Raw genomic sequence first — 56,074 nt, 5'->3', positions numbered from 1 at the left:
GCAGCGCGGCGACCAGCGTGCTCTTGCCGGCTTCGTTGGGGCCGGCGAACAGATTGAGTCCGGGGCCGAGGTCGCGCAGTTCGAAGGGCTGGCGGAAGCGGCGGAACTGGTCGACGCGCAGGCGGCTGATCTTCATCGCGTCACCCCCGCGCGGCGCGCGTCGAGCAGGCCGGCCAGCAGCACCAGTGCGTCGCGCGCGGTGTCGCCGTCGGCACCGTCCTGCGCGGCGCGCAGATCGGCGATCACCTCGCCCAGATAGCCTTCGGCGGCCAGTCGTTCGAGGTCGTCGGCGGTCGGTTCGATGCGTACGCGATCGAGCTCGGCCAGCACGGCGCGTGCGCGGCCGCGCGCTTGCGTGATCGCGTCGCCGATGCGGGTCAGACCATCGAGATCGGTGCGGCCATCGATGTCGAGCTGCAGCACGTCGTCTGCCGCGAGCGCGCCGAGCAGTGCGCACAGCGCATCGACGTCGCTCGCCACCTGCAGCGTGAACGCCTCGCTGCGCCAGCGGTAGCGACCGGTATCCACCGGCGTCACCCGTGGCACGGCGCCCGGTGCGTCGATGTCGACGATGAGCGCGCGGCCGGAATCGTTGTTGCGGAAGCGGTCGGTTTCCGGCGTGCCGCTGTACCAGCAGCGTGCATCGACCTGGCGGCAGCCATGCCAGTCGCCGAGCGCAAGGTAGTCCAGCCGCGCTTGTGCGGCGCGGTCGGCCGCAATCGGGTTGGCGGAGTCGATGCCGTCGGCGAGCAGGCCCTGCACCGCCCCGTGCGCGATGCCGATGCGGAAGACGCCGTCGGGTGTATCAGCGGCGGCGAACCAGTCGGTCAGGTCGTTGTAGGTGTGGCGCTGGGTCAGCGGCGCCGGCAGCACGACGGCGTTCAGCCCGTCGAACCGCAGCGGCTCGGGCTGCAGGCACAGGTGCACGTTGTCGGGCACCGCGTTGAGCCGCTGCGCACGCGTCCACACCGATTCGCTGAGCGCGGCGTCGTGGTTGCCGGGGATCATGACCCACGGGCCGGCATGCGCGCGCGTCGCGTTGAACAGCCGCAGTACCGTCTTGTCGGCGATGCCCTGGGCGTCGAACACGTCGCCGGCAACCAGCACCAGATCGACGCGCTGCTCGGTCGCCAGCACGGCCAGCCGCTCGACCGCGGCGATGCGGGCTTCGGCCAGCAGTGCCGCCTCGTCGGCGTCGAACTGTCCGTACTGCTTGCCGATCTGCCAGTCGGCGGTGTGGAGAAGTCTGAGCACAGGTGTGGGCGGGGCGTCGCGGGGCGCATACCTTGCGTCGGCGACGCCGGCCCTGTCAATCGCTGCCGGACGCGGGCGGTATTCGCCGGCTGCGGGAAAAGTTGTGCGCACCGCCGTCATCCGGGACGTGTATCTTTAGTGCACCGGATCGCCGATTCCCGCGGCGGCCGGCGGGCACGCACCGCTGCGTGCGCCCATCCACCGCTCACCCGGAAGGCCCGTACCATGAGCGCTACCCTCCTTGCCGAGGCGGACGCCGAAGCCCGCCTGCTCGCATCCCCGCCGTCGGAATACATGTCGCCGGAGCAACTCGCCTTCTTCCGGCAGCGATTGCTCGCCGAGCGCGACGCGCTGCTGCAGTCGGCGCATGAAACGACGCAGCACCTGCACGAGTTCGAGCGCACGCCCGACCCGTCGGACCGCGCGTCGCTGGAGGAGGATCATTCGCTGGAATTGCGCGTACGCGATCGCGAACGCAAGCACCTGCACACGATAGACGAGGCGCTGGCGCGCATCGACGACGGCAGTTACGGCTGGTGCGAATTCACCGGCGAGCCGATAGGTCTCGCCCGGCTACTGGCGCGGCCGACCGCGACGATGTCGGTCGAGGCGCAGGAACTGCACGAAAAGCGCCGCAAGATGCGCGGGCGCTGACCGCGCAGCAGGGGCTCAATGCGTGCGGCGTGCCGGTGCGGACGTGGCGCCACGGCCTTCGATGTGACGGAAAGTGATGCGTCCCTTGCTGAAGTCGTAGGGCGACATTTCCAGCGACACCTTGTCGCCGGCGATGATGCGGATGTGGTGCTTGCGCATCTTGCCGCAGGTGTAGGCGACCACCATGTGGCCGTTCTCCAGCGTGACGCGGTAGCGCGAATCGGGCAGGACTTCCGTCACTACGCCGTTCATGTCGATCAGTTCTTCCTTGGCCATTGCGGCTCTCCCGGGTGGGCGTGAAAAGTGGACGCCGGGCCGCAGGCGCGCGGGCCGTGGAGCGTCAGGGGGCTGACTGCGGGATCGCTTTGGGATGCGACGGGATTCGGGTCGCCGACGACGAGGTCTGTGCGAGAAGGAAACCGGAAAACTGCAGTGACGACGCGGCCGGAGTCGATGAAACCGTGCGGCGCCGGCCGACACTATGCACCGATTGCGGGCTTTCTGCCGGGATATCTGCCGAAGACGTTCACAATGAGGGCCGTTTCATGCCGCCGAATCTGATGATAGAACCCATTCTTCTCGCCGCTGCGCGCATCTGCACTTTCGATGGCGCACGCGCGCTCACCAACGCCAGCGGCTTCTTCTTCGAACGCGACGGGCGGCTCTACCTGGTGACCAGTCGCCACGTGCTGGTCGATCAGCCGAGTCGTCACTTTCCCGACCGCATCGAGATCGAACTGCACATCGACGCCGCCAACATGGCGCGCTCGACCGGCTTCTCGATCCCGCTCTATCGCAACGGCAAGAGCCTGTGGCGCCAGGGCGCCGACCGCGCCGGCGCCATCGACGTCGCACTGATCGAACTGGACCGCGCCGCGCTGCCGCCGACGGCAGTCTGGCGCGCCTTCACGCCGGCCCACCTGTCGGCCGACCTCGATCGCATCGAAGTCGGCAGTTCGCTGCTGGTGGTCGGTTTCCCGCTCGGCTTCCACGACACGTTGCACCACATGCCGGTGGTGCGTCAGGCCGGCATCGCCTCGTCCTTCGGTCTGCGTTTCCAGGGCGAAGGCTATTTCCTGACCGACGCCCGCACCCACCGCGGCATCAGCGGCGCCCCAGTGGTGATGCGCGTGCCCGACGATCCCGCCACGCTCGGCGACCTGCCGTGGATGCTGCTTGGCGTGCACTCGGCACGGCTCGATGTCGGCACGCGCGATCTCAAGATGGACGAGGCGCTGGGCCTGAACTGCGCCTGGTATGCGGACATTCTGATGACGCTGACTCAGCCCGCCTGAGGGCAGGGCGGGAACACGGGACGGCGTAGCGCCTCTCAGCTTCGTGGCCGCCGGTTGGCGGCGTCGTGCATATATATATGGCATTCCGTGAATTCTCCCGGGCGCTGTCCCTGCTCGCGCTGATCGCACTGCTGTGCCTGCCGCTGCCGGGTCGCGCCGCCGATCCGGCCTGGCAGGGTGCCGCTTTCGAAGGCGACCGCGCCGCGCTGCAGAAGCTGGCCGATGCCGGCGCGCGCGTGGTGCGCGTCTATCGCGAGAGCGACGCCTGGGTGCTGGATGCGGCGCAGACGATGGGCATGAAGGTGGTGATGGGGCTGTGGCTCGGCCATCCGCGGCACGGATTCAACTACCGCGACGCTCGGCTCGTCGCCGCCCAGGACGCGCGGATCGCGGATTTCGTGCGGCGCTACCGTGAGCACCCGGCGCTGCTCGCCTGGGGGATCGGCAACGAGATCGAGACCGGCGTCGGCGATCCGCGACCGCTATGGAACGAAGTGAACCGCGTCGCCGCGCTGGTGAAGGCGCTCGACGCGAAACACCCGACCGTCATGGTGGTTGCCGACAACAGCGACGCATGGCTGGCGCCGCTTGCCGGCTGCTGTCCCGATGTCGATATGTTGGGCTTGAATCTGTATGGCGGTTCCATCTTCGAACTGCCGGCCCGCCTGCAGCGGCTGGGCATCACGAAGCCGGTGCTGGTGACCGAGCTGGGTCCGCTCGGTCAGTGGCAGGCCGGGCGCAAACCCTGGGGCGCGCCGGTGGAGCTCACCAGCACGCAGAAGGCCGACTTCTATCGCGATGCGCTGGCTTTCGTCTCTCGTCAGCCGCAGATCGTCGCTGCCTTTCCCTTCCTGTGGGGCGAGAAACAGGAACAGACCGCGACCTGGCACAGCCTGCTCGACGTCGGCAGGCCGACCGCAATGACCGATGCGCTGGCGGACGCGTGGGGCCGCCCGCCGCAAGTGCTTGCGCCACGTATTCTCGGCATCGGTATTGCAGCCGACGAGTTTCCGACCGGGGGCGAGGTGTCGGCGGGCGTCGATGCGCAGTCGTCCGATGGTTCGGCGTTGAAGACCGAATGGACGGTGTGGGCCGAAGCCACCGATCTGCGCCTCGGCGGTGACGAAGAGGTCGTGCCGCCCCACGTCCCGGTGCGCGTGCTGCACGCCGACGCGCGCAGCGTGCGCTTCATCGCGCCGGCCGTGCCCGGCGCCTACCGGCTGTTCATCACGGTGACGGACCGGACCGGCAAGGTGGCGACGGCCAATCTGCCGTTTCTGGTTCGGTGATCGGCGCTGCGCGCGTTCCTGCACGCGCCTTCTGGCTGCCGTGCAGCGCATGACGGCCGCGAGCCTCGATACAGTGGAATCGCGAGCAAGCTCGCTCCCACAAATGTCAGGTCCGCCCGCCGATCGGGAGCGCATTTTTGTGGGAGCGACCTTTGGTCGCGATTTGGCGCGTGCGGGTCGCTGCCTTCAGCGCAGGAGCATGCGACGGGTCTCGGCCGATTCAGGCTTTCGTCGGGCGGATCGCTGATTTCGGACGGAAGGCCTTGACCACGCTGTCGTCGGTCTCGATGTAAGGCCCGCCTATCAGGTCGATGCAGTAGGGCACGGCGGCGAAGATGCCGGCTACGAGCGGGTTGCCGTCGGCGTCCTTGACGCCTTCCAGCGTTTCCTTGATCGACTTCGGCTGGCCCGGCAGATTGAGGATGAGCGTCCTGCCGCGGATCACGCCAGTTTGCCGCGACAGGATGGCGGTCGGCACGAAGCGCAGGCTGATTTGCCGCATCTGCTCGCCGAAACCGGGCATCACGCGGTCTGCCACGGCGACGGTGGCGTCCGGCGTCACGTCGCGCGGCGCGGGGCCGGTGCCGCCGGTGGTCAGCACCAGATCGCAGCCGGCGCTGTCGCACAGTTCGATCAGTGTCGCCTCGATCTGCGGCTGTTCGTCCGGGATCAGCCGCGTTTCGAACATGACCGGGTTCTTCAGCGCGGCCGACAGCCACTCCTTCAGTGCCGGGATGCCCTGGTCCTGGTAGACGCCGCTCGATGCGCGGTCGGAAACGGAAACCAGGCCGACCGTCAGCAGATCCTGTGTGTCACTCATCGTCGTTTTCGTCCTGTTCGGGTTCGATGTCCTCTTCGCCGCTCTGCGCGTTGTCGAGCTGACGCAGCACGCGGAAGATTTCGCGGAAGGCGCGCGGCGGCTTGTTCAGTTCGCGTTCGCGCAGCACGTTGCGACGCAGCGTGCGCAGATGGGTCAGGTCGGCCCCCGGCCACTGGGCGGCGATGTCGCCCAGCACCTGTTCGTCGGCGATCAGCCGTTCGCGCATGCGTTCCAGCATCTGTTCGCGCGCGACGGCGCGGGCGGAGCGGCCGTGGATGGCGTCCAGCGCTTCGGTCAGCGGCGCGGTGTCGATGCCGCGCATCACCTTGCCGACGTATTGCATCTGCCGGCGCAGGCCTTCATGGCTGCGCGTGCGCTGCGCCTCGGTGATGGCGATGCGCAGGTTCTCCGGCATGTCGATGCGCTTGATCTGTTCGGCCGACAGCGCGACCAGCTGCGTACCGATGTCCTGCAGCACATGGGCGTCGCGCTTCCTCTGGCTCTTGCTCGGACGGTCCGGCAGATCCTGATCGTCGGGGTTTTCGGTGGTGGATATCGATTTGGGGCGCATTGGGATACAGAGGACGGGGCAGAGCGTGGCAAGCGGCTATTATTGCAGCCTTTGCCCGACCACGAATCCGCCATGTCCCGACAGGGTTTCAGCTATACCGACGCCAGCATGCGCGATATCGCGCAACAGCTTCTCGATCATGCCCGCGCCGGCGGCGCGACCGCCGCCGAAGTCGATGTGTCCGAAGGCTTCGGCCAGTCGGTCACCGTGCGCCGCGGCGAGGTCGAAACCATCGAGTACAACCGCGACAAGGGCATAGGTGTCACCGTCTATGTCGGCCAGCGCCGCGGCTACGCCAGTTCGAGCGATTTTTCGCTGGACGCGATGCGCGCCACCGTCGATGCCGCACTGTCGATCGCCCGCTTTACCGCCGAGGACGACGCGGCTGGCCTGCCGGACAAGTCGCTGCTGGCCACCGAGTTCCGCGACCTCGACCTGTTCCACCCGTGGGAACTGCCGGTCGAACAGGCGATCGACCTCGCCCGCCGCTGTGAGGACGCGGCCTTCGGCCTGTCGCCGGACGTCCGCAATTCGGAAGGCGCTTCGGTGTCGGCCCAGCAGTCGCAATTCATTTCCGCCAACAGCCTGGGCTTCATGGCCGGCTACGCCAGCACGCGGCAGTACATCAGCTGCTCGGTCATCGCCGGCGAAGGCGATGGCATGCAGCGCGAAGACTGGTACGCCAGCCGCCGCAACGCGCACGACCTGCCGGCACCGGAGGCGATCGGCGACTACGCCGCGCGCCGCGCGCTGTCGAGGCTCGGCGCACGGCGCGTCAAGACGACCCGCGTGCCGGTGCTGTTCGAAGCGCCGCTAGCCATCGGCCTGCTCGGCCATTTCGTGCAGGCGACCAGCGGCGGCGCGCTCTACCGCAAGTCCTCCTTCCTGCTCGACAGTCTGGGCAAGCAGATCTTCCCGAAGCACATCAATATTTCCGAACGGCCGCACCTGCCGGGCGCGATGGGCTCCGGCATGTTCGACGACGACGGTGTCGCCACGCGTGACCGCGAAGTGGTACAGGGCGGCGTGCTGAACGGCTATTTCCTCAGCACCTACTCGGCGCGCAAGCTGGGCATGGAAACCACCGGCAACGCCGGCGGCTCGCACAACCTCATCCTGCAGTCCGGCAAGAAGAGCCTGCAGGAGCTGATCCGCGGCATCAAGCGCGGCCTGCTGGTGACCGAACTGCTGGGCCACGGCGTCAATTACGTGACCGGCGACTATTCGCGCGGCGCCGCCGGCTACTGGATCGAGAACGGCGAAATCGCCTACCCGGTGCAGGAAATCACCATCGCCGGCAATCTGCGCGACATGTTCATGGGCATACAGGATGTCGGCGCCGACGCGCTGGTGCGTGGCTCGAAACAGAGCGGCTCGGTGTTGATCGACCGCATGCGCATCGCAGGTGCCTGAGTGACCGACCGGCGCAGCTTCCTGAAAGCGGCGCCACTCGCCGCGCTTGCCGGCGCACCGACGGTCGTCGGCGCCCAGCCGGCCATCCGCTGGCGGCTGGCGTCCAGCTTCCCGAAGGCGCTGGACGCGCTGTATGCCGCCGCCGAGCAGGTGGCGCAGCAGGTCAGCGCCGCCACCGGCGGCCGCTTCCAGATCCAGGTGTTCGCCGCCAACGAACTGGTGCCGCCCTTCGGTGTGCTCGACGCGGTGCGCGAGGGCACGGTGGAGTGCGGCCACTCGGCGTCCTACTACTACATCGGCAAGGACCCGACCTTCGCCTTCGACTGCGCCATGCCCTTCGGCCTGAACAGCCGGCAGCAGGCGGCCTGGCTGGTCGATGGCGGCGGCATGGCACTGATGCGCGAGCTGTTCGCCGGCTACAACGTCGTCAATTTCCCCTGCGGCAACACCGGTGCCCAGATGGGCGGCTGGTTCCGCCGCGAAATCCGCAGCGTGGCCGACCTCAAGGGCCTGAAGATGCGCATCGGCGGCTACGCCGGTCAGGTGGTGTCACGGCTGGGCGTGGTGCCGCAGCAGATTCCGGGCGCCGACGTCTATCCGGCGCTGGAAAAGGGGGCGATCGACGCCGCCGAGTGGGTCGGGCCGTACGACGATCTGAAGCTCGGCTTCTACAAGGTCGCGCCCTATTACTACTACCCGGGCTGGGCCGAAGCCGGCCCGCAGCTGACCATCTACGTCAATCGGCAGGCGTATGACGCCTTGCCGGCCGAGTACCGGCAGATCCTCGAATCCGCTTGCGCGGCGGCCCACATCGGCATGCAGGCGCGCTACGACGCGCGCAATCCGGCGGCGATGAAGAAGCTGATCGAGGGCGGCGCCCAGCTGCGCATGTTCTCGCGCGACATCCTGCTCGCGCTGCAGAAGGAGGCGTTCGCGCTGTACCGCGAAACCGCCGCCGCCAATCCGAACTTCCGCAAGGTGTTTGAACCGTGGAATCGCTTCCGCTCGGAGCAGCACCTGTGGACCCGCATCGCCGAGAACTCGGTGGATGCCTTCGTCGGCAGGCATCCGGTGGAGTGAGCGCAGGGCCTCAACCGGCAGGCTGCCCTTGCGCGATGTCGGGAGGTGGCGAGGAAGGTTCCGCTTCCGGCGGACGCGCGCGCCAGGTGCGGGTGAATGTCGACTTGACGCGCCGCGAACGCACGAAATAAGTGCCCCAGATCGCCAGGGACAGCACTGCCTGGATCAATTCGGCCGGATTGCGTGCCGTTTCGGCGGCTTCCTCTGTCAGTGGGAGCGCCATCACGAGCGCTTGGTCGATCAATTGCAATATCACGAGGCCCACTACAAGCGCGATGAAGAAGCGGGGTGTGCTGCTGCGGCGCTTGATGAAGAGCACCAGCGTCAGCAGGGCCAGCGTGCCGAGGCTCAGGGTGGCCACCAGTTCGAAAAGCAGTGTGGGCGCCCACATCGGATCGTAGTTGGCGCCGCCGGGATGCGTCAGATGGGCCCACGTGAAAACCGAGTACGCATCGATGCCCGGCAGGAAGTCGAGAAGCAGCCGGAATGGCAGCAGGAGGAGGCTGAGTGCTGGCAGCAGCAGCCATCCGCGGATGCCGGTCAGTGCCGGGATGGGCGTGAAGTCTGAAGGTGGCGGGTCGTAGCGGTACAGACGCACTGCCAGCCAGGCCAGCGCACCGGTGACCATCGCTGCCAGCAGCGCGATCATCCAGTTGAAGCGCTCGGCAAGTGAGGCAGAAGGCGGATTCAGGTGGTGAAACAGGCGGTAGCCCAGCGTATTGCGCGCGCGTTCCAGATTGGCGACATAGGCCGGGATGGCGTCCGTCTTCACGTGATCGGCGTGCGACCGGAAATGATCGGTCAGCAGCAGTTGCCGGTCGCTACCCGCTACATGGCGTTCGAGCGTGAAGTGGGCATCCTCGATCCGTGTCGTTTCGGGCGTGATCGGCCACGATTCCGGCAGCAGGGCTTCGGTGACCAGCGTGACGTCCAGCGGCGACGCCAGGGCCACCGGCGAATGGCGCACGGTCGATGAAGGCAGCCGCAGTACATCCATCATTTCGGGCGAATAGAAAGTGGCTTCGCGGCGACTGCCGCCTTCGTCCAGCGGCCAGAAATCGGGAATGGCGTAGTACTCGGTCACCGTGATGCGGTTGTGCTCGGTGTCGTCGCTGACCGCCATGGCCTGGGTCACGAGTACGCCGGGGTAGTAGCGCGCGTAATAGTTCAGGTACTGCTTCTGCAGCGCGTCCGGACTGGTCGTGGCGAGCAGATTGCGCGCCTCTTCAGCTTCGCGGCCCTCGCTGGTCGTCGTGATGGTCAGTCGGGCCGGCTGATCGAAGCCGTCGCGCGCGTCGAAACGTGCGTCGATGCGTCGCTTGATTGCCGCCGCCGGGTCGCGGCGCATCGGTAGAAGTTCGCGCGAGGTATCGCTGACCAGCAACGCAAGGCCGAAGTCCGGCTGGTGCACGGCGTCGAGCGAGCCGGGTTGCGGGGCGCGGGTCGGGTCCAGCCAGTAGCTGCGCCCGTCGACCTTCACATGCACGAGCACGTGATTGAATGCCGCCGGATTCGGCGCCATGTCGCTGACCCCGCGTGTCAGCACGGTGTTGACCAGCGCCGCCTGGGCGTCGATGCCCATGTGGTGCAACAGGCTCAGCAGCAGCAGCGTCTTGTCCTTGCAGTCGCCGAAGCGTCGGTCATACACGCGGTCGGGCGGCGATGGCACGAAGGAGCCGCTGCCGATCTCGACGCCGAGGTAGCGCACGTCGCCCTGCACCAGTCGGAGTGCAGCGAGCACCTTGTCGGCCTGGCTGCGGGCACCGATTTCGATGGAAAGCACCTTGGCGCGCAGCGAGGGGCCGAGCTGCGCCGGCGGGCGGTAAAGCGGGACAGCCCAGCGCGCGACGGCATTCCAGTCGGCGAACTCGCTCCACTCGAGTGCGGGGTAGGGGTCGAACCAACCCGGGGCATCGTTCTCGAGCGCCAGCGGCGCCAGCGATGACTCGTCCCACACGTATTCGCGATGGGTGGCCGTCGTGCGGACGAGCGGCTGTCTTGCGCTGTTGCGGACGGTCAGGCGCGGGTCGCGATCGATCGGCAGCAGCAGCCTGACGTGGAGGCGCTCGATCGGCACCGCCCACTGCAGCGACTGGCTGCCGAACTCGCGCGCGCCGAACACCGGATTCGAGCCATGCACGCTGTAGGCGTACTCGACGATGTCGCCGGTCCGGATGTCGTCGAGGAAGATGTGTGCGCTCTTGCGCCCGTCGTAGATGCGGTACTCCAGTTCCTTCTCGCGCTGCAGAACGCGGATGGTCGCCCGGCGCAGCTTGTCTATCCGCTGACCGTTGCGGATGACTGCCAGCGCGTGCACCTGCAGCGACTGGTAGGACGGGTCGAACAGCAGTTCGATGTTGGCGATCGTATCGACGCCCTGGTCGTTGAGCGCCTGCGTGGCGAAGTGGCGGAATTCCGTCCGCCCTTCAGGGCCGCTGCGTGTCTGGAAGTCGCCGAGCAGGAAATAGGCGCCGCTGCTGATCTGACCGACCGGAACTTGCGCCCGATTTCCAGGCGATATCGGTGTTACCCAGGCAGGCGTCGGCGTGATGCGGTAGTCGGCGGCCCCGGCATCCGTACCCCAGCCGAGCAGTATGAGGAGCAGGCCGAACAGGCTTTGGAATGCGGTTGTCGACGTGCGCAAAAGTTCTCCGTTCCGGCCGCGAGGGCGACCCAATGGGCGAAACGGAAATTCTGGCACATGCTCTTTTCATTCCGGTGCGAAGCGCTTGGCGTTGCATCGTCGACGGACGGAAAAAAGGGCCGCACCGCGGCCCTTCTGTCAGCGCCCGGCGATGTTTCCGGGTCAGAGGCCCGCGTCAGCCCGCAATGCCGCTGCCTTGTCGATCGCTTCCCAGCTGAATTCCGGCTCGTCGCGGCCGAAATGGCCGTAGGCGGCGGTCTTCTGGTAGATCGGGCGCAGCAGGTCGAGCATCTGCACGATGCCCTTCGGCCGCAGATCGAAGTGGCGCTTCACCAGTTCGGTCAGCTTCTCGTTCGAAACCTTGCCGGTGCCGAAGGTTTCGACCATGACCGAGGTCGGCTGGGCGACGCCGATGGCGTAGCTCACCTGCACCTGGCACTTCGACGCGAGGCCGGCGGCGACGATGTTCTTCGCCACGTAGCGGCCGGCGTAGGCGGCCGAGCGGTCCACCTTGGACGGATCCTTGCCGGAGAAGGCGCCGCCGCCGTGCGGTGCGGCACCGCCGTAGGTGTCGACGATGATCTTGCGGCCGGTCAGGCCGCAGTCGCCCTGCGGGCCGCCGATGACGAAGCGGCCGGTCGGGTTCACCAGATACTTGATTTCGCCCTTGACCAGTTCCGGCGGCAGTACCGGCTTGATGATGTCCTCGATCACCGCTTCGCGGATGGCTTCGAGCGACATGTCCGGCGCGTGCTGGGTGGACAGCACCACGGTGTCGATGCGCTCCGGCTTGCCGTCGACGTAGCGGATGGTGACCTGGCCCTTGGCGTCCGGGCGCAGCCAGGGCAGGCGGCCGTCCTTGCGCAGGTGGGCCTGGCGCTCGACCAGGCGGTGCGACAGGTGCAGCGCCAGCGGCATCAGCACCGGCGTTTCGTCGCAGGCGTAGCCGAACATCAGGCCCTGGTCGCCGGCGCCCTGGTTCAGGTAATCGTCGCTGGCGCGGTCCACGCCCTGGGCGATGTCCGGGCTCTGCTTGTCGTAGGCCACCAGCACCGCGCAGCCCTTGTAGTCGATGCCGTACTCGGTGTTGTCATAGCCAATGCGCTTGATGGTGTCGCGCGCGACGTGGATGTAATCGACGTTGGCGGTCGTGGTGATCTCGCCCGCAAGCACGACGAGGCCGGTATTGCACAGCGTTTCGGCGGCGACGCGGGCGGTCGGGTCCTGCGCCAGGATGGCGTCGAGGATGGCGTCGGAAATCTGGTCGGACACCTTGTCCGGGTGACCTTCGGACACTGACTCAGACGTGAAGAAATACTCTGACATGCACCTGCTCCTTGTAACTTCCCTGTTGCGGTTCGTCGAACCAGCCCCGGGAAGCGAGCAGGCGACGCTTTAGCAGTATTTTTAATCCGCCCTGCAAGTTGTCTCGTTTAACTCGGCGGAAACAGTAGTCTACCGCGTCCTGTCGTTTTCGCGAATCCAGCTTTTTTCCATGTCAGACCTCGCGAGCCGGGTGGCCATGGGGGCCTTCCGGTTGCTTTCCCACCTTCCGCTGCGCACGCTGCAGGCGATCGGCGCCGTCGCCGGGCGTCTGATTCATGCGCGCTCCGCCCGGTTCCGGCGCGAGTTCGACCGCAATCTGACGTCGGCCATACCCGGTGCCGACGCCGCGCTGATCCGCGAGGCGGCCGCCCATTCCGGCCGTGCCATGCTCGAACTGCCGTGGATCTGGATGCGGCCGCGGCCGGCCGTGGTGGCCGGCGTGGTCGAGGTCAGCGGCTGGGAACACGTCGAGCGCCTGCACGCCAGCGGCCGCGGCGTGGTGCTGCTGACGCCGCACATGGGCGCCTTCGAGATCGCCGCCCGGCTGATCGGTTCGCGCATTCCGATCACCGTGCTCTACCGCGCACCGCGCCAGGACTGGCTGCGCCCGCTGATGGAACAGGGGCGCGACGGCGACGGCGTGTCGCTGGCGGCGGCCGACGGATCGGGCGTGCGCCGGCTGCTGCGCACGATCAAGGACGGCGGGCTGGTTGGCATCCTGCCCGACCAGGTGCCGGCCAACGGCGAAGGCATGTGGGCGGATTTCTTCGGCCGCCCTGCCTACACGATGACGCTGGCCGCCCGGCTCACCGCGATGGCGGCCGGCACCATCATGGTGTTCGCCGAGCGCCTGCCGGCCGGGCGCGGTTTCCACCTGCATTTCATCGAACCCGGCGTGCCGGTCGAGGGCGACACGGCGCAGCGGGTCGAGGCGATCAACCGCAATGTCGAGGCGCTGGTGCGGCGATATCCGCAGCAGTACATATGGGGCTACAAGCGCTACAAGTGTCCGCCCGGTGTGCAGCGGCCCGCCCCTGTAGAATGACGACCATGTTTACGAATCCTGCGCCGCAGGCCATCGCAGACCTGTTGCGCCGCGTGCGCACGGTGGCCGTGGTCGGCCTGTCGCCTAACGCATCCCGTCCCAGTCATCGCGTCGCCCGCGGCATGCAGCGTTTCGGCTGGCGCATCGTGCCGGTGCGACCGGCAGTCACCGAAGTGTTGGGCGAGCCGGCCTATGCCTCGCTGGCCGACATTCCCGAAGACCTGCGCCGGCAGATCGATCTGGTCGACCTCTTCATCGCCGCCGACCGCGTCGGTACGTTCGTCGACCAGGCAATCGCGCTCGGCCTGCCCGCAGTGTGGCTGCAGGACGGCGTGATCGACGAGGCGGCGGCGCTGCGCGCGCAGGCGGCTGGCCTGACCGTCGTGATGGACCGCTGCGTCTGGCGCGACTACAGCTCGATGGTGACTGAATGAAGCTCCGTTTTTCCAAGATGCACGGTCTGGGCAACGATTTCGTCGTGATCGACGCGATCCGCCAGCGCGTCGATCTGACCCCGGACCAGGTGCGTTTCCTGGCCGACCGCCATTTCGGCGTCGGCTGCGACCAGTTGCTGGTGGTCGAGCGCGCGCAGCAGCCGGGCGTCGATTTCCGCTACCGCATCTTCAACGCCGACGGCGGCGAGGTCGAACAGTGCGGCAACGGCGCGCGCTGTTTCGTGCGTTTCGTGCGCGAGCAGGGTTTGACCGACAAGCGCGAAATCCGCGTCGAAACGAAAAGTGGCGTGATCACGCTGACCGCCGCCGACGACATCAACGTGACGGTGAATATGGGCGTACCGGTGTTCGAGCCGGCGCGCATCCCCTTCCAGTCCGATTCCGACGCCTTCGTCCAGCCGCTGGACGTGGCCGGCCGCGCGGTGCCGATCACTGCGGTGTCGATGGGCAACCCGCACGCAGTGCAGGTGGTGGCCGACGTCGACCACGCGCCGGTGGCGCAGCAGGGTCCGCTGATCGAATCGCACCCGCGTTTTCCGGCGCGCGTGAACGCCGGCTTCATGCAGGTGGTCGATGCACACCACATCAGGCTGCGCGTGTACGAGCGCGGCGCTGGCGAAACGCTGGCCTGCGGCACCGGCGCCTGTGCCGCCGTGGTGGCCGGCATCGTCCGCAACCTGCTGGAAAGTCCGGTGCGCGTCAGCACGCGCGGCGGCGAACTGAACATCGCCTGGGCCGGCGAGGGCCAGCCTGTCCTGATGACCGGCCCCGCCGTCACCGTATTCGAAGCCGACATCCATCTGGAGTAGTACCCCATGAAAGCCGACGACGTCGCGCGTTACCTGCAGGACCACCCGCAGTTCTTCGAGGATTACCACGATCTGCTCGCCCATCTGTACGTGCCGCACCCGCACGGCGGGCGCGCCATCTCGATCACCGAGCGGCAGATCCTGACGCTGCGCGAGAAGGCCAAGCTGCTGGAGCTGAAACTGGCCGAGCTGCTGCGTTTCGGCGAGGACAACGACGTCATTTCGACGCGCGTGCACGCGCTGTCCATCGCGCTGATGACGGCCGGCAGCTTCGACGCCGTGATGACCGCGCTGCGCGAACAGCTGTCCGAGGGTTTCTCGGTGCCGCATACCGCGCTGCGTCTGTGGAACAGCGTGCTCACCCGCGACGGCGACGTGTTCGAGCCGGTCGAGGAGCGCATCCGCGTGTTCGCCAACGAGGCGCGCCAGCCTTATTGCGGCCCGGTGAGCGACCTTGGTGTCGTCGCCTGGTTTGGCGAGGCGGCCCCCGTCGTGCAGTCGATGGCGCTGGTGCCGCTGCGCCGTGAATCGCGCGTGGTCGGCCTGCTGGCGCTGGGTGCCAACGACGCCGCGCGCTTCGTGCCGGACATGGGCACGCTCTACCTGGAACGCATCGGCGAGCTGCTCGGCGCCGCGCTGATCCGCGAACTCGGCTGAGAGTGTTGGCCCCCACGCTCACTTTGTTCGCTGCCCCCCGAGGGGGCTGCGCTCGCCCTCGGGTCGGCCCTTCGGGCGGCGCGTTTGCCCCCGCCCCTAATGCGTTCGCACAGGGCCGGCCTTGCATAGCCGGTCCGTTCGGCAAGCGTAGCTTCGTGACTGACAGAACATGAGTGCCACCCTGATTCTCGCTCCTGGCCGTGAGCGCTCGGTCATGCGCCGTCACCCGTGGATATTCGCCGGTTCGGTCGACCGCCTAGACGGTCGTGCCCGGCCGGGCGACACCGTGCTGGTGCAGGCGGCCAATGGCCGCGCACTCGGCCGTGCCGCGTTCTCGCCGGCGTCGCAGATACGCGCCCGCATGTGGACCTTCGGCGACGAATCGATTGACGACGCCTTCTTCCGCCGCACCGTCGCACGCGCAGTCGAACAGCGGCGTGACCTGCCGGAGCTGGCCGGCGAATTCGGCCCGCGTGGCGGTGTGCGCCTGCTGCACGGCGAGTCCGACGGTCTGCCTGGCGTCATCGCCGACCGCTACGCCGACGTGATCGTGCTGCAGATCACCAGTGCCGGTGGCGAGAAGTGGCGCACCACCATCGCCGACGCGCTGGTGCGCGCGACCGGCATCGAACGCGTCTATGAGCGCTCGGATTCGGACGTGCGCGCGCTCGAAGGTCTGGAGCCGCGCAGCGGCTGGCTGATCGGCGACGGTGATGCGCCCTTCCCGGTGATTGCCGAACCCGGCGTGGCCGGCGACGTGAACATCGAAATCGACGTGGCCGGCGGCCACAAGACGGGCTTCTACCTCGATCAGCGCGAAAACCGCCGGCTGTGCGGTGGACTGGCCGCCGGTCGTCGCGTGCTGAACTGCTTCTGCTACACCGGTGGCTTTTCGCTGCACGCGCTGGCCGGCGGCGCCGAATCGGTGCTGTCCATCGATTCCTCCGGTCCCGCGCTGGCGACGGCGCAGCGCAATGTCGGCCACAACCCGCAGATCGACGCCGCGCGCGCCGAATGGCTGGAAGCGGACGTGTTCCAGGCGCTGCGCACCTTCCGTGCCGAAGGCCGCAAGTTCGACCTGATCGTGCTCGATCCGCCGAAATTCGCGCCGTCGGCCGCGCACGCGAAGTCGGCGGCGCGCGCCTACAAGGACATCAATCTGCTCGGTTTCCGGCTGCTGGCGCCGGGCGGCCTGCTGATGACCTACTCCTGTTCCGGTGGCGTAGACGTCGATTTCTTCCAGAAGATCGTCGCCGACGCGGCAGCCGACGCCGGCGTGTCGGCGCGCGTGCTGAAGCGTCTGTCGGCGGGGGCGGATCACCCCGTGGGGCTGGCTTTTCCCGAGGGCGAGTACCTGAAGGGGCTGCTGCTCAGGATCGAGTGAAGCGTTACGCAGTTTTTTGCCAAAACATTGGTATCCTCTTCGCCTTTCCAATCCCCGGGAGTTCATGCGGATGGCCACCAAGAACGCCAGCAAGGCCGACAAGCCGCTGACCGAAGCCGACATCCTGAAGATGCCGGAAAAGGACTACATGAACGAGGCGCAGCTCGCCTTCTTCCGCGACCTGCTCGCCCGCATGCGCGACGACATCCTGCGCAAGGCCGATGAAACCGTGGAGCACATGCGCGAGGTCGACAATGTGTCCGACCCCGCCGACCGCGCCACGGTCGAAGAGGAGCACACGCTGGAACTGCGCACGCGCGACCGCGAGCGCAAGCTGCTGAAGAAGATCGAACAGGCGATCGACCGCATCGATGCCGGCGAGTACGGCTATTGCGACGAAACCGGCGAGCCGATCGGCATCGGCCGCCTGCTCGCCCGCCCGACCGCGACGCTGACCATCGAGGCGCAGGAGCGCCGCGAACGTCTGCAGAAGCTGTACGGCGACTGAGGCCGGGCCCGGCGCGTGATGTTCCGACGCCTGTCCGCGCTGCGGCTCGTCATGCTGCTGCTGTGCCTGATCGGGGCACAGCACGTCACGCTCGTCCATGCCTTCGAACACGTCCCGGCGGCCGGCGTCTCGCTGACCGCCGAGGACGACGGGGACCCGGCGCATGCGCCGGTCTGCCCGGACTGCCTGTCTGCCCATTCCCTGATCCAGCTGTCTGTCGGCGCCGCGCCCGACCCGGCTGTTCCCGATCTGTCGCACGTGCTGCGCGCCGCCTCGCTGCGCGTCGCGGCCCATGGTGCGGCGCCCGAGCCCTGTGCGCACGGGCCGCCTGCCACCTCCCCGCTCTGATCCGTCGCCCCCTCCGGGGCATGCACTTCATACATTCAGACTGACCCGCGTGATCACGCGCGGGCGCGCGTCCGTGTCCGGGCGCGGGGAGAACTTCATGCAGATCCATCGTTTTGTCGGCGGCGCCCTCGCGGCAGCCGCTTCCGTGTCCTTTTCCGTTCCGGTCTTCGCCCAGGCCATCCAGGACCTTCCGGCCATCGTCGTCACCGGCAATCCGCTGGGCAGCGACCTGTCCGATCTCGTCAGCCCGGTGTCGGTGATGGACGATCACGACCTCACGCTGCGCGGCGCCAGCACGCTGGGCGAGACCGTCGGCAATCTGCCGGGCGTCAGTTCGACCTGGTTCGGCCCGAACTCCAGCCGGCCGGTCATCCGCGGTCTCGACGGCGACCGCGTGCGCATTCTCGGCAACGGCGGCGCCACCGTCGATGCGTCCTCGCTGTCCTTCGACCACGCGACCACGGTGGATCCGCTGGTGGTCGAGCGGGTCGAGGTGGTGCGTGGCCCGGCGGCGCTGATGTACGGCGGCAACGCGGTCGGCGGCGTGGTGAATGCGCTCGACAACCGCATTCCGCAGTCGCCGATGAGCGGCGCCAGCGGTCGCGTCGATGGCATCGTCGGCGGCGCCGACTCGACCCGTGCGCTGGCCGGCCGCGTCGAGTTCGGCAAGAACGGCCTCAATCTGCACGCCGACGGCTTCACCCGCTCGACGTCCGATCTGCGCATCCCCGATGGCCGGCTGCGCAATTCGGCCGCCGACACCGAGGGTGGCGGCTTCGGCGCTTCCTTTGCCGGCGAGCGCGGCTATGTCGGTGCCTCCTACGGCGTGTTCGACTCGACCTACGGCACGGTGGCCGAAGAGTCCATCACGATAGACATGCGCAGCGAGCGCTGGGACCTCGCCGGCGAACTGCGCGAGATTGACGGCTTCATCACCGGCGTCAAATTCCGCGCCGGCCATACCGACTACAAGCACGTCGAACTGGACGACGGCTCGCCGGAGACGCGCTTCTTCAGCAAGGGCACCGACCTGCGGGTCGAGGCGGCGCACGCTCAGCTCGGCCCCTTCCGCGGTGTGGTCGGCGTGCAACTCGACAGCAGCGAGTTCTCGGCGCTGGGCGACGAGGCCTTCGTGCCGCCGACCGATACCGACACGCGCGCGCTCTTCCTGTTCGAGGAAACCCGCGTCGGCGACCTCAAGCTCACTTTCGGTGGTCGCGTCGAGCGGGTCGAGGTCGGCAGCGACGGCGGCGGCCCGGACGATGCGAACAATCCGGGCACGCCGCGTTTCGACCCGGCGCAGGAACGTCGCTTCACCGCGCGCAGCGCTGCCTTCGGTGCGGTCTATCCGCTCAACGACACCTTCTCGGTCGCCACCCAGCTGGCGCACACCGAGCGCGCGCCGACCTTCTATGAACTGTTCGCCAACGGCCCGCACGCCGCCACCGGCAACTACGAGGTCGGCAATGCGGCGCTGGACAAGGAACAGTCGAACTCGATCGACGCCCAGCTGCGCATCAAGCGCGGCGAGCACAGCGGCAGCATCGGCGTGTTCCACAGCCGTTTCCGCAACTTCATCGCGCTCGCCGGAACCGGCAACCGGCGCGAAGAGGACGGCCTGATCGATCCGGCCGGCGAACTGCCCGAGTTCGCCTACCAGGCGGTACCGGCCAAGTTCTACGGGCTGGAGGCGCAGGCCCATCTGCTGCTGTGCCGCTGTGCCGGCGAGCTGCATCTCGACCTGCAGGCCGACATGGTGCGCGCCGCCAACCGCGATACCGGCGAGCCGCTGCCGCGCATCGCGCCGGTACGCGGCATGGCGGCGCTGAACTGGCACCGCGAGGCGCTGAACCTGCGGCTGGAGGTGCAGGGCGCGCGCCGGCAGGACCGGGTCGACGACCTTGGCACGCCGACTGCCGGCTACGCGCTGGTCAATGCCTTCGCCAGCTACGGATTCCAGGCGGCCGGCGTGAACTGGGAGGCCTGGCTGCGCGGCAACAACCTGTTCGACACCGAGGCGCGCAACCACGTGTCCTTCCTCAAGGGCATCGCGCCGATGCCGGGCCGCAGCATCATGGCCGGCCTGCGCGCCACCTTCTGACCTTTGTCCGGTGCGTCACGGGTGTGGTGAATGCCGCGCCCGTCGCGCCTGGGCGCCGATTTCTGCCCTTGCAGCACCTTGTCACGTCTTCTTACGCCTTCGGGGGTGCCGCCGGCCACGGTTGAAAGGTAAAGTTACCGATCGTTGCAGTTGTGAATCGATGCGCCGTTAATTACGGTTCGCGCCCCGATCCGGACCCATCCGTGGCTTTTTCCTTCTTCAAGAAAACACCTGCGCCGCAGGTCGAAACCCGCAAGCCGGTGCGACCGACCGCACCGGCTGCCGGGACGGCCACCGCGTCGCGTCCGCCCGACAGCATGCCGGCCAGCGATCCGCCGTCGTCGGCGGGGCTGATGTCGCTCGATTTCGTGTCGCGCGATCCGCTGGAAGGCGCCCGTCGTACCGGCAAGGGCGAGCTGCAGGTGCAGGACGTGTCCAGCGGGCTGCACCCGGTGGTCGAGGAAGCGGCCATGCTGTTCGCCAACGGTGACGACGAGGCCGCGCTGTCCACGCTGGAACGCGCCACCTTCGGCGATCTCGGCAGTTCGACCGAACAGGTGTGGGCCATGCTGTTCGACCTCTGCCACGCGCTCGGCCGTGTCGACGCCTTCGAGGCGCATGCGCTGGCCTACGCCGAGCGCTTCGAACGTTCGGCGCCGGCGTGGCCGGCGTCCCCATCGCGCGGCGTGACCTCGGGCCCGCCCACGCTGACGCTGGCGGGCAAGCTGACCGCAGCCAGTCGCGCCTCCATCGACCAGATCGACCGCCTGTGTTCAAAGGCGCACGTAGTGCGGGTGGATGTCGCCCGTCTGCACGACGTGGACGAAGAAGGCGCGCGCATGCTGCTCGACGTGCTGGTTGCGCTGCGCCGCTGCGGGCACGGCGTGGCCATGCTCAGCGCCACCGTACTGCGCGACCTGCTGGCGCCGCGCATCGAGCCGGGCAAGGCCGAGGGGCCGGCGCAGTGGCTGCTCTATCTGGAGGCGCTGCAGCAGCTGGGCGACGAAGCCAATTTCGAGGAATTCGCGATCCAGTACGCGGTCACTTTCGAACTGTCACCGCCGTCGTGGGACGCCCGCTGGGTGTCGTCGGTGCTCGCGCCGGCCGCGGCAGAACCGGCGCCGGTCGAGAAGAATGCGCGCATCGCGCTGCGCGGCGAAATCGTCGGCGCCCGTCAGGACGCCTTTGCCGTGCTGCAGGCGGCCGACCTGCCGCAGGGGGTCATGAAGGTCGATTGTTCCGAGCTCTGCCGGATGGACTTCATCAGCGCCGGCCTGCTGTTCAACGTGATCACCGCAGTGCAGGCGACCGGCCGCCAACCCCGTCTGGTCGATGTGCGGCCGATGGTGGCGGCGCTGCTGCTGCTGATCGGTGTCGCCGCCGTGGCGGAAATCCAGCAACGCCGCTTCTAGCGCCACCGGCGCCCTGCTGCGCATGGTTTAAAGTGCGCAACCTCCGCGGCATTTTTCGGGAATAGCGATGGAACAGTATCACGGCACCACCATACTTTCGGTGCGTCGCCCGGGTCAGGTCGCCCTCGGTGGCGATGGCCAGGTGACGCTCGGCAACATCGTCGTCAAGGCGACCGCGCGCAAGGTGCGGCGGCTGTATCAGGGCCGCATCCTGGCCGGCTTCGCCGGCGGCACGGCGGACGCCTTCACGCTGTTCGAGCGCTTCGAATCCAAGCTGGAGAAGCATCAGGGCAATCTGCTGCGCAGCGCGGTCGAACTGGCCAAGGACTGGCGCACCGACCGCATGCTGCGCCGGCTGGAGGCGATGCTGGCGGTGGCCGACCGCGAGTCCTCGCTCATCATCACCGGCAACGGCGACGTGCTCGAACCCGAAGGCGGCATCGTCGCCATCGGCTCCGGCGGCGCCTACGCACAGTCGGCGGCGCGTGCGCTGGTCGAGAACACCGAGCTGTCGGCGCGCGACGTGGTATCGAAGTCGCTCGGCATCGCCGGCGACCTGTGTATCTACACCAACCAGAGTCACACCATAGAAAGCATCGAGTGGTGAGCGCCGTGACCCCTGCGGATCAAGTCATGACCCCTTCCGAAATCGTGTCCGAACTGGACAAGCACATCGTCGGCCAGACGCGCGCCAAGCGCTCGGTGGCCGTCGCGCTGCGCAACCGCTGGCGCCGCGCCCAGGTGGCCGAGCCGCTGCGCAGCGAAATCACGCCGAAGAACATCCTGATGATCGGGCCCACCGGCGTCGGCAAGACCGAAATCGCGCGCCGGCTGGCCCGTCTGGCGAACGCGCCTTTCATCAAGGTTGAGGCCACAAAGTTCACTGAAGTGGGCTATGTCGGCCGCGATGTTGACACCATCATCCGCGATCTGGTCGAGATCGCGATCAAGGATCTGCGCGAGCGGGCGATGAAGGCGGTACGTACCCGCGCCGAGGACGCCGCCGAGGACCGCATCCTCGACGTGCTGCTGCCGCCGGCGCGGCCGGTCGGCTTCGGTGTCGATGCGCCGGCGACCGACGAGAGCGGCACGCGGCAGAAATTCCGCAAGAAGCTGCGCGAGGGTGAACTGGACGACAAGGAGATCGATATCGAGGTGGCGGTGGCGCCGGCGACGATGGAAATCCTGACGCCGCCCGGCATGGAGGAGCTGACCGGCCAGCTGCAATCGATGTTCCAGAACATGGGCTCGCAACGCCGGCGCAGCCGCAAGATGCCGATCCGCGAGGCGCTGCGCGTACTGACCGACGAAGAGGCAGCGCGCCTGATCAACGAAGACGAAGTGAAGCAGCAGGCGCTGGTTGCGGTCGAGCAGAACGGCATCGTGTTCCTCGACGAGATCGACAAGGTGGCGTCGCGCTCCGACCACGGCGGTGCCGATGTTTCGCGTCAGGGCGTGCAACGCGACCTGCTGCCGCTGGTCGAAGGCACGACGATCACGACCAAGTACGGCATGGTGAAGACCGACCACATCCTGTTCATCGCCAGCGGCGCCTTTCACCTGTCGCGGCCGAGCGACCTGATTCCCGAGCTGCAGGGGCGTTTTCCGATCCGCGTCGAGCTGGAATCGCTGTCGGTCGATGACTTCGAACGCATCCTGACCGCCACCGACGCCTGCCTCACCCGCCAGTACGCCGCACTGCTGGAAACCGACGGCGTCACGCTGGATTTCGCGCCGGACGGCATCCGCCGGCTGGCCGAGGTGGCGTGGTCGGTGAACGAGCGCACCGAGAACATCGGTGCGCGCCGGCTGCACACGGTGATGGAGAAGCTGCTGGAGGAGGTGTCCTTCGACGCCGGCCAGCACGCCCGCTCGCTCACCATCGATGCCGCCTACGTGGACGCCCGCCTGGGCGAACTGGCGCAAAGCGAGGATCTTGCGCGCTACGTGCTCTGACGCACCGGCTGACCCAACAACGAGAACGAGTCCCGATGACCCCGATTGCCCGTACGCGCATCTATTTCCTGCTGTCCTACTTCTGTTTCGGTCTGCTCGCCTTCGCGCTGTGGCTGCAGCACGTCGAGCGGCTGGCGCCCTGCCCGCTGTGCATCCTGCAGCGCTACGCCTTTTTCGGCGCCGGCGTGTTCTTCCTGCTCAGCGGCCTGTTCGGCGGTGCGCTGGCGCGCAGCGGGCTGTGGGTGTCGGCGCTGATCGCGGCGGCCGGCGCGGCGGTGGCCGGGCGTCACGTCTATGTGCTGTACAACCCGTCGGTCAGCTGCGGCCTCGATCCGGTCGAGGACTTCGTCAACAGCCTGCCGCCGGCGCAGTGGTTTCCGCAGGCCTTTTTCGCCGACGGTGCATGTGGCGCCAAGCTGCCGCCGATACTCGGCCTCGACCTTCCCGAGTGGTCGCTGCTGTGGTTGAGCGTGCTGGCCGTCGTCGCTGTGCTGCTTTCGTTGCGCCGCGGCTGAACACACTGGGCGGTCGACTGTTCCGCCGCCATGACACCCGGAGCCCCGCCCTGCACAAGCGGCGGGGGCTGTAGCAGAATGCGCCGTCCGCTCCCGTGCAGGGCGGGCTTCGCTCCGAGGAGATCATGAATAATTCCAAGAAACCCGTCATCGTGGTGGTCGGCGGCGGCGCCGGCGGCCTCGAACTGGTCACCCAGCTCGGCGACCGCTACGGCGCCAAAGGGCAGGCCGACATCGTGCTGGTCGATGCTTCGCCCATCCACATCTGGAAACCGCATCTGCACGAAGTCGCCGCCGGGCGCATGGACATGCACATGCACCGGCTGGAGTATGTCGCGCAGGCGCGCTGGCACAACTTCGAGTTCCAGATGGGCCGCATGACGGCCATCGATCGCAGCCGCAAGACCATCCACATCGAGGCAGTGGCCGACTTCGACGGCGAACCGATGCTGCCCGAGCGGGAGCTGCACTACGACTACCTGGTGATCGCCATCGGCAGCACGGTGAACACCTTCGGCATTCCGGGCGCCGACGAACACACGATGGCGCTCGACACCACGCACGACGCCGAGCGCTTCCGGCAGAAGCTGGTCGCTGCCTGCATGCGCGCGGACGCGCGTGCCGAGCGCGGCGAGCCGCACGAAGTGTCGATCGCCATCATCGGTGCCGGTGCGACCGGCGTTGAACTGTCGGCCGAACTGCGTCACACCAGCAAGGTGTTGCGCGCCTTTGGCGTGCACAGCATGGACCCGCGCCAGGACGTGCGGATCACCTTGATCGAGGCGGCCGACCGCGTGCTGCCGGCGCTGCCGGCGCGCATTTCGGCATCAGCCGAAGAGCTGCTGCGCGGCATGGGCATCGACGTGCTGAAGTCAGAGCGGGTCAGCGAGGTGCGTCACGACGGGCTGGCCACCGCCAGCGGCCATTTCATCCGCGGCGACCTGATGGTGTGGGCGGCCGGCATCAAGGCGCCCAACATGCTGTCCGGCTTCGGCGGGCTGGAGTCGAACCGTATCAACCAGCTGGTGGTGGATGACCACCTGGTCACCACGCACGACCCGGACATCTACGCCTTCGGTGACTGCGCGGCCTGTGAGTGGCTGGGTGGCGAAGGCACGATTCCGCCGCGCGCGCAGGCGGCGCACCAGCAGGCCAGCTATCTGGTGAAGATCTTCGCCATGCGGCTCGAAGGCAAGGGCGACCCCGGTCCCTTCCGCTACAAGGACTTCGGCTCGCTGGTGTCGCTCGGCAAGAGCGGCGCCACCGGCAACCTGATGGGTGGCGTGGTCGGCGGCAGCATGTTCATCGAAGGTCTGGTCGCGCGCATGATGTACCGCTCGCTGTACCAGATGCACCAGATCGCGCTGCACGGCTGGATCAAGAGTTCGCTCGACGCGGTGGCCCGCTTCATCAAGCAGAGCACCGAGCCGCACGTGAAGCTGCACTAGTCTTTTAGGGGCTAGGGGCTAGGGGCTAGGGGCTAGGGGCTAGGGGCTAGGGGCCAGGGGCCAGGGGTTCAGGCCCCCTCGCCACAGACGGCGCAGCCGGGGTCGCGCGGCAGGCTGATGCTGCGCCACTCCATGCCCAGCGCGTCCAGCAGCAACAGGCGGCCGGCCAGTGTGCGGCCGGTCTGCGCCAGTATCTTCAGCGCCTCGGCCGCCTGCACCGTGCCGATGATGCCGGTCAGCGGCGCGAACACACCCATCACTGCGCAGCGTACCTCTTCGACTTCGCCGCCTTCCGGAAACAGGCAGTGATAGCAGGGGGCGTCTGGCTCGCGGCTGTCGAATACCGATACCTGGCCGTCGAAGCGGATGGCCGCACCGGAGACCAGCGGCGTGCGGGTCGCCACGCAGGCGCGGTTGATCGCGTGGCGGGTGGCGAAGTTGTCGCTGCAGTCGAGCACGACGTCGGCGGCGGCGATCTGTTCAAGCAGTTCGTCGCCGGTCAGGCGCTTCTTCAGCGCGATCACCTCGGTGCCCGGATTGATGTCGTGCAGCGTTTCGCGCGCCGATTCCACCTTGGCGCGGCCGACCGAGTGTTCGCGGTGCAGGATCTGCCGCTGCAGATTGGTCAGATCGACCTCGTCGTCGTCGGCGATCACCAGCGTGCCGACGCCGGCCGCCGCAAGGTAGAGCGCCGACGGGCAGCCGAGGCCGCCGGCACCGACGATGAGGGCACGCGAGGCGAGCAGCCTGTCCTGTCCTTCGATGCCTATCGGGTCGAGCAGGATGTGGCGGCTGTAGCGCAGCAGTTGCTGGTCATTCATGAAAGGTTGACCGCCGGCGGATGCGGCGGTGTGTAGCGGTGGGAAAGCGGGCGGTCAGCGGTACTCGCGCAATTCGCTCGGCGTGTCGTCGTGATCGCCGTGCGGGTGGTGCTGCCAGGCCTGGACGTAGATTTCGTTCGACTTCTTGATCAGTCGTTCCGGCTGCTTCAGGTTGCGCAACTGGGTGTCTTCGCAGAAATAGAGCATGGTGCGGATCAGCCGCATCTTCAGCGAACCGTCGAGCACGAAGCCGTGCGCGCGCAGTGCCCGCTCAATGCTGCGGAAGCTGTGGTCCGTGAGGCTGTACTCGATGGCGACGATACGATCGCCCTGGGCGGTGACGGAGATGCCGCCGACCGCGGCGAGCAGCGCGAGCGCTTCGTCCACGCGACGCGGGCAGCGGCGACAGAAACGCAGTTCGCGGTGCTTCATCAGGCCGGCCTGGGGGCCGTATCCGGGCTTGCGCGGCGCGCGGTGTTCGCGGCCGAAACGACGCTGGCTGGCATGTGCGACCATGGTTCAGCTCCTGCATCCGGCGGCGATCCGGAGATCGCCGCACGGCCCACCGCGGACGGCGGGCCTCAGTTTTTCTGGATGATCTGCAATCCCTTCAGCAGATTCAAGGCCTGGGTGAACTGGTAATCCGATGCGGTGGCGAATTCGAACGGCGCGGCCGGCTTTTCGTCTTCGTCCTCATCCTTTGCTGGCTTGCCCTTGGCGCCGACTGCGGGCTTCGGCGCCGCCTCTTCCGGTTCCTTGTCGTTGCCGAGGTGACGGTCGAGATCGGCTTCGCGCAGGCGGATGCCGCCGCCGCTGCCATTCGGCGTTTCTTCGACGATGATGTCCGGCACGATGCCCTTGGCCTGGATCGAGCGGCCGTTCGGCGTGTAGTAACGCGCTGTCGTCAGCTTGATCGCGGTGTTGTTGGCCAGCGGCATGATGGTCTGCACCGAACCCTTGCCGAAGGTCTGGGTGCCCATGATGACCGCGCGCTTGTGGTCCTGCAGTGCGCCGGCGACGATTTCCGAGGCTGAGGCCGAACCCGAATTGACCAGCACGACCATGGGTACCGACTTGGCGCCGGCCGGCAGCGTGGCGAGGTAATCGTCGCGCGATCCGCGCAGGTAGTCTTCCGGCGCGGCGATGAAGCGGCGCTTGGCATCTTCGGTGCGGCCGTCGGTCGATACCACGGTCGCCTTCGGCGGCAGGAAGGCGGCCGATACGCCGACCGCGCCGTGCAGCAGGCCGCCCGGGTCGTTGCGCAGGTCGAGCACCAGGCCCTTCAACTCGCCATCCTTGTACAGCTTGCCGATGTGCTTGGCGAGGTCTTCGGCGCTGGCTTCCTGGAACTGGGTCAGGCGCAGATAGCCGTAGCCGGGCTCGACCAGCTTGGATTTCACCGACTGCACCTTGATGATTTCGCGCGTCAGCGTGACCTCGATCGGCTTGGTTTCACCCTTGCGCGCGATGGTCAGGCGGATGCTGGTATCCGGCTTGCCGCGCATGCGCTTGACCGCGTCGCTCAGCGTCAAACCCTTGGTCGAGGTGTCGTCGAGCTTGATGATCAGGTCGCCCGCCTTGACGCCGGCGCGGAAGGCCGGCGTGTCCTCGATCGGCGACACCACCTTGACGAAGCCGTCTTCCATGCCGACCTCGATGCCGAGGCCGCCGAATTCGCCCTGGGTGCCGGCCTGCAGATCCTTGAACGCGTCCTGGTCGAGATAGGCCGAGTGCGGGTCGAGACCGGACAGCATGCCGCTGATCGCGTGGGTGATCAGCTTCTTGTCATCGACCGGCTCGACATAGCCCGACTTCACCGCATTCAGCACGTCGGCGAACTGGCGCAGTTCCTCGACCGGCAACGTGCTGCCGACCGGCTTGTTCGCGTTGGCGGAGAAATTGAGACTGAGCAGTACCCCGGCACACAGTCCGATCATGACCAGCCCGGTTTGCTGCAGCTTCTTTTGCATCGATTGCACTCCGCATATTTTTAGGCCGGAACGGATGCCGCACCGTCCTCGGTGCAGCCTAGCGAGCAACCCATTTCAGCGGGTCCAGCGCCTGTCCCTGATGCCGCAATTCAAAGTATAAACCCGATTCCGAAGCCCCACCGCTGGCGCCTATCGAGGCGATCACCTCGCCCGCGCGCACCGTTGCGCCGACCGACTTCAGCACGGCTTCGTTGTTGCCATAGACGCTCAGATAGTTGTCGCCGTGATCGACGATGACCAGGTTGCCGAAACCGCGCAACCAGTCGGCGAACACCACGGTACCGGCAGCCACCGCCTTGACGTCGCCCGCCGCTGCGCGGATGAAGATGCCGCGCAGCGGTGTTCCGCCATCCGCGCCTTGGGCACCGAAGCGGCGCGCAAGTTCGCCACTGGCTGGCCAGGGCAGGCGACCGCGCAGCTTGGGGAAGGCAACGCCGCCGTGATCGACCGGTGTCGACTGCACGACCGGGCCGCGGCTTTCGCGGCCGGCCGGCGCTGGCGCATCGTCGGCCGGGCTTGCCGCGGGTGTCTTCGGCGGTGTGCTGCGGGCGCTGCGCCGCGACAGCGATTCGATCAGCCGGCTCAGCCGCGCCTCGTCGCGCTTGAGCTGGGCCAGTTCCTTGCGCTCGGTGCGCAACTGGGTGGCGATGCGGTCGAGCACCTTGCGCCGCACGTCGTGTTCGGACTGCAGCTTGCCGCGCTCGCGCTCGCGTTCCGCTTCCAGTGTGCGGATTTCGTCGAGCTGGGCGTCCTGCTGCGCCAGCAGTTCGCGCTGGCGGCTCAGCGTCGCGCGGTGTTCGTCCATCAGCTTGAGCTGGCTTTTCGACAGGCTGCGCAGGTAGTGCAGGTCGCGCGCGCTCTGGTTGGGGTCGGTGCCGGACAACAGGTGGCGCAGCGCATCGGCTTCACCGGCGCGCTGGTGGCCGCGCAGCAGTTGTGCCAGTTGCGACTGCTGGGTGCGCAGCCGTTCCTCGCCGGCGGCAACGTCCTTGCGCGTCTGCGTCAGCGCGCTTTCGACCGCCTTGCGGCGGCCGGCGATATCGCGCAGCGCACGGCTGGCGTCGGAAATGGCCTTTTCCGAGCTGCGCAGCTCGTCGCGGGCTTCGCGGTGGGCGCCTTCCGACTGGTTAAGTTCATCGCGCAGCGCTTCCATGCGCTGCTGCAGCGCGCGCAGCTGTTCCGGGCTGGACTGGACTGCGCGCTCGGCGAGGGCGGTTCCGGGCAGCGTGCATAGCAGCGCCCGGATCAGCCAGCGCTTCACTCCATCCACGGTGCGCGCTGTTCGGCCGTCTGCGGCTCTTCGGCTTCGGGGATGGGCGGGCGCTGGCGCTGCGGCACGGCGCGGCTCTGGTTGGCCACGGCGTCGATGGCGGCGCGGATGGCTTCCTGGTCGCCGAGGTAGTAGTGGCGGATCGGCTTCAGGTTTTCGTCCAGCTCGTACACCAGCGGCTGGGCGGTCGGGATGTTCAGGCCCAGGATGTCCTGTTCCGACACGTTGTCGAGGTACTTGATCAGCGCGCGCAGGCTGTTGCCGTGGGCGACGATGAGCACGTTCTTGCCGGCCTTGATCTGCGGCGCGATCTCGGCGTCCCAGAACGGGATGACGCGGGCCACGGTGTCCTTCAGGCATTCGGTGCGCGGGAACTGCTCGTCCGGCACTTCGGCGTAGCGCGGGTTCTTGCGATCGAGGCGCGGATCGTCCTCTTCCAGCGCCGGCGGCGGCGTGTCGTAGGAGCGGCGCCACACCAGCACCTGTTCCTCGCCGAACTTCTGCGCCGTCTGCGCCTTGTTCAGACCCTGCAGCGCGCCGTAGTGACGCTCGTTCAGGCGCCAGGTCGGACGGATCGGAATCCACATCAGGTTCAGTTGTTCGAGCGCGACGTAGAGCGTCTTGTTGGCGCGCTTGAGCACCGAAGTGAAGGCCATGTCGAAGCGGTAGCCTTCGCGGTTGAGCAGGCGGCCGGCTTCGCGGGCCTCGATTTCGCCTTTGTCGGTCAGACCGACGTCGGTCCATCCGGTGAAACGGTTTTCCTTGTTCCAGACGGATTCGCCGTGGCGCAGCAGAACGAGCTTGTACATATCGGGTGGGCTATGTGTGAAGGGCGCGGCGCCCCGGTGAGACGTGCTGCACTGCGGACTCGTGGTCTGCAGGTGGACTGACCGCGCTTGGGCTAAAATGCGCATTTTCCCAGAAAACGCAGCGCGCGGCCCCGTAAAAATTCGACAGACGATGACATGTCGGAACATCCGCGTTGCCGGATGACACGATCCCGGCGATGATGCGGACCCCGTTACAGCGGACCGCCTGCCGCGAGCCCCACAGCCTGCCAGCACCTCTCTCCCATGGAATTCCTGACTCACAACAACAATTACCTCTGGGCCATTTCGGCCCTGATCAGCGGCGTCGCGCTGCTCGTCATGACGCTGCGCACGAAGACCTCCGGACCGCGCCTTACGCCGGCGCAGGCGACGCAACTGATCAACCGCGAGGACGCCCAGGTGATCGACGTGCGCGAACAGCCCGAATGGGCCAAGGGCCGCATCGCCGGTTCGCGCCACATCCCGGTCGGCCAGCTCGACCAGCGCATCGCTGATCTGGAGAAGTTCAAGGAGCGCCCGCTCATCGTCGTCTGCGCCAGCGGCATGCGTTCCGCCAGCGCCTGCTCGACGCTGCGCAAGGCCGGTTTCGAAAAGGTGTTTGCACTCGACGGCGGTATCGGCGCCTGGGAACAGGCCGGTCTGCCACTGACCAAGAAGTGACGCGATGGCACACGTACTGATGTACACCAGCGGCTACTGCCCCTACTGCGTGCAGGCGGAGCGCCTGCTCGTGTCCAAGGGCGTGACCGACATCGAGAAAGTGCGGGTCGACACCGATCCGGCACGGCGTACTGAAATGATGGAGAAAACCGGCAGGCGTACCGTGCCGCAGATCTACATCGACGACTTCCATGTGGGCGGGTGCGACGATCTGCACGCACTCGACCGCGAAGGCAAGCTGGACCCGCTGCTGCAGGCCTGACCTGCGGCGTTCATCACCAACCGAGAAGCGAAAAATGGCCGACGAAGCAGTGCAACCCCAACAGCCCCAGGGCCCGGTGTTCTCCATCGAGAAGGTCTACGTGAAGGACCTGTCGCTCGAAGTCCCGAACGCCCCGGAAATCTTCCTCACCCGCGAAAACCCGAACGTCCAGATCCAGCTGCAGACGGAAGGCAAGGCGGTGCAGGACGGCGTGTTCGACGTGACGCTGACGGTCACCGTCACCGCCAAGATCGGCGAGAAGACGATGTTCCTGGTCGAAGTGCGCCAGGCCGGCATCTTCCAGATCCGCAACGTGCCGCAGGAAGACCTGCAGCCCATCCTCGGCATCGCCTGCCCGAACATCCTGTTCCCGTACGCCCGCGAAAGCGTGTCGGACGCGGTGAACCGCGCCGGTTTCCCGCCGGTCGTGCTGGCGCCAGTCAATTTCGAAGCGCTCTACCAGCAGCGCGCGCAGCAGGCCGCAGCCGGCCAGGACGGCGCGCCGACGGTTCAGTGATGAAGCGTATCGCGCTGGCGGCGCTGGCCGCCTTCGCCATCGCCCCGGCCGCCCAGGCGGCGGGGCTCGAATATCGCTCGCTTGCCGACGTCGCCGTCATGTACGACGCGCCGTCGAAGCAGGCGCGCCAGCAGTACGTGATCGCGCGCCAGACGCCGGTCGAGGTGGTGCGCACGCAGGCCGGCTGGGTCAAGGTGCGTGAGCCGGGTGGCATGCTCGCCTGGGTCGAGTCATCGGCGCTGTCGCCACAGCGCACCGTCATCGTCAGCGTCGACAAGGCACGCATTCTGGCCAAGCCGGACGACAATGCAGCGCTCGTGTTCGAAGCCGAGCGCCGCGTGCTGCTCGAACCGGTGTCCGAACCGGCGCCGGCCGGCTGGGCGCGCGTGAAGCACCGTGACGGCCAGAGCGGTTTTGTCCGCATCGGCCAGGTGTGGGGCCTGTGAGCCCCGCCCGCCGCGCATGAAGATCGCCGTCCTCGGCGCCGGTGCCTGGGGCACCGCGCTGGCCGTCGCCTACGCGGCCGATCACGACGTCACCCTGTGGACGCGCGACGCGACGCACGCGCACACGCTGGTCGCGTCGCGCCGCAACGAGCGTTACCTGCCCGAGATCGCGCTGCCCGACAGCATCCACATCGACGCCGACATTGCGCACGCGCTCTCCGGCTGCGAACTCGCGCTGATCGCCACGCCGATCTCGGGCCTGCGTGACGCGCTGCGTGCCGTCGCCGCGTCCGGTGTGCCGGCCGTGCTGTGGGCGTGCAAGGGTTTCGAGGCCGGCACTGGCCTGCTGCCACATGCGGTGGCGGCCGAGGTATTGCCGGAGACGGTCAGCCGCGGCGCGCTGAGCGGCCCCAGCTTCGCGGTCGAGGTGGCGCGCGGCCAGCCGACCGCGATCACCGTCGCCAGCAACGACCTCGCTTTCGCCTCCCGCATCGCCGCCGAGCTGCACAGCCCGCGTCTGCGCCTGTACGCGCAGGACGACCTGACCGGCGTCGAGGTCGGTGGTGCGGTCAAGAACGTGCTCGCCATCGCCACCGGCGTCTGCGACGGTCTCGGTTTCGGGCTCAACGCGCGCGCCGCGCTGATCACCCGCGGCCTGGCCGAGATCGCCCGCCTCGGCGAAGCGCTGGGCGGCCACGGTATCACCTTCATGGGCCTGGCCGGCATGGGCGACCTGATACTGACCTGCACCGGCGACCTGTCGCGCAACCGTCGCGTCGGCCTGATGCTGGCCGAAGGCCTGTCGCTCGACGCGGTGCTGCAGAAGCTGGGCCACGTCGCCGAAGGGGTGTCGACCGCACGCGAAGCGGCGGCGCTGGCGCGCCGTCTCGGTGTCGACATGCCGATCACGCGCGCCGTCGCCGACGTGCTCGACGGCCGCCTCAGCGCGGCGCAGGCGGCCGAGCGGCTGCTCGCCCGCGACCCCAAGGTGGAACAGGAAGCGGTGCTCGAACGCGCCGATGACGTCGATCTCGGCGCCCTGCAAGCGGGTGCTCAGTCCGGCTGAAGCGCGCCGTCGAAGCCGTGCTGTCGCCACGCCTCGTAGGCGACGATGGCGACCGAATTGCTCAGATTCAGGCTGCGACAGTCGGGTCGCATCGGAATGCGCAGGCGCTGCGCCGCCGGCACCGTGTCGAGCAGGCTGCCCGGCAGTCCGGCGGTTTCCTGACCGAACAGGAAGATGTCGCCGGCACGATACCGAGGCGTCGTATGCGCCACCCGTCCGCGCGTGCTCAGCGCGTACAGCCGGCCGTCGTCCGGCTGCAGCGCAAGTGCTGCCGACAGCGCCGCCCAGTCCTCATGCACCGTCACGTTGATCAGGTCGCGGTAGTCCATGCCGGCGCGCTTCAGGTGCTTGTCGCTGATGTCGAAGCCGAGCGGCTTCACCAGATGCAGGCGGAAACCGCCGTTGGCGCACAGGCGCATCACGTTGCCGGTGTTGGGCGGAATTTCGGGCTGGTACAGGACGATGTGGAACATGGGCGTGCGCGATCGTACGGAGGCGCGATTGTGCCAGCGGACGCCGTCGCTGGTCAGACTCGCGGGTCAGCCACGCTGCAGGCCGGACAGCAGCACGTCGACGATGCGTCGCGGATCGGCCGCGATGCAGCGGCCTGCGTCGAAGACACTGCGCAGGCCTGCAGGCGCGGCCGGGCCGAGGTGCACGCACTGTGTCGTGACGCCTGCGCGGCGCGCTTCGCGTACCGCTTGCTTCACATCCTCCAGCAGATAGCGCGGGTCGTGCACGTCGATGTCGTGCGGTTCGCCGTCGGTCAGCAGCACGATCAGCGGCCGCTCGCCCAGCGCATGGGCGGCGGCGTGACGCAGCGCGGCGCCGATGCGGGTCGAGCCGTGACTGCGCAGCCCGGCGGCGCGGGCGCACACGCGCAGGTCCAGCGCGCCGTCGTGTTCGTCCTTAAGGTGCTGCACGCGCACGCGGTGACGGGTGTCGGACGCGAACGCCCACACGCGGACGATGTGGGCGTCACGTTCAAGCGCGTGCGCGGCCAGCAAGGCGGCATCGCGCAGGTGCTCGAGCAGCGGTCGGCCGTCGGCGCACGGGTGCGCGGTGGAGGCGGACGCATCGATCAGCAGCAGCACGTCGCGGCCGCTGTCCGTCGGGTGCGTCGCGCGAAAAAGCCGGGACGGTGGCCGCGTGCGTGTGCGTAGCGCGATGCCCGCCTCGATCAGCGCCTCGGTGTGCAGCACTTCGCCGTCGCGCTCGCGGCCGCTGCCCGGACGCCCCGCTGAGCGACGCTGCGCGGCGGGCAGCCGGCGGATCTGCGCCTGCAGTCGCGCGCGCAGTGCCGTGGCGTCGGCTTCGAGCGGGCGGCTTTCGATCACCGTGCACCAGTCCGGCCGCAGTCGCGTGATCAGGCGATCCCACTCCGGGTACTTCAGCGTGCGCAGCGGCGCTTCCGACCACAGTGCGGTGGCCGCACCTTCGCCCTGATCGGCGCTGCCGGTCGCCTGCGGCGGCGGACGTTCCGCAGGCGTAGCGTTGTCGTCGTCACCGCTGCCGTGGCTGTCGGCGTCTTCGCGTTCGAGCGGCGTGGCGGACGGCGGCAGGCTGTCGTCGGCGATCCACAGGTGGTGGTTGTCGTCGCGGTAGGCCGGTTCGACCCGCCAGCCGGCGGCATTGAAATTCAGGCGCATCTGGCCGATGTCGTTGCCCAGCAGCGAGGCCGCCTCGCGCAGCCGCTGCGGTGTGTCGAGTGCGAGCGTGCCGTCGGCAGCGAAGAACAGCCGGCGCACCTTGGCGATCCAGGCGTGGCCGTCGGCATGCGCCGGGTCGAACAGCGCGTGCGCCAGCCGCACCAGCAGCGCATCGAAGCCATTGCCGTCGTCCGGACCGGCGACATGGAAGGGCGCCCACAGCGTGCGCAGGCCCGGCAGGTCCTGCATCGCCCGCCATTCGACGCGGGCGTCCTCCAGCGTTTCCAGCAGCGCGCGCTGTAGCGGTTTCAGCTTCGCTCGTGGCTGGGGTTCACCTCCGTATGCGAGGTGGGCAGCCGCGTGGGCGGCGCGGGCGCGGGTGAGCAGCGCGTCGTCCGGCGGCAGGTGCAGCACCGGCCGCGTGCCGGCACGCGACAGGACCGCGCGCGGCCGGTCGTCCGGTGTTGCCAGCGTCGCCAGCCGCGGTTGCACCGACCACAGCGCATCCAGATAGATGCCCAGCGGCCGGCTGCCTGCCAGCGCGGATTCAGACGATGCAGGCATCGACCATGGCGGCCAGCGCCTGACCGACTTCCGGGTCGTCCGACAGCGGCACTGCGATGGCCTGCAGGCAGGCGGCGCGCGGCGCCAGGCCTTCGGCGACCAGCAAGCCGGCGTGGATGAGCATGCGGGTGGAGGCGCCTTCGTCCAGTTCGTCGCCGGCCAGCCGGCGCGTGCGCTCGGCCAGCGTCACCAGTTGCTTCGCGATGGCCTCGTCGACGCCGCATTCGTGCATCACGATGGCCGCTTCGCGTGCCGCGTCTGGGTAGCCGAATTCGAGCGCGGTGAAGCGCTGCCGGGTCGATGCCTTCAGCGTCTTGTGCACGCCGTGGTAGCCCGGGTTGTAGGACACGACCAGACGGAAGTCCGGGTGCGCGTGCAGCAGTTCGCCGGTGGCGGCCAGCGGCAGCTGGCGGCGCGCGTCGGTCAGCGGGTGGATGAGCACCGTGGTGTCGGCGCGCGCTTCCACCAGTTCGTCGAGGTAGCAGATCGCGCCGAAGCGCACCGCACGGGTGAGCGGACCGTCCTGCCAGCGCGTGCCGCCAGCGTCGAGCAGGAAGCGGCCGATCAGGTCGCCGGCCGACAGATCTTCGTGGCAGGCGACGGTGATCAGCGGCAGGCCCAGCCGCCAGGCCATGTGCTCGACGAAGCGCGTCTTGCCGCAGCCGGTCGGCCCCTTCAGCATCAGCGGCAGGCCGCGCGCGTGCGCGGCCTCAAAGGCGGCGATCTCGCCGCCGACCGGCGCGTACCAGGGTTCGTCCCGGATGCGCCAGTCGTGTAGCGGATCGACCAGCTCGGCCGGTTCCTGCACCTTCACTTGTGACCGACGGTAGACGGGTTGGGCAGACCTTCGATCGGGCATTCCTCGGTGCCGACGGTGTCGCGCGTGAAGGCTTCGACCGCCTTGCGCGTGCCTTCCGGATCGTTGATCCACTTCGAGTAGAAGTCGTAGGGGCAGGTCGCCACGCCCTTGTCGCCTTCGCGCGAATTGATCAGGCCGGTGTAGCCGCGGTGCAGCAGCTTGAACAGGTGGTTTTCCGACTGACCGTTCTTGCGGAAGTCGCGGATCAGGCTCTTGGACAGTGCCGCGTACTGCATGCCCATTTCCTCCTCGCCGCATTCGCCCAGCGTGCGGCCGTCGAAGCCGACGATGGCCGAGTGGCCGAAGTAGGTGTAGACGCCGTCGAAGCCGGCGGCGTTGGCGACCGCGACATAGCAGTTGTTGGCGAAGGCCATGGCTTTCGCCATCGTCACCTGCTGGTCCTTGGCCGGGTACATATAGCCCTGGCAGCGCACGATCAGTTCGGCACCCTTCATCGCGCAGTCGCGCCAGATTTCCGGGTAGTTGCCGTCGTCGCAGATGATGAGGCTCACCTTCAGGCCCTTGGGGCCGTCCGACACATAGGTGCAGTCGCCCGGATACCAGCCCTCGATCGGCACCCAGGGCATGATCTTGCGGTACTTCTGAACGATCTCGCCCTGGTCGTTCATCAGGATGAGCGTGTTGTACGGCGCCTTGTTCGGATGTTCCTCGTGCCGCTCGCCGGTCAGCGAGAACACGCCCCACACCTTGGCCTTCTTGCAGGCGGCCGCGAAGATGGCCGTTTCCTCGCCGGGGATGGCGGAGGCGGTGTCGTACATCTCCTTCGAGTCGTACATGATCCCGTGCGTGCTGTACTCCGGGAAGATGACCAGATCGAGCCCGGGCAGGCCGGATTTCATGCCGACGATCATGTCGGCGATCTTGCGCGCGTTGTCCAGCACCTCGGCCTTGGTGTGCAGACGTGGCATCTTGTAATTGACGACGGCGACGCCGACCGTGTCCTTGCTGCTCGAAATGTCCCCGTGGTGCATGACTGGCCTCCGCTGCGGAATGGGTGGAAGAGAAGTTTCAAGACTTCCCATTCTGCGAATGCGGTCGGCGCGGCCAATACGGTGAACGACGTATCGGCCAGCCGGAACTCTCAAGAAAACGCTGGGCCGCTCCCGAGTTTTCTTGACCCCCTCGGGGGGCCTGACGCGAAGCGGCAGGTCTGGGGGCGCTCAGGTATAGCTGACGGCCGGCGTGGTCGGGCGCACCGCCTGGGCCCGCAGCAGGGCGTCGGTCAGGTTGCCGGCGATGTTGTCCTCGCCCAGGCGTGCCGCGAAGCCGGAGCGGCGGATCAGCGAGGCCGGCTGCTCGTTCAGGTCGCACAGGATGAGTGTGGCGCCGCGCCGCGCGAGGTTGCGCTGCAGCGTCTGCAGGATGTCGAGGCCGGTAGTGTCGATGCTGATCACCTTTTCCAGATCGAGGATGACCGCGTCCGGGTGGCCGTCCTGCATCAGCAGCAGGTTTTCCAGCTTGTTGGCGGCACCGAAGAACAGCGAACCGGTCAGCCGGTAGGCGAGGATGCGCGGCGTGCCGTCGGCGCGCGTGAGCGCCTCGACGCCGTAGTGCTCTTCCAGCGGCAGGCGGTCGATGCGCGTCAGGTCGGACATGCGGTAGATGAAGAACAGGCTGGCCAGCACCATGCCCAGTTCCACCGCCAGCGTCAGGTCGAACACCACGGTGACGAAGAAGGTGGCGAGCAGGATGGTGCGGTAGGGCGCCGAATAGCGGCGCAGCTCCGACGGCGCGAAGGCGTGCCATTCGCCCATGTTGACCGACACGACGACGACGATAGCCGACAGCGTGGCCAGCGGGATGTGCGCGGCCAGCGGTGCGGCGGCCAGCACGATGACGAGCAGCACGCCCGCGTGCAGCATGCCGGCCACCGGCGTGCGGCCACCGGTGCGCACATTGGTGGCGGTACGCGCGATGGCGCCGGTGGCGGCGAAGCCGCCGAACAGCGGTGCGGCGACATTGGCGATGCCCTGGGCCATCAGTTCCTGGTTGGGGTCGTGCCGGTCGTCGATCTGCGCATCGGCCACGCGCGCCGACAGCAGCGACTCGATGGCGCCGAGCAGCGCGATGGCCAGCGCCGGCGCGATCAGTTTGCCGAGCAGGCCGAGCGACAGCGCCGGCAGACCGATGTCCGGCAGTTCGCGCGGAATGCCGCCGAAGCGGCTGCCTATGGTGTCGACCGGAAGCTGCAGCAGCGCGTTGGCCGCGGTGGCGATCACCAGCACCGCCAGCGGGCCGGGCAGCCGGCGCATCCACGCGATGTCCTTCGCCACCCGGTTCCAGCCCAGCAGCACGGCCAGCGAGGCGAGCGACAGCGACAGCGTCGGCAGGTCCAGCGTCGGCAGCGCGTCGAACAGCGCGCGCATCTTGCCGAAGAACTCGCCCGGCAGCGCGTCGATCTTCAGTCCGAGAAAATCCTTGATCTGCGAAATGAAGATGACGACGGCGATGCCGTTGGTGAAGCCGATCACCACCGACAGCGGGATGAAGCGGATCATGCTGCCGAGCCTGAAGGCGCCCATCGCCAGCAGCATGACGCCGGACATCATGGTGGCGATCAGCAGGTTCTGCACGCCGTAGTCGGCGACGATGGCGTAGATGATGGGAATGAAGGCGCCGGTCGGACCGCCGATCTGCACCCTTGAGCCGCCGAGCGCCGAAATCAGGAAGCCGGCGACGATGGCGGTCCAGATGCCGGCGGTCGGCGACATGCCGCTGGCGATGGCGAAGGCCATGGCCAGCGGGAGCGCCAGCACGCCGACCGTCAGGCCGGCCGACAGGTCGCCGGAGAACTGTCCGCGGTCATAGGCCGGCAGCGTGTCGAGAAGCTTGGGTCGGAAGCTGAAGTTCATGGTGTCTCCGCAATGAGAGGGGGCGCAAGGCGCGTCGCATGAGGCGGTGCGGAGACGGGTGCCCGTGGCCGGTGTGGCGCAGCACGACCCAGCGTTTGGTCGGGGTCAGCGGCATGGGGGGCGGCCACGGGTGTTCATGGAGGCATTGTGTTCGCGGCCGGCGCCGCGTGTCCAGCGCCTCAGCGGCGCCGGCGCAGTCGCGCACCGATCAGGCCGAGGCCGGCCGCCAGCATCGCCCAGGCCGACGGCTCCGGCACCGCCGCCACGGCGGCGGTCTGCGCCGCCCAGTAGGACGGCAGCGTGTCCCACGGGTTGCTGATGTCGTCGTCGGTGACATAGACGTGGCCGACGTTCATCGCGCGTGCGCGGGCGATCACGTCCTGCATCGCGGCGGCGTCCGGCACCTCGTAGACCAGGTGGGCGAAGCGGCTGGCGTCTTGCGTCTGCGTCCACGCATCCGCTTCGTAGCCGGCGTATTCGGCAGCCGGGCTTTCGAAGGTGACCAGCACATCGGCGGTCGCCAGATAGTCCTGCGTGGTCTGCGTGCCCGGATTGCCGACGATGAAGCCGCTCTCATCCAGCCCGCGGATGTAGTCGTGCAAGGACTGGTAGTAGCCGAGGTGGGCCGTGTCATTCGACATTTCGTCGATGAAGATGCCGTCCACACCGTACAGCGCGTAGTAGCGGTCGATCTCCGCGCGCACCGTGGCGGCGCTTCGCGCGCCGTAGCTGGTATGCACATAGCCGATCACGCGTCCACCGGCAGCCTGCAGGCTGCCCACCACGGCGGTGTAGTTGGTGTCGAGCGCACTGCCGGGGCCGCTGTCCGGATTCAGGATGGCGGTGATGCCGACCTCGGGCGCCGAGTCGGTCAAGGACTGCCAGTAGCTGGAGCCGTCGTCGACCGGGTAGAAGTAGGCGGGAACCAGCAGATCGAGGGCGTAGGCAGGGGACATCGTAATGGCGCACAGTGCGGCGGCGATGGCAGTTGATTTCACGGGGGCTCCGTTGCGGTCGGATGGCTGGGTGTCGGGTACCGTATCGCGGTGTTGCTGCAGCGTTTACGGCCGGTACCGCCGTGACTGTAACGATAACCGGAGCGGGTGGACGTGACTTGCGGACGTGCACGATCGGGTCGCTGCTGAGCGCGGCAGGATGCACGTGACCAGGGTGTATCCATGCCGCCGTCCGGCACCATTCGGATTCCTTCCGAAAGGAGCGGCCGACTGTCTCGCGAGTCGCCGCCGCAATAAGTACTTCGTCATCATCCGGCGGCGGCGCTCGGGTAACATGTTGTGCTACCCCATTCGGATATACGATTCCCATGCAGTCCGTTGCGTCACTCATCGCCAACATCGAAAAGGTCATCGTCGGCAAGCGCAGCGTCGTCGAACTGGCCGTCGTGTCGTTGCTCTGCCGCGGCCACGTGCTGCTGGAGGATGTGCCGGGCACCGGGAAGACGACGCTGGCGCGCGCGCTGGCCCGATCGGTTGCTGCCGACATGAAGCGCATTCAATGTACGCCTGATCTGCTGCCGTCGGACATCACCGGCGTGGCGATCTACAACCAGAAGAGCGCGGAGTTCGAGTTTCGTGCCGGACCGGTATTCACCAGTCTTCTGCTGGCCGATGAGATCAACCGTGCCACGCCGCGCGCTCAATCTGCGCTGCTCGAGTGCATGGAGGAGTTCCGTGTCACCTCCGATGGCGTCACACGCGATCTGCCCAGGCTTTTCATGGTCCTGGCAACCCAGAACCCGATCGACATGGCCGGCACGCACCCTTTGCCGGAAGCACAGCTCGATCGATTCTTCGTCAGGCTCGCTGTCGGTTATCCAAGTCTGTCGGAGGAAATGAAGATTCTCTCTGCTCAGGCGCAGTCCCATCCCATCGACGCGCTCGGCCCCGTCATGACCGAAGCCGAGGTGCTGGCTGCGCGCGACGGCGTGAAGGCGATGCATATCGCGCCCGAAGTCATGGAGTATGTCGTACGTATCGCGGCGGCCACGCGGCAACACGCAGACCTGCGCCTCGGCGCCAGCCCTCGCGGTACTCTGGCACTGGCCCGCGGCGCGCAGGGACTGGCCTATCTGCGCGGCCGGTCCTTCGTCACGCCCGATCTGGTGAAAGCGATGGCGGGCCCGGTGCTCGAGCACCGTCTTGTGCTGCGTCCGCAGGCCGCCGCGCTCGGACGCAGCGCGCGCGACATCCTGCGCGACATACTCGACCAGCTTCCGCCGCCGATCTGATGCTGGCGGGAGCTCGCGTCTGGATGAGATCGCGTCAGCGGCTGTTCGTGCTCGTCCTCCTGACCCTTGTCGCGTACGTGGCGGCGATCAGCCGCGCACAGACACTCCCCTGGGGGCTTGCTTCGCTGCTGCTGGCTACGCTGATTGCGGGCATCGTGTGGCCCCACTGGCTGGTGCGCCGGCTGTCGGTGGTTCGCAGCGGACCGGGCCGTGCGGAGGAAGGAGAGACGATCCGCTTCAACGTCGCAGTGACCAACCACGGCCGCTTGCCGCGCTTCATGATCGAAGTGCACGACCGTCTGCCGGTGCTCGAACCGGGCGACGGCCGGACCGGACTTCGGGCGCTCGGTGTCATGGCCTACCTGCCCGGCCGCCGCACGCGGAGCTTCGAAATGTCTTTCACGTGCGAGAAACGCGGCTTCTATCGGCTGGGGCCGGTCTCTCTGGCGTCAAGCTTTCCGCTTGGCCTGGTCGAGGTGCGCCAGCGTCGGCAGGAGGGCGTGCAGACGCTGACCGTCTATCCGGATCTGTTTCCCATCGTCGATCTTCCGCTTCGCGGAGCGCCGAGTCAGCTGCATCGCGGTGGTTACCTCTTGCCGGAGGGGAGCGGCGCCGCCGAGTTCTCCGGCTTGCGGGAGTATCGCCACGGCGACAATCCGCGCCACATTCATTGGCCAAGCACGGCGCGCAGCGGAGAACTGATGGTCAAGGAGTTCGAGCCGCTCGCCTCGGCCTGCCTCTGTGTGGCGCTTGACCCGTCCGCCGTGGCCAATATCGGTCGCGGCAAGGAGGCGACCTTCGAGTACGCGGTCCGCATTGCCGCCTCGATGGCGCGCTTCGCGTGCGCTCGCAACCTCCGCCTGCGCGTGCTTGGCGAGGCAAGCACGTCCATCGGCATCCCGGTGGGCAGCGGCGAACATCACTACCGGAACGTACTGGACGTGCTTGCAGTCATCGAAGCGGACGGCGAGGTGCCCTACGCTCGGTTGTTGCAGCGTGTCGCCCTGCAGGTGGTGGCGGGCGAGACGGTCGTGGTGTTCCTTTCCGAGCCGGCCGTTCGCTTCGCCGCCACGCTCCAGGCGCTCGCGCAACTGCGTGTCAGGCGCGCCCACCTGATCGCTGTCGTGTTCGATGGCGCCTCGTTCGGCGGTCCGGCGGATGCCGGAAGCAAGCGCGAGGGGGCCTTGCTGGAACTTGGCGCGCATTGCGTCCACGTGCGGCGCGGCGACGATCTGATGAAAGTGTTCAACCCGTGAGTCCGCCGGTCGCTTATCTACCGGCCTATGTCGGCCTGTATGCAGCGCTCGTTCTTGCCGTCGCATGCAACACCTTTCTCGATATCCGCTACGGTGGATTCCTGATCGAGAATCTGCTTTGGGGCGGGTTGTTCGCATGGACGTTGCGCGTCGGCTGGCGCCAGCGGGGCGTGGAGAGCGCCCAAGGGCGCCGCCGACAGAAGGCGGTACTGATCGTCGGTGCGCTGGTGTCGGTGTTCATCCTTTTCCCCATCTGGGGGCAGCGGGCCGGCGTCTATGTACTGGCGATGCTGCAGGCGTCCAATAACTGCGTTACCACGACGCGACGGCGACTCTATCTGGGCCTGCTCGTATCGCTGGTGATGGTGATGTTTGCGGCCACCCACCATCGGGCCGACTGGACCATGCTGTTCTATCTGCTGCCTTACGTCGCTGCGGTCGTATTCACGCTCGTTGCGGAACAGATATCGCGGCGCGCTCAGGACCTTGCCGACTTCGGAGCGGTCCGTGCGCGGGTCGGCGGTCAGAGCGCCGCGATCGCGTCTGCGACCGCGGCGATCCTCGCCATCGCTGCGCTGGTCTATGCGATCACGCCACAGATCAGCCTGCCTTACCTGACTTGGCGTTACGGTCAGCCGACCGATCTCGGCTACGTCGGAGGTGTCGATCCGGGGCAGAGCGGAACTGCTCCGGGCGGGGCTGGGGGCGGCGGTGGCCGTGGGGCGAACGGTGCGCCTGCCGGGGGCGGTCTGCCCTCCGTTGCCGAGATGCGCGATGCCGCGGGCCGCGTCGGCATGCCGCAGTGGCAGTCTTCCGCCATTACGCGGATGGCCGACGTCGCGGAGAGCCTGGAGCGCGTGAGCGCACCGGTCATGCAGTCGCTCGGGCGGCTGTGGCAAGGACTGCTTGACGCGCTGGAGGCGCACTGGCGCGATCTGATGCGGGCCTTGCCGGCGTTGATCGCGCTCGCCCTGCTGGTGGCGGCGATACTGTTGTGGCGGGAATCGCGACCAGGTGTCTGGCTCAGGGTCTGGCTGGACTACGGGCGGTTCGGTCTGTTCGCGATGCACGCGCGGGGTGCAGCCGGGGGACGGCAGTACTTTCGAGCGTTCGAACGTTTGCTGATCCTGCATGACGTCGAGCGGCCCGCTGCGGCGAATACCCGCGAGTACCTCCTGATGCTCGGACAGCGGCATGCACATCTGCGTCGTCAGTTTGCCGAACTGGTGCTGCTGTACGAACAGGTGCGCTATGGCGCCGGCCGGGTCGACGACGCAGTCGTTGCGCGGATGCGCACGCTGTACCGGACCATCTTCTGGAAAGTGGGTGATATCGCCATCTCCGACGATGCGGGCCGGTGAGGGCGGTCGTATCGGCGCCGGCTTGCGCGGTCCCTTCGAATGGACAAAGACGATATGGCCGTGTCGAGGGTGCAGCGCGCCGCTGAGGGGAGGTCGGTCTTCCGGCTGCCGCCGTCCCTTCAGCTGCTCAGCGCCTTGCGGCTGCTTTCGATGTGTTCCTGCATCGCGCGGCGGGCGGCTTCGGTGTCGTGCGCCTGCAGCGCGGCGAGCAGCACGCGGTGCTCTTCCAGCGAGGCGACCAGCCGGCCTTCGAGGTAGAGCGAGTCGTGCCGCTGCAGCTTCAGCACCGCGCGCAGCTCGTCGATCATCTGCGCCATGCGGCGGTTGCCGGCGATGTGGTGGATGAGCAGGTGGAAGCGCTGGTTGGCGTCGAAGAAGCGGTCGATGTCGCGCGCCGCGGCGCTGTCTTCCAGCGCCTGGTGCAGCGCGGCCAGTTCGGCCAGGTCGGCGTCGGACGCGCGACGGGCGGCGCCGGCGGCGCATTCGCCTTCGAGCAGCGCCATGATCGGGTAGATCTCTTCCAGGTCGCCGCCGCTGATCTGCGCGACGTAGCAGCCGCGGCGCGGCTTCAGCACCACCATGCCTTCGGTCGCCAGCACCTTCAGCGCCTCGCGCAGCGGCGTCCGCGAAATGCCGTACTGGGTGGCGAGCGCCTGTTCGTCTATCCACTCGCCGGGCGCCATCGCGTGGCTCTGGATCAGCCGGCGCAGGCGGTCGGCGACCTCTATATATAGAGCGCGCGGAGCGATGGCTTCGGCGGAGGGATTCAGGGTTTCGCTGTTCATGTGTGTGTTTCGAGCTTAGCGCGGATGAGGGGCGAAAAGCCGTGTGCAGCCAGACGGCCAGCATCATGACTGGTCGTGTTTTCTGCAACGCAACATCCGCTTGCATTCATAATTATGGATAAAGTATTCTCCGTTGCGCGCTGAGTCAAGCCGGTATCCGACCGATGCCGTGCCGGCAGCGCCGACCCGCAATCCGCAAGGACAGAACCATGGCCGACACCACGGGCAGCGCCCACCCCGATTACGCAGCGTGGCTGAAGGCTGCCGCCAAATCCGCGCCCGGCGGCGACCCCGCCAATCTGGACTGGAAGACGCCGGAAGGGCTGACGGTGAAGGCGCTGTACACCCGCGCCGACGTCGAAGGACTGCCCAGCGCCGACACGCTGCCGGGCTTCGCGCCCTTCGTGCGCGGTCCGCAGGCCACGATGTACGCGGCGCGGCCCTGGACCATCCGCCAGTACGCCGGCTTCTCGACCGCCGAAGAATCGAACAACTTCTACCGCAAGGCGCTGGCCGCCGGCGCCCAGGGCGTGTCGGTGGCCTTCGACCTCGCCACGCACCGCGGCTACGACTCGGACAACCCCCGCGTGGTGGGCGACGTCGGCAAGGCCGGCGTGGCGATCGACAGCGTGGAAGACATGAAGCGCCTGTTCGACGGCATTCCGCTGGACAGGATCAGCGTGTCGATGACGATGAACGGCGCCGTGCTGCCGGTGCTGGCCGGCTTCATCGTCGCCGGCGAGGAACAGGGCGTGCCGCAGGCCCAGCTGTCGGGCACGATCCAGAACGACATCCTCAAAGAATTCATGGTGCGGAACACCTACATCTATCCGCCCCAGCCGTCGATGCGCATCGTCGCCGACATCATCGAATACACCGCGCGCAACATGCCGCGCTTCAACTCGATCTCGATCTCCGGCTACCACATGCAGGAAGCGGGCGCGACCCAGGGCCTGGAACTGGCGCTGACGCTGGCCGACGGCATGGAATACGTACGCACCGCGATGGCGCGCGGCATGGACGTCGACGATTTCGCCGGGCGACTGAGTTTCTTCTTCGCCATCGGCATGAACTTCTATCTGGAAGTGGCCAAGCTCCGTGCGGCACGACTGCTGTGGAGCCGCATCATGGACGGCTTCGGCGCCAAGAGCGCCAAGTCGAAGATGCTGCGCACCCACTGCCAGACCTCGGGCTGGTCGCTGACCGAACAGGACCCGTACAACAACGTCGTGCGCACCACGGTCGAGGCAATGGCCGCGGTGTTCGGCGGCACGCAGTCGCTGCACACCAACAGCTTCGACGAGGCGATCGCGCTGCCGACCGAGTTCTCGGCGCGCATCGCGCGCAACACCCAGCTCATCCTGCAGGAAGAGACGCATATCACCAATGTGATCGACCCGTGGGCCGGCAGCTACATGATGGAAAAGCTGACCCAGGACATGGCCGACCACGCCTGGGCCATCATCGAGGAAGTGGAACAGATGGGCGGCATGACCAAGGCGGTCGAATCCGGCTGGGCCAAGCTGCAGGTGGAGAAGTGCGCGACCGAGAAACAGGCGCGCATCGACTCCGGCCGCGACGTCATCGTCGGCGTGAACAAGTACAGGCTGGACAAGGAAGACGCACTCGACGTGCTGGTGATCGACAATGTCGCGGTGCGCGAGTCGCAGGTGGCGCAACTGGCGCGCATCCGCGCCAGCCGCGACGCGGCGGCGGTGAATGCCGCGCTGGCGGCACTGACCGCCGCCGCCGAATCCGGCCAGGGCAATCTGCTCGAACTGTCGGTCGCCGCGATGCGCGCGCGCGCCACGGTGGGCGAGGTGTCGGATGCGCTGGAAAAGGTGTGGGGCCGTCACCGCGCGAGCACGCAGGCGGTGAGCGGCGTGTATCAGTCCGTGGTGGCCGATGACGAAGGATGGGGCGCGATGAAGGAGGAGGTCAGCCAGTTTGCCGAAGAGCAGGGCCGTCGCCCGCGCATCTTGATCGCCAAGTTGGGCCAGGACGGTCATGACCGCGGCGCCAAGGTGATCGCCACCGCCTTTGCCGACCTCGGCTTCGACGTGGACATCGCGCCGCTGTTCCAGACGCCGGAAGAGGCGGCGCGGCAGGCGATCGAAAACGACGTGCATGCGGTCGGCGTATCGACGCTGGCGGCCGGTCACAAGACGCTGGTGCCGCAGCTGATCGCCGCCCTCCGTGCCCAGGGCGCGGACGACATCGTGGTGGTGGTCGGCGGCGTCATTCCGGCGCAGGACTACGACGAACTGTACGGCCACGGCGTGTCCTGCGTGTTCGGCCCCGGCACGCCGATTCCGAAGGCCGCGAAGGACACGCTGGACGCGATCCGGGCGAAGGTCGCGTGATCGACGCGTCCGATCAGTCCTTGATCGATGGCGTTCTGGCCGGCCAGCGCCGCGCGCTGGCCAAGACCATCACGCTGATCGAATCGACGCGCGACGACCATCAGCTGCGCGCAGGCGAAGTACTGCGCGCGCTGCTGCCCCGCACCGGGCGTTCGATCCGCGTCGGCATTTCCGGCGTGCCCGGCGTCGGCAAATCCACCTTCATCGAAGCGCTCGGTCTGGCGCTGATCGCGCGCGGCCACAAGGTGGCGGTGCTGGCGATCGACCCGTCGTCAACGGTCACCGGCGGTTCCATTCTCGGCGACAAGACTCGCATGGAGCACCTGTCGCAGAGTCTGGACGCCTTCATCCGTCCGTCACCGTCGGCCGGCAGTCTGGGCGGCGTGGCGGCACGCACGCGCGAAGCCATGCTGGTGTGCGAAGCGGCCGGCTTCGACGTGGTGATCGTTGAAACGGTCGGTGTCGGCCAGTCGGAAACCGCGGTCGCCGGCATGACCGACGTGTTCGTGCTGCTGCAGCTGCCGAATGCGGGCGACGACCTGCAGGCGATCAAGAAGGGCATCGTCGAACTGGCCGATGTGGTCGTGTTCAACAAGGCCGACCTCGACGAAACCGCGGCCGAGCGCGCGATGCAGCAGATGAAGGGTGCATTGCACCTGCTCCGTGCGGCCTCACCCGACTGGACGGTGCCGGTGCTCAAGGTGTCGGCGGTGAAGCACGCCGGGCTGGACGACTTCTGGTCGGCCATCCTGCGCTACCGCGATGCCATGCAGGCCTGCGGCGCCTGGGAGGCGCGGCGCAGCCGGCAGGCGCTGGACTGGATGTGGGCGCTGGTCGACCAGGGCCTGCGCCATCGTTTCGAACATCACGCGGCGGTGCGCGCCGCGCTGCCGGACATCCGCGCGGCGGTCGCCGCCGGCACCCTGCCAGCTTCGGCGGCCGCGCTGCGCCTGCTGCAGGCAATGGACTGAATTCACGGAGGACTGACGATGCAAGACATCATCCGCAAGCTCGACGCCAAGCGCGAGCAGGCCCGGCTCGGCGGCGGCCAGCGTCGCATCGACGCGCAGCACGCCCGCGGCAAGCTGACCGCGCGCGAGCGCATCGAGGTGCTGCTCGACGAAGGCAGCTTCGAGGAGTGGGACATGTTCAAGGAGCACCGCTGCACCGACTTCGGCATGGCCGACGATTCGGTGCCGGGCGACGGCGTGGTGACCGGCTACGGCACCATCAACGGCCGGCTGGTGTTCGTGTTCTCGCAGGACTTCACCGTGTTCGGCGGATCGCTGTCCGAGTCGCACGCAGAGAAGATCTGCAAGGTGATGGACCAGGCGATGAAGGTGGGCGCACCGGTGATCGGCCTCAACGATTCAGGCGGCGCGCGCATCCAGGAGGGTGTGGCGTCGCTCGGCGGCTATGCCGAGGTGTTCCAGCGCAATGTGATGGCCTCCGGCGTCATTCCGCAGATTTCGCTGGTGATGGGCCCCTGCGCCGGCGGCGCGGTGTACTCGCCGTCGATGACCGACTTCATCTTCATGGTGCGCGATTCGAGCTATATGTTCGTGACCGGCCCGGAAGTGGTGAAGACAGTGACGCACGAGGAAGTCACTGCCGAGGACCTCGGTGGCGCCACCACGCACACCACCAAGTCCGGCGTGGCCGACCTCGCCTTCGAGAACGACGTCGATGCGCTGATGTACACCCGCCGCCTGTTCAACTACCTGCCGCTGTCCAACCGCGAGAAGCCGCCGGTGCGCCCGAGCACCGACCCGACCGATCGCCTCGACCCCAGCCTCGACACGCTGGTGCCGGCCAACGCGAACCAGCCCTACGACATGAAGGAGCTGATCCTGAAGATCGTCGACGACGGCGACTTCTTCGAAATCCAGCCTGACTACGCGAAAAACATCGTCGTCGGCTTCGCCCGCATGGAAGGCAGCACGGTCGGCATCGTCGCCAACCAGCCGCTGGTGCTGGCCGGCTGTCTGGACATCAAGAGCTCGATCAAGGCGGCGCGCTTCGTGCGTTTCTGCGATGCCTTCAACATTCCGGTCATCACGCTGGTCGACGTGCCGGGTTTCATGCCGGGCACCGCGCAGGAGTACGGCGGCATCATCAAGCACGGCGCCAAGCTGCTCTACGCCTACGCCGAGTGCACCGTGCCCAAGGTGACGGTGATCACGCGCAAGGCCTATGGCGGCGCCTACGACGTGATGAGTTCCAAGCATCTGCGCGGCGATGTGAACTTCGCCTGGCCGAGCGCGGAAATCGCGGTGATGGGGCCGAAGGGCGCAGTGGAAATCATCTTCCGCGAAGAGAAGAACGACCCGGCCAAGATCACCGCGCGTGAAGCCGAGTACCGCGAGAAGTTCGCCAACCCCTTCATCGCCGGCAAGCGCGGCTTCATCGACGACGTGATCATGCCGAGCGAAACGCGCAAGCGCATCTGCCGCTCGCTGGCCATGCTGCGCGACAAGCAGATCGAGAACCCGTGGCGCAAGCACGGCAACATTCCGCTGTGATGGTGCGAGAGGAAGGTTGAACATGATTACGAAAATGTTGGGCGCACAAGTCGCCGCGGAGACCTCCCATGTTTGAAAAGATCCTGATCGCGAACCGCGGCGAGATCGCCTGCCGCGTCATCCGCACCGCGCGTCGCATGGGCATCGCCACCGTCGCTGTGTATTCCGAGGCGGACGCCAATGCGTTGCACGTCGAACTGGCAGACGAAGCCGTCTGCATCGGCCCGGCGCCGGCGCGCGAGTCCTATCTGGTCGCCGACAAGATCATCGCCGCCTGCAAGGCGACCGGCGCCCAGGCGGTACATCCGGGCTACGGCTTCCTGTCGGAGAACGAGTCCTTCTGCGAGGCGCTGGAGCGCGAAGGCATCGTGTTCATCGGCCCGAAGACGCACGCCATCGCCGCGATGGGCGACAAGATCGCGTCGAAGAAGCTGGCCAAGGAAGCGGGCGTGAACACCATTCCGGGCTGGAACGATCCGATCGAAAGCCCGGAGCGCGCGGTCGAGATCGCGCGCGGCATCGGCTACCCAGTCATGATCAAGGCCAGCGCAGGCGGCGGCGGCAAGGGCCTGCGCGTGGCGTTCAACGACGCCGAGGCGCACGAGGGCTTCGCGTCGTGCGTCAACGAGGCGAAGAACGCCTTCAACGACGATCGCGTGTTCATCGAGAAATTCGTCGAGGAGCCGCGCCACATCGAAATCCAGGTGCTGGGCGACGCCTTCGGCAAGGTGGTCTACCTGAACGAGCGCGAGTGCTCGATCCAGCGCCGCCACCAGAAGGTGATCGAGGAGGCGCCGTCGCCCTTCATCGACGCCGATACCCGGCGCGCGATGGGCGAGCAGGCGGTGAAGCTGGCGAAGGCGGTGCATTACCAGTCGGCCGGTACGGTCGAATTCGTGGTCGGTCGCGACAAGTCCTTCTACTTCCTCGAAATGAACACCCGGCTGCAGGTCGAGCACCCGGTGACCGAACTGATCACCGGCCTCGACCTGGTCGAACAGATGATCCGCGTCGCCGCCGGCGAGCCGCTCACCTTCGATCAGGCCGACGTGAAGCTGGATGGCTGGGCGATGGAGGCGCGCATCTGCGCCGAAGACCCGGCGCGCGGTTTCCTGCCCTCGGTCGGCCGGCTGGTGAAGTACCGGCCGCCGGTGCAAACCGATGCTGTGCGCGTCGACACCGGCGTCTATGAAGGCGGCGAAGTGTCGATGCACTACGACTCGATGATCGCCAAGCTGATCTGCCACGGCCGCACCCGCGACGAGGCGATCGCCCGCCTGCGCGACGCGCTCGACGATTTCGTCATCCGCGGTCCGAATCACAACATCGCTTTCGTATCGTCGGTGCTGGGCCATGAACGCTTCGCGGCCGGCCGCTTCACCACCGCCTTCATCGCCGAGGAATACCCGCAGGGCTTCGATCCCGCGGCCGCCGAGTTCGAGGACGCGCCGCTGTTGCTGGCGGTGGCGGCCAGCGTGCACCAGCGTTACAACGAGCGCGCCTCGCGCATCGTCGGCCAGATGCCGGGCCACGAGTTCCGCATCAAGCCGGAAGCGGTGGTGCGCCTGCGCGGCGTCGCCCACTTCGTACAGCTGGATGTCGACGGCGACGACCACGTGGTCAGCATCGACGGCAAGCCGCATCGCCTGGTGGCCGACTGGAAGGTGTCGGACCCGGTCTATCGTGGTGAACTGGACGGCAAGCCCTTTGCCGTGCAGGTCGAACGAATCGGCCTGCGCTACCGGCTGCAGCACCGCGGCGTGCGCGTCGACGCCGAGGTAATGAGCCAGCGCGCCGCCGAACTGCTGGCACGCATGCCGGTCAAGGCGGCGCCCGACATGTCGCGCTTCCTGCTGTCACCGATGCCCGGCCTGCTGCGCGAGGTCGCCGTCAAACCGGGGCAGGCGGTCAAGGCCGGCGAGCGGCTGGCCGTGATCGAGGCGATGAAGATGGAGAACATCCTGCGTGCCGAGCGTGACGGCGTGGTCGAGAAGGTGTCGGCCGGAGCGGGCGAGAGCCTGGCAGTCGATCAGGTCATCCTGGTGTTCGCCGCGGGCTGAGCGCGTCGTGCGGGCGGGTCCCGCACACGACTCAAGCAAATTCGCGTTCACGTCGTTAAGCTGTCCGGATTCCTCTCCGGCGAGCTTGCAATGAACGTGTCCCCTGTCCGCAGTGCCACCCCAGTCCGCGTGCCGGGGGCGCACTGACATGGGCGCCCGCATCGCGGTGATCGAGGATCAGCCGGAAATCCGCCAGCTCATCCGCATGACCCTGGAGTTCGGCGACTTCGAACTGAGCGAGGCCGAGAACGCAGACATCGGCTGGAGCAAGATTCAGCAGCACACGCCGGACCTGGTGCTGCTCGACGTGATGATGCCGGGGTCGATGGACGGGCTGGAACTATGTCGTCGCCTGCGCGCGCAGCCCGAAACGGCGCGGGTGCCCGTCATCCTGCTGACCGCGCGCGGCCAGCAGCAGGATATCGAGGCCGGCCGTGAAGCCGGGGCCGACTCCTATCTGACCAAGCCATTCAGCCCGATGGAACTGCTTGACCGGATCGCTGCGCTGCTCGGAGGCTCGTCGGCGCGATGAAGGGTGACGGGCCGCAGGCCCGGAGCGCGACGATGGCAGCGACCGACGCCAGCCTGCGCCACCGGCTGACCATTCCCGACTGGCTGGCCTGGCTGGCGCTGTCGCTCGGCCTGCTGGTGACCGCCGCGGTGAGCACGCTGCTCTGGGACCGCCTGAACGCCGCCACCGCGCAGCGCTTCGACAGCGAGGTCGACAAGGTGGTCGCCCAGCTGCGCCGGCGCATGGTTGCGCACGAGGAAATCCTGCGCGGCGCGGCCGGCCTGGTCCGCGCGAGTCGCGAGGTCACGCGCGACGAGTGGCACGACTACGTCAATGAGCTCAATCTCGAACGCAACTACCCGGGCATCCTCGGCGTCGGCCTGACGGTGCGCGTGGCCGCGGCCGACAAGGCAGCGCACGAGGCGTCAGTCCGCCGGCAGATGCCGGACTACGCGATCAAGCCGGACACGCCGCGTGCCGAGTATCACAGCATCCTTTTCCTCGCCCCGCTGAACGAGCGCAACCGCAAGGCGCTCGGCTACGACATGAATTCGGAGCCGATACGGTCGGCGGCGATGAGCCGCGCGCGCGACAGCGGCGACGTTTCGCTGTCAGGTCGGGTGACTTTGATGCAGGAGGGCAAGGACGGCGTGCAGCCGGGCTTCTTGCTGTACTACCCGATATATGCGCGTGGTGCCGCAGTCGACACGGTCGAGGCGCGTCGGCGCGCGCTGATCGGCTACGCCTACAGCCCCTATCGCGCGCACGATCTGTTCGGTAGCGCGCTGCGCGGTTACGCCGATCACGTGGTCGTCGCCATCCACGACGGTCGCAGTCTGGATACGGCCACGCTGCTCTACAGCAATGCTGCCGATGACCAGAAGCTGTCGGGTCTTGAGGACGTGCGCGAGATCGAGGTCGCTGGCCATGTATGGACGGTGCGCACCCGTGCGCCGGCCGGCTTCGGTTCCGACCACCTGGTGCTGTGGCTGGTGCCGTTGATGGGGGTTGCGCTCAGTGCCGTGCTCTTCCATCTGTTGCGACTGCTGGCCGAGACGGCGCGGGCGCACCGCAGCGCACGGGCGACAGCGCGCGAACTGGCGCTCAGCGAGACGCGGCTGTCGGCCGTGCTCGACACCGCGGCCGACGGCATCGTCACGACCGACGAGGGCGGCATGGTGCTGAGCATGAACCGTTCTGCGGCCGACATGTTCGACCGCCGGGCGGACGAGGTGATCGGCCTGCCACTGTGTCGCCTGTTGCCTCAGTTCGACGCGGACTGGTTCGCCGCAGGTCTGCACGACGCGCAGTCCGTGACGCGCCTGGCACGACACGAGGACAGCACCGGCTTGCGTGCGGGCGTGCGTCAGTTCCCGGTGACCGTATCGGCCAGCCGCTTCGTGCATGAGGGGCGCGTCGTGCATACGCTGCTGCTGCGCGACGTCAGCGAGCAGGTGGCTGCGCAGACGCGCATGCGGCTGCACGACAGGGCACTGGCATCGTCGAGTGAAGCGGTGCTGATCCGCGATGTGCAGCGCAGCGGTCTGCCGGTCGTCTATGTGAACGCGGCCTTCGAGCGACTGACCGGACGCGGCGCGCAGGAAGTGATCGGACGACCGTTCTCGTACGCCGCCGACGGCGAGGCTGCCGACCGCGTCGGCGACGAGATGCGCTGGGCCGTCGCGCACGCCAAACCGTTCAGCACCACGGTCGATGTGCGACGTGCCGACGGACGCACCCTGTGGGTGGCGCTGTCGTCGTCGCCAGTGCGCGACAACGACGGCACGGTGACGCACTACGTCGATGTGTTCGACGACATCACCGAGCGGGTCGAATTCGAGCAGAAGCTGATCCGCCGTACCAATCGCCTGCACACCGTGTTCGCCTTGTCGCCCGACGGCTTCGTCACCTTCGATGCCGACGGTATCCTGACCAATGTGAACCCTGCTTTCGTGCGCATGACGCATCTGGCGCAGAGCGAACTGCTGGGGCTGGACGCGCAGGCTTTCGACCGTCGCATGGCCGGGCTGTCGGACCCGGCGCAGCCGTGGCCGGAGCTCGCGCTCGACGGGTCGAGCGAGGAGGCGCAGCGGCTATGGCTGCTGCGCCCGGAGCGCCGCGTGCTCGAGCGCAGCGCACGCGTGGCACCGCAGGGGCGCTCGGAAACGGTGCTCTATTTCCGCGACATCACACAGCAGTTCGAAGTCGACCGGATGAAGAGCGAGTTCCTCAGCACGGCGGCGCACGAACTGCGCACACCGCTGTCGTCCATCTTCGGCTTTGCCGAACTGCTGCTGAATCGCGAGTACGACGAGACGGCACGCCGGCGCATGCACGGCATCATCCACCGGCAGTCGCGCGTGCTGGTGAACCTGATCAACGACCTGCTCGACCTCGCCCGCATCGAGGCGCGCGCCGGCCAGGATTTCCGCTACGAGGACCTGCCGGTCAAGATGCTCATCAACGCGACGCTGGAAGGCCTCGCGATGCCGGGCGACACGCATCGGGTGTCGCTGGACATGCCGCAGTCGATGCCGCGCATCCGCGTCGACCACGAGAAGATGGTGCGCGCGCTGAGCAACATCATCACCAACGCCTTCAAGTACTCGCCGGACGGCGGCGAGGTCAGGTTGTCGGTGACCGAAGTGACGCGCAACTCGCGCCTGATGGCCGGCATCCACGTGAGCGACCAGGGCATCGGCATGACGCCCGAGCAGCAGGCGCGCATCTTCGAGCGTTTCTACCGCGCCGACCCGTCGGGCAACATTCCGGGCACCGGCCTGGGCATGTCGCTGGTCAAGGAGATCATGGATCTGCACGGTGGCGAGATCGAGATCGTCAGTGCGCCCGGCGCGGGCACGACGGTGACGCTGTGGCTGCCGGTGATGGATACCGCGACCACCTGATCCGCCTATCATGTGCGTCTGCGAGGAGGGACGGACATGCGACTGGACGACGGACGGGAAAGCGAGAACATCGAGGACAGGCGGGGCGCCCGTGGCGGTCTGCCGGGCGGCGGGCGCAGCATAGGCATCGGCACCATCGTGCTGGCGCTGGTGGCGATGTATTTCGGCGTCGATCCGTCGGTGGTTCTGAACATGGGCGCCGGCCTGCCGGATGCGCAGCAGCAGGCGCCGCTACAGCCGGGAGTGCAATCGACCGGCCAGGCCGAGCAGGACGGCCTCGCGCGCTTCACGTCGCGCGTGCTGGCCGATACCGAGGACACCTGGGGCGCGCTGTTCCGCGCCGGCGGCGGCGAGTACCGCGAGCCGCGCTTGGTGCTCTACACCGGCGGCACGCAGACCGGCTGCGGCGTGGGGCAGGCGGCGATGGGGCCGTTCTACTGTCCGGCTGACGAACGCGTCTATCTCGACCTGGGTTTCTACGACGACCTGCAGCGCCGCTTCGGCGCGCCCGGCGATTTCGCCCAGGCCTACGTGATCGCGCACGAGGTCGGGCACCACGTGCAGCACCAGTTGGGCATCGCCGAAAAGGTGCAGCGCGCGAAACAGCGCGCAGGCGAGCGCGAGGCCAACCTGCTGCAGGTGCGGATGGAGCTGCAGGCCGACTGCTTCGCCGGCATCTGGGCGCACCACGCCAACCGTTCGCGCAGCATCCTGGAGCAGGGCGACGTCGAAGAGGCCCTGCGTGCCGCCACCGCCATCGGCGACGACACGCTGCAGAAACAGGCGCAGGGCTATGTGGTGCCGGAAAGCTTTACCCACGGCAGCGCTGAACAGCGCATGCGCTGGTTCCGCCGCGGGCTGGAACAGGGCGAGATGGCGGCCTGCGACACCTTCTCGGCGAAGGCGCTGTGAGAGGGGCTGGGGATTAGGGACTAGGGGCTGGGGGCTGGGGAGACTGGACGCGGCTAGACTCTAGCCCCTAGCCCCTCTACCCTCAGCCAATACTCACCACCACCTTGCCCACATGGGCCTGGCTCTGCTGGTGTGCGAGTGCGGCGCGTGCCTCGTCGAAGCCGAACACGCGGTCGATGACCGGGTGGATCTTGTGCAGTGAAATCACCGCATTCATCGATTCGAACATTTCGCGCGAGCCGACGAACACGCCGCGCACGGTCGAGGTGGTGAACAGCAGCGGCAGCGGGTTGATTTCGCCGCCGGTCAGCACGCCGATCAGGTGCGCCTGGCCGTTCTGGCCCAGCGACGCGATCGA

At 67.5% G+C, this 56,074-nt stretch carries 53 protein-coding genes (2 of these 53 cut by a window edge); 33 read left to right on the top strand and 20 right to left on the bottom strand.

The window, feature by feature from the left end:
* Together METFAM1_RS0113140 and METFAM1_RS0113135 are read right to left on the bottom strand one after the other, a co-directional pair.
* Nucleotides 1–136 carry the start of an AAA family ATPase gene (locus tag METFAM1_RS0113140; RefSeq protein WP_019915782.1) on the bottom strand. The gene continues 2,504 nt to the left of window position 1, outside the view, so 136 of the gene's 2,640 nt are visible here — the first part of the coding sequence; its start codon is at nucleotides 134–136; the stop codon falls past the left edge of the window.
* Entirely contained in the window at nucleotides 133–1,254 is a 1,122-nt protein-coding gene (locus tag METFAM1_RS0113135; RefSeq protein WP_019915781.1) for a metallophosphoesterase family protein, read from the bottom strand. Before METFAM1_RS0113135 ends, METFAM1_RS0113140 begins: the two co-directional genes overlap by 4 nt.
* A gap of 225 nt (nucleotides 1,255–1,479) precedes the next feature.
* On the opposite strand from METFAM1_RS0113135, the gene dksA (METFAM1_RS0113130) reads away from it, so the two are divergent.
* Nucleotides 1,480–1,908 (top strand): RNA polymerase-binding protein DksA, encoded by a 429-nt coding sequence (gene dksA / locus METFAM1_RS0113130; protein ID WP_019915780.1) that lies wholly within the window; start codon nucleotides 1,480–1,482, stop codon nucleotides 1,906–1,908.
* A 15-nt stretch (nucleotides 1,909–1,923) separates the two neighbouring features.
* Here the strand turns inward: dksA (METFAM1_RS0113130) and infA are convergent, their stop codons facing one another.
* Nucleotides 1,924–2,184 (bottom strand): translation initiation factor IF-1, encoded by a 261-nt coding sequence (infA, locus tag METFAM1_RS0113125; protein WP_019915778.1) that lies wholly within the window; start codon nucleotides 2,182–2,184, stop codon nucleotides 1,924–1,926.
* Nucleotides 2,185–2,453: 269 nt separating this feature from the next.
* Between infA and METFAM1_RS0113120 the strand changes: the two genes are divergently transcribed.
* Together METFAM1_RS0113120 and METFAM1_RS0113115 are read left to right on the top strand one after the other, a co-directional pair.
* Entirely contained in the window at nucleotides 2,454–3,203 is a 750-nt protein-coding gene (locus METFAM1_RS0113120; RefSeq protein ID WP_019915777.1) for a trypsin-like peptidase domain-containing protein, read from the top strand.
* A 77-nt stretch (nucleotides 3,204–3,280) separates the two neighbouring features.
* Nucleotides 3,281–4,492: a glycoside hydrolase 5 family protein gene (locus tag METFAM1_RS0113115; protein ID WP_019915776.1), complete on the top strand. Its 1,212-nt coding sequence runs from the start codon at nucleotides 3,281–3,283 to the stop codon at nucleotides 4,490–4,492.
* Nucleotides 4,493–4,712: 220 nt separating this feature from the next.
* Here the strand turns inward: METFAM1_RS0113115 and mog are convergent, their stop codons facing one another.
* Nucleotides 4,713–5,312: a molybdopterin adenylyltransferase gene (gene mog / locus METFAM1_RS0113110; protein ID WP_019915775.1), complete on the bottom strand. Its 600-nt coding sequence runs from the start codon at nucleotides 5,310–5,312 to the stop codon at nucleotides 4,713–4,715.
* Nucleotides 5,305–5,883 (bottom strand): ribosome biogenesis factor YjgA, encoded by a 579-nt coding sequence (yjgA, locus tag METFAM1_RS0113105; protein WP_019915774.1) that lies wholly within the window; start codon nucleotides 5,881–5,883, stop codon nucleotides 5,305–5,307. Before yjgA ends, mog begins: the two co-directional genes overlap by 8 nt.
* A 72-nt stretch (nucleotides 5,884–5,955) precedes the next feature.
* Here yjgA and pmbA point away from each other — a divergent pair, with 72 nt between their 5' ends.
* Entirely contained in the window at nucleotides 5,956–7,296 is a 1,341-nt protein-coding gene (pmbA, locus tag METFAM1_RS0113100) for a metalloprotease PmbA (protein WP_019915773.1), read from the top strand.
* Nucleotides 7,297–8,376: a TRAP transporter substrate-binding protein gene (locus tag METFAM1_RS0113095; protein ID WP_019915772.1), complete on the top strand. Its 1,080-nt coding sequence runs from the start codon at nucleotides 7,297–7,299 to the stop codon at nucleotides 8,374–8,376.
* A 10-nt stretch (nucleotides 8,377–8,386) separates the two neighbouring features.
* On the opposite strand, the gene METFAM1_RS0113090 is transcribed toward METFAM1_RS0113095, so the two are convergent.
* Both METFAM1_RS0113090 and metK read right to left on the bottom strand, forming a co-directional pair.
* Complete coding sequence (locus METFAM1_RS0113090) at nucleotides 8,387–11,020, bottom strand: DUF3857 domain-containing protein (RefSeq protein WP_019915771.1); 2,634 nt, start codon at nucleotides 11,018–11,020, stop codon at nucleotides 8,387–8,389.
* A gap of 162 nt (nucleotides 11,021–11,182) precedes the next feature.
* A complete protein-coding gene (gene metK / locus METFAM1_RS0113085) occupies nucleotides 11,183–12,346 on the bottom strand; it encodes a methionine adenosyltransferase (RefSeq protein WP_024300688.1) in 1,164 nt (387 codons plus the stop codon).
* Between the two features lie 169 nt (nucleotides 12,347–12,515).
* Here metK and METFAM1_RS0113080 point away from each other — a divergent pair, with 169 nt between their 5' ends.
* The 13 genes from METFAM1_RS0113080 to METFAM1_RS0113020 all read left to right on the top strand — a co-directional run bounded on the left by METFAM1_RS0113080 (nucleotide 12,516) and on the right by METFAM1_RS0113020 (nucleotide 24,984).
* Entirely contained in the window at nucleotides 12,516–13,391 is an 876-nt protein-coding gene (locus METFAM1_RS0113080) for a lysophospholipid acyltransferase family protein (protein ID WP_036271712.1), read from the top strand.
* Nucleotides 13,388–13,825 (top strand): CoA-binding protein, encoded by a 438-nt coding sequence (locus tag METFAM1_RS0113075; protein WP_019915767.1) that lies wholly within the window; start codon nucleotides 13,388–13,390, stop codon nucleotides 13,823–13,825. The genes METFAM1_RS0113080 and METFAM1_RS0113075 overlap by 4 nt, the downstream gene beginning before the upstream one ends.
* Entirely contained in the window at nucleotides 13,822–14,655 is an 834-nt protein-coding gene (dapF, locus tag METFAM1_RS0113070; RefSeq protein WP_019915765.1) for a diaminopimelate epimerase, read from the top strand. The genes METFAM1_RS0113075 and dapF overlap by 4 nt, the downstream gene beginning before the upstream one ends.
* A gap of 6 nt (nucleotides 14,656–14,661) precedes the next feature.
* On the top strand, nucleotides 14,662–15,312 hold the full coding sequence (locus tag METFAM1_RS0113065; RefSeq protein WP_019915764.1) for a DUF484 family protein: 651 nt from the start codon (nucleotides 14,662–14,664) through the stop codon (nucleotides 15,310–15,312).
* A gap of 169 nt (nucleotides 15,313–15,481) precedes the next feature.
* Entirely contained in the window at nucleotides 15,482–16,696 is a 1,215-nt protein-coding gene (locus tag METFAM1_RS0113060) for a class I SAM-dependent rRNA methyltransferase (RefSeq protein ID WP_019915762.1), read from the top strand.
* Nucleotides 16,697–16,766: 70 nt separating this feature from the next.
* Nucleotides 16,767–17,204, top strand: a complete 438-nt coding sequence (dksA, locus tag METFAM1_RS0113055) for an RNA polymerase-binding protein DksA (protein ID WP_019915761.1) — start codon at nucleotides 16,767–16,769, stop codon at nucleotides 17,202–17,204.
* 18 nt (nucleotides 17,205–17,222) lie between these two features.
* Nucleotides 17,223–17,552 carry a hypothetical protein gene (locus METFAM1_RS0113050; protein ID WP_019915759.1) on the top strand — a complete coding sequence of 110 codons (330 nt, stop codon included), beginning with the start codon at nucleotides 17,223–17,225 and terminating at the stop codon, nucleotides 17,550–17,552.
* 97 nt (nucleotides 17,553–17,649) lie between these two features.
* Complete coding sequence (locus METFAM1_RS0113045) at nucleotides 17,650–19,653, top strand: TonB-dependent receptor (RefSeq protein ID WP_024300686.1); 2,004 nt, start codon at nucleotides 17,650–17,652, stop codon at nucleotides 19,651–19,653.
* Nucleotides 19,654–19,856: 203 nt separating this feature from the next.
* Nucleotides 19,857–21,065, top strand: coding sequence for an STAS domain-containing protein (locus tag METFAM1_RS0113040; RefSeq protein ID WP_019915757.1), 1,209 nt, complete (start codon nucleotides 19,857–19,859; stop codon nucleotides 21,063–21,065).
* 67 nt (nucleotides 21,066–21,132) lie between these two features.
* Complete coding sequence (hslV, locus tag METFAM1_RS0113035) at nucleotides 21,133–21,672, top strand: ATP-dependent protease subunit HslV (protein WP_019915756.1); 540 nt, start codon at nucleotides 21,133–21,135, stop codon at nucleotides 21,670–21,672.
* 26 nt (nucleotides 21,673–21,698) lie between these two features.
* Nucleotides 21,699–23,021, top strand: a complete 1,323-nt coding sequence (gene hslU / locus METFAM1_RS0113030; protein ID WP_019915755.1) for an ATP-dependent protease ATPase subunit HslU — start codon at nucleotides 21,699–21,701, stop codon at nucleotides 23,019–23,021.
* Nucleotides 23,022–23,056: 35 nt separating this feature from the next.
* Nucleotides 23,057–23,536, top strand: coding sequence for a disulfide bond formation protein B (locus tag METFAM1_RS0113025; RefSeq protein ID WP_019915753.1), 480 nt, complete (start codon nucleotides 23,057–23,059; stop codon nucleotides 23,534–23,536).
* 125 nt (nucleotides 23,537–23,661) lie between these two features.
* Nucleotides 23,662–24,984, top strand: a complete 1,323-nt coding sequence (locus METFAM1_RS0113020) for an NAD(P)/FAD-dependent oxidoreductase (RefSeq protein ID WP_019915752.1) — start codon at nucleotides 23,662–23,664, stop codon at nucleotides 24,982–24,984.
* A gap of 68 nt (nucleotides 24,985–25,052) precedes the next feature.
* Here the strand turns inward: METFAM1_RS0113020 and METFAM1_RS0113015 are convergent, their stop codons facing one another.
* From METFAM1_RS0113015 to gpmA, 5 genes are all read right to left on the bottom strand, one after another.
* On the bottom strand, nucleotides 25,053–25,805 hold the full coding sequence (locus tag METFAM1_RS0113015; protein WP_019915751.1) for a HesA/MoeB/ThiF family protein: 753 nt from the start codon (nucleotides 25,803–25,805) through the stop codon (nucleotides 25,053–25,055).
* Nucleotides 25,806–25,859: 54 nt separating this feature from the next.
* The gene (locus tag METFAM1_RS0113010) at nucleotides 25,860–26,321 is read right to left on the bottom strand and encodes a hypothetical protein (RefSeq protein WP_019915750.1); all 462 of its coding nucleotides are present in this window, start codon (nucleotides 26,319–26,321) and stop codon (nucleotides 25,860–25,862) included.
* A gap of 65 nt (nucleotides 26,322–26,386) precedes the next feature.
* A complete protein-coding gene (locus METFAM1_RS0113005) occupies nucleotides 26,387–27,775 on the bottom strand; it encodes a S41 family peptidase (protein WP_019915749.1) in 1,389 nt (462 codons plus the stop codon).
* Nucleotides 27,776–27,833: 58 nt separating this feature from the next.
* On the bottom strand, nucleotides 27,834–29,057 hold the full coding sequence (locus METFAM1_RS0113000) for a murein hydrolase activator EnvC family protein (protein WP_019915748.1): 1,224 nt from the start codon (nucleotides 29,055–29,057) through the stop codon (nucleotides 27,834–27,836).
* Nucleotides 29,054–29,875, bottom strand: coding sequence for a 2,3-diphosphoglycerate-dependent phosphoglycerate mutase (gene gpmA, locus METFAM1_RS0112995; protein ID WP_019915747.1), 822 nt, complete (start codon nucleotides 29,873–29,875; stop codon nucleotides 29,054–29,056). The genes METFAM1_RS0113000 and gpmA overlap by 4 nt, the downstream gene beginning before the upstream one ends.
* Before the next feature lie 264 nt (nucleotides 29,876–30,139).
* Between gpmA and METFAM1_RS0112990 the strand changes: the two genes are divergently transcribed.
* Genes METFAM1_RS0112990 through METFAM1_RS0112970 form a run of 5 tightly spaced genes read left to right on the top strand, consistent with a single transcriptional unit; the run spans nucleotide 30,140 to nucleotide 32,847 of the window.
* Nucleotides 30,140–30,556 carry a rhodanese-like domain-containing protein gene (locus tag METFAM1_RS0112990; RefSeq protein ID WP_019915746.1) on the top strand — a complete coding sequence of 139 codons (417 nt, stop codon included), beginning with the start codon at nucleotides 30,140–30,142 and terminating at the stop codon, nucleotides 30,554–30,556.
* 4 nt (nucleotides 30,557–30,560) lie between these two features.
* Complete coding sequence (gene grxC / locus METFAM1_RS0112985) at nucleotides 30,561–30,818, top strand: glutaredoxin 3 (RefSeq protein WP_019915745.1); 258 nt, start codon at nucleotides 30,561–30,563, stop codon at nucleotides 30,816–30,818.
* Between the two features lie 34 nt (nucleotides 30,819–30,852).
* On the top strand, nucleotides 30,853–31,335 hold the full coding sequence (gene secB, locus METFAM1_RS0112980) for a protein-export chaperone SecB (protein WP_019915744.1): 483 nt from the start codon (nucleotides 30,853–30,855) through the stop codon (nucleotides 31,333–31,335).
* Nucleotides 31,335–31,781 carry an SH3 domain-containing protein gene (locus METFAM1_RS0112975; RefSeq protein WP_019915743.1) on the top strand — a complete coding sequence of 149 codons (447 nt, stop codon included), beginning with the start codon at nucleotides 31,335–31,337 and terminating at the stop codon, nucleotides 31,779–31,781. Before secB ends, METFAM1_RS0112975 begins: the two co-directional genes overlap by 1 nt.
* A 16-nt stretch (nucleotides 31,782–31,797) precedes the next feature.
* Nucleotides 31,798–32,847: an NAD(P)H-dependent glycerol-3-phosphate dehydrogenase gene (locus METFAM1_RS0112970; RefSeq protein WP_019915742.1), complete on the top strand. Its 1,050-nt coding sequence runs from the start codon at nucleotides 31,798–31,800 to the stop codon at nucleotides 32,845–32,847.
* Here METFAM1_RS0112970 and METFAM1_RS0112965 read toward each other — a convergent pair.
* From METFAM1_RS0112965 to METFAM1_RS0112940, 6 genes are all read right to left on the bottom strand, one after another.
* Nucleotides 32,835–33,320: a tRNA (cytidine(34)-2'-O)-methyltransferase gene (locus METFAM1_RS0112965; protein WP_019915741.1), complete on the bottom strand. Its 486-nt coding sequence runs from the start codon at nucleotides 33,318–33,320 to the stop codon at nucleotides 32,835–32,837. The genes METFAM1_RS0112970 and METFAM1_RS0112965 overlap by 13 nt on opposite strands.
* Nucleotides 33,321–33,386: 66 nt before the next feature.
* A complete protein-coding gene (locus tag METFAM1_RS0112960; RefSeq protein ID WP_019915740.1) occupies nucleotides 33,387–35,060 on the bottom strand; it encodes a nitric oxide reductase activation protein NorD in 1,674 nt (557 codons plus the stop codon).
* On the bottom strand, nucleotides 35,044–35,874 hold the full coding sequence (locus METFAM1_RS0112955) for a CbbQ/NirQ/NorQ/GpvN family protein (protein ID WP_019915739.1): 831 nt from the start codon (nucleotides 35,872–35,874) through the stop codon (nucleotides 35,044–35,046). The genes METFAM1_RS0112960 and METFAM1_RS0112955 overlap by 17 nt, the downstream gene beginning before the upstream one ends.
* Nucleotides 35,871–36,911 carry an aliphatic amidase gene (locus tag METFAM1_RS0112950; RefSeq protein WP_019915738.1) on the bottom strand — a complete coding sequence of 347 codons (1,041 nt, stop codon included), beginning with the start codon at nucleotides 36,909–36,911 and terminating at the stop codon, nucleotides 35,871–35,873. Before METFAM1_RS0112950 ends, METFAM1_RS0112955 begins: the two co-directional genes overlap by 4 nt.
* Nucleotides 36,912–37,100: 189 nt before the next feature.
* A complete protein-coding gene (locus tag METFAM1_RS0112945; RefSeq protein WP_019915737.1) occupies nucleotides 37,101–38,792 on the bottom strand; it encodes a SulP family inorganic anion transporter in 1,692 nt (563 codons plus the stop codon).
* A 179-nt stretch (nucleotides 38,793–38,971) separates the two neighbouring features.
* On the bottom strand, nucleotides 38,972–39,790 hold the full coding sequence (locus METFAM1_RS0112940; RefSeq protein WP_029644360.1) for a spherulation-specific family 4 protein: 819 nt from the start codon (nucleotides 39,788–39,790) through the stop codon (nucleotides 38,972–38,974).
* Between the two features lie 326 nt (nucleotides 39,791–40,116).
* Here METFAM1_RS0112940 and METFAM1_RS0112935 point away from each other — a divergent pair, with 326 nt between their 5' ends.
* The 3 genes from METFAM1_RS0112935 to METFAM1_RS0112925 are packed head-to-tail and all read left to right on the top strand — an operon-like array spanning nucleotide 40,117 to nucleotide 43,657.
* Nucleotides 40,117–41,040, top strand: a complete 924-nt coding sequence (locus tag METFAM1_RS0112935) for an AAA family ATPase (RefSeq protein ID WP_019915735.1) — start codon at nucleotides 40,117–40,119, stop codon at nucleotides 41,038–41,040.
* 23 nt (nucleotides 41,041–41,063) lie between these two features.
* Nucleotides 41,064–42,296, top strand: coding sequence for a DUF58 domain-containing protein (locus METFAM1_RS0112930; RefSeq protein ID WP_157256624.1), 1,233 nt, complete (start codon nucleotides 41,064–41,066; stop codon nucleotides 42,294–42,296).
* A complete protein-coding gene (locus METFAM1_RS0112925) occupies nucleotides 42,293–43,657 on the top strand; it encodes a DUF4129 domain-containing protein (RefSeq protein ID WP_019915733.1) in 1,365 nt (454 codons plus the stop codon). The genes METFAM1_RS0112930 and METFAM1_RS0112925 overlap by 4 nt, the downstream gene beginning before the upstream one ends.
* A gap of 119 nt (nucleotides 43,658–43,776) precedes the next feature.
* On the opposite strand, the gene METFAM1_RS0112920 is transcribed toward METFAM1_RS0112925, so the two are convergent.
* Nucleotides 43,777–44,442 (bottom strand): GntR family transcriptional regulator, encoded by a 666-nt coding sequence (locus METFAM1_RS0112920; protein WP_019915732.1) that lies wholly within the window; start codon nucleotides 44,440–44,442, stop codon nucleotides 43,777–43,779.
* 209 nt (nucleotides 44,443–44,651) lie between these two features.
* Between METFAM1_RS0112920 and scpA the strand changes: the two genes are divergently transcribed.
* The 7 genes from scpA to ypfJ all read left to right on the top strand — a co-directional run bounded on the left by scpA (nucleotide 44,652) and on the right by ypfJ (nucleotide 55,716).
* Nucleotides 44,652–46,805 carry a methylmalonyl-CoA mutase gene (scpA, locus tag METFAM1_RS0112915; protein WP_019915731.1) on the top strand — a complete coding sequence of 718 codons (2,154 nt, stop codon included), beginning with the start codon at nucleotides 44,652–44,654 and terminating at the stop codon, nucleotides 46,803–46,805.
* On the top strand, nucleotides 46,802–47,776 hold the full coding sequence (gene meaB, locus METFAM1_RS0112910; protein ID WP_019915727.1) for a methylmalonyl Co-A mutase-associated GTPase MeaB: 975 nt from the start codon (nucleotides 46,802–46,804) through the stop codon (nucleotides 47,774–47,776). The genes scpA and meaB overlap by 4 nt, the downstream gene beginning before the upstream one ends.
* Before the next feature lie 18 nt (nucleotides 47,777–47,794).
* Nucleotides 47,795–49,327, top strand: a complete 1,533-nt coding sequence (locus METFAM1_RS0112905; protein ID WP_019915726.1) for an acyl-CoA carboxylase subunit beta — start codon at nucleotides 47,795–47,797, stop codon at nucleotides 49,325–49,327.
* Between the two features lie 68 nt (nucleotides 49,328–49,395).
* Complete coding sequence (locus tag METFAM1_RS0112900; RefSeq protein ID WP_019915725.1) at nucleotides 49,396–51,387, top strand: acetyl-CoA carboxylase biotin carboxylase subunit; 1,992 nt, start codon at nucleotides 49,396–49,398, stop codon at nucleotides 51,385–51,387.
* A gap of 148 nt (nucleotides 51,388–51,535) precedes the next feature.
* A complete protein-coding gene (locus tag METFAM1_RS0112895; RefSeq protein WP_019915724.1) occupies nucleotides 51,536–51,919 on the top strand; it encodes a response regulator transcription factor in 384 nt (127 codons plus the stop codon).
* A 32-nt stretch (nucleotides 51,920–51,951) separates the two neighbouring features.
* Nucleotides 51,952–54,804 (top strand): CHASE domain-containing protein, encoded by a 2,853-nt coding sequence (locus METFAM1_RS0112890; protein WP_024300685.1) that lies wholly within the window; start codon nucleotides 51,952–51,954, stop codon nucleotides 54,802–54,804.
* A 36-nt stretch (nucleotides 54,805–54,840) separates the two neighbouring features.
* The gene (gene ypfJ, locus METFAM1_RS0112885; RefSeq protein ID WP_019915720.1) at nucleotides 54,841–55,716 is read left to right on the top strand and encodes a KPN_02809 family neutral zinc metallopeptidase; all 876 of its coding nucleotides are present in this window, start codon (nucleotides 54,841–54,843) and stop codon (nucleotides 55,714–55,716) included.
* Nucleotides 55,717–55,798: 82 nt separating this feature from the next.
* Here the strand turns inward: ypfJ and METFAM1_RS0112880 are convergent, their stop codons facing one another.
* Nucleotides 55,799–56,074: the final stretch of a zinc-dependent alcohol dehydrogenase family protein gene (locus tag METFAM1_RS0112880; protein WP_019915719.1), read on the bottom strand. The gene runs 735 nt beyond the window's last position; the window shows 276 of its 1,011 coding nt (coding positions 736–1,011); the start codon falls outside the window, past its right edge; its stop codon occupies nucleotides 55,799–55,801.

The organism is Methyloversatilis discipulorum (assembly GCF_000527135.1).
In the GTDB taxonomy this organism is placed as follows: domain Bacteria; phylum Pseudomonadota; class Gammaproteobacteria; order Burkholderiales; family Rhodocyclaceae; genus Methyloversatilis; species Methyloversatilis discipulorum.
The sequence above is the reverse complement of the archived record's forward strand: the minus strand, read 5'-3'. Positions and strand labels throughout refer to the sequence as shown.

Coding starts and splice junctions, on each gene's coding strand:
- gpmA (WP_019915747.1), bottom strand. CDS start 29,875: ATGTACAAGCTCGTTCTGCTGCGCCACGGCGAATCCGTCTGGAACAAG.
- yjgA (WP_019915774.1), bottom strand. CDS start 5,883: ATGCGCCCCAAATCGATATCCACCACCGAAAACCCCGACGATCAGGAT.
- scpA (WP_019915731.1), top strand. CDS start 44,652: ATGGCCGACACCACGGGCAGCGCCCACCCCGATTACGCAGCGTGGCTG.
- dksA (WP_019915761.1), top strand. CDS start 16,767: ATGGCCACCAAGAACGCCAGCAAGGCCGACAAGCCGCTGACCGAAGCC.
- pmbA (WP_019915773.1), top strand. CDS start 5,956: ATGTCCCGACAGGGTTTCAGCTATACCGACGCCAGCATGCGCGATATC.
- METFAM1_RS0112890 (WP_024300685.1), top strand. CDS start 51,952: ATGGCAGCGACCGACGCCAGCCTGCGCCACCGGCTGACCATTCCCGAC.
- METFAM1_RS0112970 (WP_019915742.1), top strand. CDS start 31,798: ATGAAGATCGCCGTCCTCGGCGCCGGTGCCTGGGGCACCGCGCTGGCC.
- hslU (WP_019915755.1), top strand. CDS start 21,699: ATGACCCCTTCCGAAATCGTGTCCGAACTGGACAAGCACATCGTCGGC.
- dapF (WP_019915765.1), top strand. CDS start 13,822: ATGAAGCTCCGTTTTTCCAAGATGCACGGTCTGGGCAACGATTTCGTC.
- METFAM1_RS0113025 (WP_019915753.1), top strand. CDS start 23,057: ATGACCCCGATTGCCCGTACGCGCATCTATTTCCTGCTGTCCTACTTC.
- METFAM1_RS0113005 (WP_019915749.1), bottom strand. CDS start 27,775: ATGCAAAAGAAGCTGCAGCAAACCGGGCTGGTCATGATCGGACTGTGT.
- METFAM1_RS0112950 (WP_019915738.1), bottom strand. CDS start 36,911: ATGCACCACGGGGACATTTCGAGCAGCAAGGACACGGTCGGCGTCGCC.
- secB (WP_019915744.1), top strand. CDS start 30,853: ATGGCCGACGAAGCAGTGCAACCCCAACAGCCCCAGGGCCCGGTGTTC.
- METFAM1_RS0112900 (WP_019915725.1), top strand. CDS start 49,396: ATGTTTGAAAAGATCCTGATCGCGAACCGCGGCGAGATCGCCTGCCGC.
- METFAM1_RS0112935 (WP_019915735.1), top strand. CDS start 40,117: ATGCAGTCCGTTGCGTCACTCATCGCCAACATCGAAAAGGTCATCGTC.
- METFAM1_RS0112975 (WP_019915743.1), top strand. CDS start 31,335: ATGAAGCGTATCGCGCTGGCGGCGCTGGCCGCCTTCGCCATCGCCCCG.
- hslV (WP_019915756.1), top strand. CDS start 21,133: ATGGAACAGTATCACGGCACCACCATACTTTCGGTGCGTCGCCCGGGT.
- METFAM1_RS0113015 (WP_019915751.1), bottom strand. CDS start 25,805: ATGAATGACCAGCAACTGCTGCGCTACAGCCGCCACATCCTGCTCGAC.
- METFAM1_RS0113075 (WP_019915767.1), top strand. CDS start 13,388: ATGACGACCATGTTTACGAATCCTGCGCCGCAGGCCATCGCAGACCTG.
- METFAM1_RS0113045 (WP_024300686.1), top strand. CDS start 17,650: ATGCAGATCCATCGTTTTGTCGGCGGCGCCCTCGCGGCAGCCGCTTCC.
- mog (WP_019915775.1), bottom strand. CDS start 5,312: ATGAGTGACACACAGGATCTGCTGACGGTCGGCCTGGTTTCCGTTTCC.
- METFAM1_RS0113060 (WP_019915762.1), top strand. CDS start 15,482: ATGAGTGCCACCCTGATTCTCGCTCCTGGCCGTGAGCGCTCGGTCATG.
- METFAM1_RS0113120 (WP_019915777.1), top strand. CDS start 2,454: ATGCCGCCGAATCTGATGATAGAACCCATTCTTCTCGCCGCTGCGCGC.
- grxC (WP_019915745.1), top strand. CDS start 30,561: ATGGCACACGTACTGATGTACACCAGCGGCTACTGCCCCTACTGCGTG.
- METFAM1_RS0113080 (WP_036271712.1), top strand. CDS start 12,516: ATGTCAGACCTCGCGAGCCGGGTGGCCATGGGGGCCTTCCGGTTGCTT.
- METFAM1_RS0113020 (WP_019915752.1), top strand. CDS start 23,662: ATGAATAATTCCAAGAAACCCGTCATCGTGGTGGTCGGCGGCGGCGCC.
- METFAM1_RS0112930 (WP_157256624.1), top strand. CDS start 41,064: ATGAGATCGCGTCAGCGGCTGTTCGTGCTCGTCCTCCTGACCCTTGTC.
- METFAM1_RS0113050 (WP_019915759.1), top strand. CDS start 17,223: ATGTTCCGACGCCTGTCCGCGCTGCGGCTCGTCATGCTGCTGCTGTGC.
- METFAM1_RS0112960 (WP_019915740.1), bottom strand. CDS start 35,060: ATGCCTGCATCGTCTGAATCCGCGCTGGCAGGCAGCCGGCCGCTGGGC.
- METFAM1_RS0113065 (WP_019915764.1), top strand. CDS start 14,662: ATGAAAGCCGACGACGTCGCGCGTTACCTGCAGGACCACCCGCAGTTC.
- METFAM1_RS0112920 (WP_019915732.1), bottom strand. CDS start 44,442: ATGAACAGCGAAACCCTGAATCCCTCCGCCGAAGCCATCGCTCCGCGC.
- METFAM1_RS0112990 (WP_019915746.1), top strand. CDS start 30,140: ATGGAATTCCTGACTCACAACAACAATTACCTCTGGGCCATTTCGGCC.
- metK (WP_024300688.1), bottom strand. CDS start 12,346: ATGTCAGAGTATTTCTTCACGTCTGAGTCAGTGTCCGAAGGTCACCCG.
- dksA (WP_019915780.1), top strand. CDS start 1,480: ATGAGCGCTACCCTCCTTGCCGAGGCGGACGCCGAAGCCCGCCTGCTC.
- METFAM1_RS0112905 (WP_019915726.1), top strand. CDS start 47,795: ATGCAAGACATCATCCGCAAGCTCGACGCCAAGCGCGAGCAGGCCCGG.
- infA (WP_019915778.1), bottom strand. CDS start 2,184: ATGGCCAAGGAAGAACTGATCGACATGAACGGCGTAGTGACGGAAGTC.
- METFAM1_RS0113010 (WP_019915750.1), bottom strand. CDS start 26,321: ATGGTCGCACATGCCAGCCAGCGTCGTTTCGGCCGCGAACACCGCGCG.
- ypfJ (WP_019915720.1), top strand. CDS start 54,841: ATGCGACTGGACGACGGACGGGAAAGCGAGAACATCGAGGACAGGCGG.
- METFAM1_RS0112945 (WP_019915737.1), bottom strand. CDS start 38,792: ATGAACTTCAGCTTCCGACCCAAGCTTCTCGACACGCTGCCGGCCTAT.
- METFAM1_RS0112965 (WP_019915741.1), bottom strand. CDS start 33,320: ATGTTCCACATCGTCCTGTACCAGCCCGAAATTCCGCCCAACACCGGC.
- METFAM1_RS0112895 (WP_019915724.1), top strand. CDS start 51,536: ATGGGCGCCCGCATCGCGGTGATCGAGGATCAGCCGGAAATCCGCCAG.
- METFAM1_RS0113115 (WP_019915776.1), top strand. CDS start 3,281: ATGGCATTCCGTGAATTCTCCCGGGCGCTGTCCCTGCTCGCGCTGATC.